52 protein-coding genes and 2 pseudogenes (1 of these 54 only partly in view) are annotated in these 55,014 nt (G+C 71.1%); 17 read left to right on the top strand and 37 right to left on the bottom strand.

What is annotated here, in order from left to right; all coding sequences use genetic code 11:
- From ACZ6WH_RS07765 to ACZ6WH_RS07750, 4 genes are all read right to left on the bottom strand, one after another.
- Positions 1-587, bottom strand: the 5' portion of a protein-coding gene (locus ACZ6WH_RS07765) for an LLM class flavin-dependent oxidoreductase (RefSeq protein ID WP_469726776.1). Its footprint begins 478 nt before the window's first position; only the first 587 of its 1,065 coding nucleotides appear in the window; it begins with the start codon at positions 585-587; its stop codon lies off the left edge, out of view.
- Complete coding sequence (locus ACZ6WH_RS07760; RefSeq protein ID WP_469726774.1) at positions 587-1,123, bottom strand: SRPBCC family protein; 537 nt, start codon at positions 1,121-1,123, stop codon at positions 587-589. The genes ACZ6WH_RS07765 and ACZ6WH_RS07760 overlap by 1 nt, the downstream gene beginning before the upstream one ends.
- Before the next feature lie 126 nt (positions 1,124-1,249).
- A complete protein-coding gene (locus tag ACZ6WH_RS07755; protein ID WP_399705463.1) occupies positions 1,250-1,747 on the bottom strand; it encodes a winged helix-turn-helix transcriptional regulator in 498 nt (165 codons plus the stop codon).
- 64 nt (positions 1,748-1,811) lie between these two features.
- A complete protein-coding gene (locus tag ACZ6WH_RS07750) occupies positions 1,812-2,186 on the bottom strand; it encodes a hypothetical protein (RefSeq protein ID WP_469726772.1) in 375 nt (124 codons plus the stop codon).
- Between the two features lie 206 nt (positions 2,187-2,392).
- On the opposite strand from ACZ6WH_RS07750, the gene ACZ6WH_RS07745 reads away from it, so the two are divergent.
- On the top strand, positions 2,393-3,202 hold the full coding sequence (locus tag ACZ6WH_RS07745; protein WP_469726771.1) for an enoyl-CoA hydratase/isomerase family protein: 810 nt from the start codon (positions 2,393-2,395) through the stop codon (positions 3,200-3,202).
- A gap of 15 nt (positions 3,203-3,217) precedes the next feature.
- On the opposite strand, the gene ACZ6WH_RS07740 is transcribed toward ACZ6WH_RS07745, so the two are convergent.
- A complete protein-coding gene (locus ACZ6WH_RS07740; protein ID WP_469726769.1) occupies positions 3,218-4,789 on the bottom strand; it encodes a long-chain-fatty-acid--CoA ligase in 1,572 nt (523 codons plus the stop codon).
- Positions 4,790-4,985: 196 nt separating this feature from the next.
- Here ACZ6WH_RS07740 and ACZ6WH_RS07735 point away from each other — a divergent pair, with 196 nt between their 5' ends.
- Both ACZ6WH_RS07735 and ACZ6WH_RS07730 read left to right on the top strand, forming a co-directional pair.
- Positions 4,986-5,648, top strand: coding sequence for a TetR/AcrR family transcriptional regulator (locus ACZ6WH_RS07735; RefSeq protein WP_432851663.1), 663 nt, complete (start codon positions 4,986-4,988; stop codon positions 5,646-5,648).
- Positions 5,649-5,663: 15 nt separating this feature from the next.
- Positions 5,664-6,398, top strand: a complete 735-nt coding sequence (locus ACZ6WH_RS07730; protein WP_469726767.1) for a Mut7-C RNAse domain-containing protein — start codon at positions 5,664-5,666, stop codon at positions 6,396-6,398.
- An 84-nt stretch (positions 6,399-6,482) separates the two neighbouring features.
- On the opposite strand, the gene xylB is transcribed toward ACZ6WH_RS07730, so the two are convergent.
- A complete protein-coding gene (xylB, locus tag ACZ6WH_RS07725) occupies positions 6,483-7,961 on the bottom strand; it encodes a xylulokinase (RefSeq protein WP_469726766.1) in 1,479 nt (492 codons plus the stop codon).
- A gap of 115 nt (positions 7,962-8,076) precedes the next feature.
- Between xylB and xylA the strand changes: the two genes are divergently transcribed.
- A complete protein-coding gene (gene xylA / locus ACZ6WH_RS07720; protein ID WP_432851669.1) occupies positions 8,077-9,240 on the top strand; it encodes a xylose isomerase in 1,164 nt (387 codons plus the stop codon).
- A gap of 57 nt (positions 9,241-9,297) precedes the next feature.
- Here xylA and ACZ6WH_RS07715 read toward each other — a convergent pair whose 3' ends face one another.
- Positions 9,298-10,536 (bottom strand): ROK family protein, encoded by a 1,239-nt coding sequence (locus ACZ6WH_RS07715; RefSeq protein ID WP_469726764.1) that lies wholly within the window; start codon positions 10,534-10,536, stop codon positions 9,298-9,300.
- Positions 10,537-10,616: 80 nt separating this feature from the next.
- Between ACZ6WH_RS07715 and ACZ6WH_RS07710 the strand changes: the two genes are divergently transcribed.
- Complete coding sequence (locus ACZ6WH_RS07710; RefSeq protein WP_469726762.1) at positions 10,617-11,120, top strand: metallophosphoesterase family protein; 504 nt, start codon at positions 10,617-10,619, stop codon at positions 11,118-11,120.
- 140 nt (positions 11,121-11,260) lie between these two features.
- On the top strand, positions 11,261-13,024 hold the full coding sequence (locus ACZ6WH_RS07705) for a coagulation factor 5/8 type domain-containing protein (RefSeq protein WP_469726760.1): 1,764 nt from the start codon (positions 11,261-11,263) through the stop codon (positions 13,022-13,024).
- A gap of 37 nt (positions 13,025-13,061) precedes the next feature.
- Here the strand turns inward: ACZ6WH_RS07705 and ACZ6WH_RS07700 are convergent, their stop codons facing one another.
- Complete coding sequence (locus ACZ6WH_RS07700; protein WP_432851677.1) at positions 13,062-13,289, bottom strand: DUF6480 family protein; 228 nt, start codon at positions 13,287-13,289, stop codon at positions 13,062-13,064.
- 225 nt (positions 13,290-13,514) lie between these two features.
- On the opposite strand from ACZ6WH_RS07700, the gene ACZ6WH_RS07695 reads away from it, so the two are divergent.
- Entirely contained in the window at positions 13,515-15,137 is a 1,623-nt protein-coding gene (locus ACZ6WH_RS07695) for a tannase/feruloyl esterase family alpha/beta hydrolase (RefSeq protein ID WP_469726758.1), read from the top strand.
- A gap of 34 nt (positions 15,138-15,171) precedes the next feature.
- Here ACZ6WH_RS07695 and ACZ6WH_RS07690 read toward each other — a convergent pair whose 3' ends face one another.
- Both ACZ6WH_RS07690 and ACZ6WH_RS07685 read right to left on the bottom strand, forming a co-directional pair.
- Complete coding sequence (locus ACZ6WH_RS07690) at positions 15,172-16,650, bottom strand: FGGY-family carbohydrate kinase (RefSeq protein WP_469726756.1); 1,479 nt, start codon at positions 16,648-16,650, stop codon at positions 15,172-15,174.
- A 47-nt stretch (positions 16,651-16,697) separates the two neighbouring features.
- Positions 16,698-18,227: an MFS transporter gene (locus ACZ6WH_RS07685; protein ID WP_469726754.1), complete on the bottom strand. Its 1,530-nt coding sequence runs from the start codon at positions 18,225-18,227 to the stop codon at positions 16,698-16,700.
- 385 nt (positions 18,228-18,612) lie between these two features.
- Here ACZ6WH_RS07685 and ACZ6WH_RS07680 point away from each other — a divergent pair, with 385 nt between their 5' ends.
- Positions 18,613-19,368: a GntR family transcriptional regulator gene (locus ACZ6WH_RS07680; RefSeq protein WP_469726753.1), complete on the top strand. Its 756-nt coding sequence runs from the start codon at positions 18,613-18,615 to the stop codon at positions 19,366-19,368.
- A gap of 94 nt (positions 19,369-19,462) precedes the next feature.
- On the top strand, positions 19,463-20,632 hold the full coding sequence (locus ACZ6WH_RS07675; protein ID WP_469726751.1) for an adenosine deaminase: 1,170 nt from the start codon (positions 19,463-19,465) through the stop codon (positions 20,630-20,632).
- A gap of 86 nt (positions 20,633-20,718) precedes the next feature.
- Here the strand turns inward: ACZ6WH_RS07675 and ACZ6WH_RS07670 are convergent, their stop codons facing one another.
- Entirely contained in the window at positions 20,719-21,612 is an 894-nt protein-coding gene (locus ACZ6WH_RS07670) for a D-alanyl-D-alanine carboxypeptidase family protein (RefSeq protein ID WP_399705500.1), read from the bottom strand.
- 261 nt (positions 21,613-21,873) lie between these two features.
- Here ACZ6WH_RS07670 and ACZ6WH_RS07665 point away from each other — a divergent pair, with 261 nt between their 5' ends.
- Positions 21,874-22,089, top strand: coding sequence for a hypothetical protein (locus tag ACZ6WH_RS07665; protein WP_234426847.1), 216 nt, complete (start codon positions 21,874-21,876; stop codon positions 22,087-22,089).
- A 359-nt stretch (positions 22,090-22,448) separates the two neighbouring features.
- Here the strand turns inward: ACZ6WH_RS07665 and ACZ6WH_RS07660 are convergent, their stop codons facing one another.
- Both ACZ6WH_RS07660 and ACZ6WH_RS07655 read right to left on the bottom strand, forming a co-directional pair.
- Positions 22,449-22,865 carry a hypothetical protein gene (locus ACZ6WH_RS07660; protein ID WP_469726748.1) on the bottom strand — a complete coding sequence of 139 codons (417 nt, stop codon included), beginning with the start codon at positions 22,863-22,865 and terminating at the stop codon, positions 22,449-22,451.
- Between the two features lie 65 nt (positions 22,866-22,930).
- Positions 22,931-23,380 (bottom strand): annotated as a pseudogene (locus ACZ6WH_RS07655) (alpha/beta fold hydrolase); the annotation flags it as partial.
- A 1,137-nt stretch (positions 23,381-24,517) separates the two neighbouring features.
- Between ACZ6WH_RS07655 and ACZ6WH_RS07650 the strand changes: the two are divergent.
- On the top strand, positions 24,518-25,639 hold the full coding sequence (locus ACZ6WH_RS07650; protein WP_469726746.1) for an IS701 family transposase: 1,122 nt from the start codon (positions 24,518-24,520) through the stop codon (positions 25,637-25,639).
- Here the strand turns inward: ACZ6WH_RS07650 and ACZ6WH_RS07645 are convergent.
- Positions 25,584-26,039, bottom strand: a complete 456-nt coding sequence (locus tag ACZ6WH_RS07645; protein WP_469726744.1) for an ester cyclase — start codon at positions 26,037-26,039, stop codon at positions 25,584-25,586. The two genes, ACZ6WH_RS07650 and ACZ6WH_RS07645, sit on opposite strands and share 56 nt — an antisense overlap.
- 169 nt (positions 26,040-26,208) lie before the next feature.
- Between ACZ6WH_RS07645 and ACZ6WH_RS07640 the strand changes: the two genes are divergently transcribed.
- Together ACZ6WH_RS07640 and ACZ6WH_RS07635 are read left to right on the top strand one after the other, a co-directional pair.
- Positions 26,209-27,636 carry an MFS transporter gene (locus tag ACZ6WH_RS07640; protein WP_469726742.1) on the top strand — a complete coding sequence of 476 codons (1,428 nt, stop codon included), beginning with the start codon at positions 26,209-26,211 and terminating at the stop codon, positions 27,634-27,636.
- Positions 27,637-27,644: 8 nt separating this feature from the next.
- On the top strand, positions 27,645-28,628 hold the full coding sequence (locus ACZ6WH_RS07635) for a zinc-dependent alcohol dehydrogenase family protein (protein ID WP_469726740.1): 984 nt from the start codon (positions 27,645-27,647) through the stop codon (positions 28,626-28,628).
- Here ACZ6WH_RS07635 and ACZ6WH_RS07630 read toward each other — a convergent pair.
- The 4 genes from ACZ6WH_RS07630 to ACZ6WH_RS07615 form a co-directional block, all read right to left on the bottom strand.
- Complete coding sequence (locus tag ACZ6WH_RS07630) at positions 28,612-30,831, bottom strand: xanthine dehydrogenase family protein molybdopterin-binding subunit (protein WP_469726738.1); 2,220 nt, start codon at positions 30,829-30,831, stop codon at positions 28,612-28,614. The two genes, ACZ6WH_RS07635 and ACZ6WH_RS07630, sit on opposite strands and share 17 nt — an antisense overlap.
- The gene (locus tag ACZ6WH_RS07625) at positions 30,828-31,826 is read right to left on the bottom strand and encodes an FAD binding domain-containing protein (protein WP_469726736.1); all 999 of its coding nucleotides are present in this window, start codon (positions 31,824-31,826) and stop codon (positions 30,828-30,830) included. The genes ACZ6WH_RS07630 and ACZ6WH_RS07625 overlap by 4 nt, the downstream gene beginning before the upstream one ends.
- Positions 31,819-32,274 carry a (2Fe-2S)-binding protein gene (locus tag ACZ6WH_RS07620; RefSeq protein WP_469726735.1) on the bottom strand — a complete coding sequence of 152 codons (456 nt, stop codon included), beginning with the start codon at positions 32,272-32,274 and terminating at the stop codon, positions 31,819-31,821. Before ACZ6WH_RS07620 ends, ACZ6WH_RS07625 begins: the two co-directional genes overlap by 8 nt.
- 167 nt (positions 32,275-32,441) lie before the next feature.
- Complete coding sequence (locus tag ACZ6WH_RS07615) at positions 32,442-33,689, bottom strand: MFS transporter (RefSeq protein ID WP_469726734.1); 1,248 nt, start codon at positions 33,687-33,689, stop codon at positions 32,442-32,444.
- Between the two features lie 67 nt (positions 33,690-33,756).
- Between ACZ6WH_RS07615 and ACZ6WH_RS07610 the strand changes: the two genes are divergently transcribed.
- A complete protein-coding gene (locus ACZ6WH_RS07610) occupies positions 33,757-34,299 on the top strand; it encodes a MarR family winged helix-turn-helix transcriptional regulator (RefSeq protein ID WP_469726733.1) in 543 nt (180 codons plus the stop codon).
- Positions 34,300-34,321: 22 nt separating this feature from the next.
- Here ACZ6WH_RS07610 and ACZ6WH_RS07605 read toward each other — a convergent pair whose 3' ends face one another.
- From ACZ6WH_RS07605 to ACZ6WH_RS07575, 7 genes are all read right to left on the bottom strand, one after another.
- Positions 34,322-35,158, bottom strand: coding sequence for a methyltransferase domain-containing protein (locus tag ACZ6WH_RS07605; RefSeq protein WP_469726732.1), 837 nt, complete (start codon positions 35,156-35,158; stop codon positions 34,322-34,324).
- A 67-nt stretch (positions 35,159-35,225) separates the two neighbouring features.
- The gene (locus ACZ6WH_RS07600; protein ID WP_469726731.1) at positions 35,226-36,116 is read right to left on the bottom strand and encodes a haloacid dehalogenase-like hydrolase; all 891 of its coding nucleotides are present in this window, start codon (positions 36,114-36,116) and stop codon (positions 35,226-35,228) included.
- Positions 36,061-36,774, bottom strand: coding sequence for an AAA family ATPase (locus ACZ6WH_RS07595; RefSeq protein ID WP_469726730.1), 714 nt, complete (start codon positions 36,772-36,774; stop codon positions 36,061-36,063). The genes ACZ6WH_RS07600 and ACZ6WH_RS07595 overlap by 56 nt, the downstream gene beginning before the upstream one ends.
- A 19-nt stretch (positions 36,775-36,793) precedes the next feature.
- The gene (locus ACZ6WH_RS07590; protein WP_469726728.1) at positions 36,794-37,846 is read right to left on the bottom strand and encodes an AvrD family protein; all 1,053 of its coding nucleotides are present in this window, start codon (positions 37,844-37,846) and stop codon (positions 36,794-36,796) included.
- Complete coding sequence (locus ACZ6WH_RS07585) at positions 37,843-38,124, bottom strand: phosphopantetheine-binding protein (protein ID WP_469726726.1); 282 nt, start codon at positions 38,122-38,124, stop codon at positions 37,843-37,845. Before ACZ6WH_RS07585 ends, ACZ6WH_RS07590 begins: the two co-directional genes overlap by 4 nt.
- A complete protein-coding gene (locus ACZ6WH_RS07580; protein ID WP_469726724.1) occupies positions 38,118-38,873 on the bottom strand; it encodes an SDR family NAD(P)-dependent oxidoreductase in 756 nt (251 codons plus the stop codon). Before ACZ6WH_RS07580 ends, ACZ6WH_RS07585 begins: the two co-directional genes overlap by 7 nt.
- Positions 38,870-40,243 carry a class I adenylate-forming enzyme family protein gene (locus ACZ6WH_RS07575; RefSeq protein ID WP_469726722.1) on the bottom strand — a complete coding sequence of 458 codons (1,374 nt, stop codon included), beginning with the start codon at positions 40,241-40,243 and terminating at the stop codon, positions 38,870-38,872. The genes ACZ6WH_RS07580 and ACZ6WH_RS07575 overlap by 4 nt, the downstream gene beginning before the upstream one ends.
- A gap of 344 nt (positions 40,244-40,587) precedes the next feature.
- On the opposite strand from ACZ6WH_RS07575, the pseudogene ACZ6WH_RS07570 reads away from it, so the two are divergent.
- A pseudogene (locus ACZ6WH_RS07570) lies at positions 40,588-40,952 on the top strand (DUF4118 domain-containing protein); the annotation flags it as partial.
- Between the two features lie 187 nt (positions 40,953-41,139).
- On the opposite strand, the gene ACZ6WH_RS07565 reads toward ACZ6WH_RS07570, so the two are convergent.
- Both ACZ6WH_RS07565 and ACZ6WH_RS07560 read right to left on the bottom strand, forming a co-directional pair.
- Positions 41,140-41,436 carry a hypothetical protein gene (locus ACZ6WH_RS07565; protein ID WP_469726720.1) on the bottom strand — a complete coding sequence of 99 codons (297 nt, stop codon included), beginning with the start codon at positions 41,434-41,436 and terminating at the stop codon, positions 41,140-41,142.
- 188 nt (positions 41,437-41,624) lie between these two features.
- Entirely contained in the window at positions 41,625-43,004 is a 1,380-nt protein-coding gene (locus ACZ6WH_RS07560) for a peptidase C39 family protein (protein WP_469726719.1), read from the bottom strand.
- 145 nt (positions 43,005-43,149) lie between these two features.
- Here ACZ6WH_RS07560 and ACZ6WH_RS07555 point away from each other — a divergent pair, with 145 nt between their 5' ends.
- On the top strand, positions 43,150-43,827 hold the full coding sequence (locus ACZ6WH_RS07555) for a uridine kinase family protein (protein WP_469726718.1): 678 nt from the start codon (positions 43,150-43,152) through the stop codon (positions 43,825-43,827).
- Positions 43,828-44,295: 468 nt separating this feature from the next.
- Positions 44,296-46,182: an AAA family ATPase gene (locus tag ACZ6WH_RS07550; protein ID WP_432851731.1), complete on the top strand. Its 1,887-nt coding sequence runs from the start codon at positions 44,296-44,298 to the stop codon at positions 46,180-46,182.
- Between the two features lie 68 nt (positions 46,183-46,250).
- On the opposite strand, the gene ACZ6WH_RS07545 is transcribed toward ACZ6WH_RS07550, so the two are convergent.
- The 10 genes from ACZ6WH_RS07545 to ribD form a co-directional block, all read right to left on the bottom strand.
- On the bottom strand, positions 46,251-47,372 hold the full coding sequence (locus tag ACZ6WH_RS07545; protein ID WP_469726716.1) for a hemolysin family protein: 1,122 nt from the start codon (positions 47,370-47,372) through the stop codon (positions 46,251-46,253).
- Positions 47,369-48,724 (bottom strand): hemolysin family protein, encoded by a 1,356-nt coding sequence (locus tag ACZ6WH_RS07540; RefSeq protein WP_432851733.1) that lies wholly within the window; start codon positions 48,722-48,724, stop codon positions 47,369-47,371. The genes ACZ6WH_RS07545 and ACZ6WH_RS07540 overlap by 4 nt, the downstream gene beginning before the upstream one ends.
- 259 nt (positions 48,725-48,983) lie before the next feature.
- A complete protein-coding gene (locus tag ACZ6WH_RS07535) occupies positions 48,984-49,433 on the bottom strand; it encodes a PH domain-containing protein (protein ID WP_432851735.1) in 450 nt (149 codons plus the stop codon).
- A gap of 98 nt (positions 49,434-49,531) precedes the next feature.
- The gene (gene hisG / locus ACZ6WH_RS07530; RefSeq protein ID WP_030610537.1) at positions 49,532-50,380 is read right to left on the bottom strand and encodes an ATP phosphoribosyltransferase; all 849 of its coding nucleotides are present in this window, start codon (positions 50,378-50,380) and stop codon (positions 49,532-49,534) included.
- A 76-nt stretch (positions 50,381-50,456) separates the two neighbouring features.
- Entirely contained in the window at positions 50,457-50,729 is a 273-nt protein-coding gene (locus ACZ6WH_RS07525) for a phosphoribosyl-ATP diphosphatase (RefSeq protein WP_432851737.1), read from the bottom strand.
- Between the two features lie 34 nt (positions 50,730-50,763).
- Complete coding sequence (ribH, locus tag ACZ6WH_RS07520) at positions 50,764-51,249, bottom strand: 6,7-dimethyl-8-ribityllumazine synthase (RefSeq protein WP_432851739.1); 486 nt, start codon at positions 51,247-51,249, stop codon at positions 50,764-50,766.
- 50 nt (positions 51,250-51,299) lie between these two features.
- Positions 51,300-52,592 (bottom strand): bifunctional 3,4-dihydroxy-2-butanone-4-phosphate synthase/GTP cyclohydrolase II, encoded by a 1,293-nt coding sequence (locus ACZ6WH_RS07515; protein ID WP_432851741.1) that lies wholly within the window; start codon positions 52,590-52,592, stop codon positions 51,300-51,302.
- A complete protein-coding gene (locus ACZ6WH_RS07510; protein WP_361562260.1) occupies positions 52,589-53,242 on the bottom strand; it encodes a nicotinamide mononucleotide transporter family protein in 654 nt (217 codons plus the stop codon). The genes ACZ6WH_RS07515 and ACZ6WH_RS07510 overlap by 4 nt, the downstream gene beginning before the upstream one ends.
- The gene (locus ACZ6WH_RS07505; protein ID WP_432851744.1) at positions 53,239-53,847 is read right to left on the bottom strand and encodes a riboflavin synthase; all 609 of its coding nucleotides are present in this window, start codon (positions 53,845-53,847) and stop codon (positions 53,239-53,241) included. Before ACZ6WH_RS07505 ends, ACZ6WH_RS07510 begins: the two co-directional genes overlap by 4 nt.
- 1 nt (position 53,848) lies before the next feature.
- Positions 53,849-54,925 carry a bifunctional diaminohydroxyphosphoribosylaminopyrimidine deaminase/5-amino-6-(5-phosphoribosylamino)uracil reductase RibD gene (gene ribD / locus ACZ6WH_RS07500; RefSeq protein WP_469727210.1) on the bottom strand — a complete coding sequence of 359 codons (1,077 nt, stop codon included), beginning with the start codon at positions 54,923-54,925 and terminating at the stop codon, positions 53,849-53,851.
- Positions 54,926-55,014 lie beyond the last annotated feature (89 nt).

The following is a 55,014-nucleotide window of genomic DNA, read 5'->3' as shown; positions in this document are numbered from 1 at the left end:
TAGGCCGCCTTCGCCCCCTCGGGCACGAAGGACGTGCCCAGCCAGCCGTCGGCGATCTCGCCGGTCAGCCGGAGCGTCTTCGGCGAAAGGGTGGCCAGGTAGACGGGGATGTCGTGCTCGGCGCGCATCGACAGGCGCATCGGCCGGCCCTCGCCGCCCGGCAGCGGGACGGTGAACTCCCGCCCCGAGTAGTCGATCTTCTCGCCGGACACCGCCTGCCGCACGATCTCGACGGTCTCCCGCATCCGGGTCAGCGGCCGGGCGAACGGCACACCGTGCAGCCCCTCGATCACCTGCGGCCCGGACGGGCCGAGGCCGAGCAGAAAGCGGCCCTCGGACAGCTGCGAGAGGGTGATCGCGGCGCGTGCGATGGCCACCGGAGTGCGGGTCGCCAGCTGGATGACGCCGGAGCCGAGCAGGATGCGGTCGGTGCGCGCGGCGAGGTATCCGAGCGCGGACGGTGCCTCGGCGCCCCAGGCCTCGGCCACCCAGCAGATGTCCAGGCCCAGCCGCTCGGCCTCGGTCACGTACGCCACCAGCTCCGGCCAGGGGGCTGCGGACGCCTCGATGGTCGTCGCGGTACGCATCAGACACTCGCCGTCCCGGAAGCGGCGCCCGCACCCTCGGCCCGTTCCTTGAGCGCGCCGAGGGTGGCGGTGATGTTCCGCTCGAACTCCCGCAGCCGGACGTGGACGATCTTCTGCTCCTTCTCCGGCATCCGCTCGATGGCCTGCGAGAGGCCGGACCGACCGGGCCCCAGCCGGACCCACTGCCGCAGCCGGGTGCCGCCGTCCTCGGGGGTGAGGCTGAACCGCCAGGTCGCGGAGGGGTGTTCGGGATCCTCCACGGACCAGGCGAAGGCCCGCGGCGGAACGCACTCCACGACGTAGGAGGTGGTCCGCCACTCCCCCAGCGCCTCGTGCGCGCTGCTGCCGGTGAAGCGGGCGCCGAGGGCCGGGCCGGTCGCGCCGTCCAGCCACTGCGCCGCCTGCAGTTCGCCGCTCAGCTCGGGCATCAGCTCGACGTCGGACACCAGGTCCCAGACCCGCTCGGGCGGCGCCCCGATCCAGGTGTCCGCCTCGACCGTCGGCCCGTCCGCGTACCGTGCGCCCGTCCACTCCATGCCCGTCCGGCCTCCTCATCTCCCTGTGGCAACGTTCTGACCACCAAAGTTGTGTAGATGAACTCACCTGTCAAGGGTCGGCGACGGCGAGCGCGGCCGACGGCGGCGCCCGCTGCGCGGCGGGGCTCAGCGCGCGAACCGCTCCCGTACGTCCGGGCGTTCGGCCAGCTTCGCCGGATAGCCGGGTCCCATCCGGGCGTGGGTGTTCTCCGCCGTCATCGGCTCGCCGCAGTCGGCGCAGACCACCTCGGCATGGCTCTCGTGCCCGCACGGGTCGTGCCGGAAGACGACCGGCGGCCCCTGCTCGCCGGCCAGCCAGCGGTCGCCCCAGCGGTTCATGGCCAGCAGGACGGTGAAGAAGTCGCGGCCCTTCTCGGTGAGGACGTAGTCGTACCGCACCGGCTCGGTCTGGTACGGCCGCTTCTCCAGCAGCCCTTCGTCCACCAGCCGGCGCAGCCGGTCCGTCAGGGTGTTGCGGGCGATGCCCAGCGCCTCCTGGAGCGCGTCGAACCGGTGGATTCCGTAGAACGCCTCGCGCAGCACCAGCGGCGTCCACCAGTCGCCCAGCAGGTCCATCGTGCGGGCGATCGAGCAGGGCCAGTGGGCAAAGGAAGTGCGCCTCATGGCCGTCAGGATACGGAAGGTCCGGCTGCCAGGTCTTGTGACGAGACCCAGCAGGCCGGAGCCGCTACGCCCGCTTGCCGCGCGCGAGGAGGCCGACGACGGAGAGCGCGCCCCAGCCCACGGAGACGGCGACGGCCTTCCGCCGCGTGGCCGGGTCCGGGAGCGTGGCGCCGAGCAGGACCGCGTCCCCGAAGTCGGCGGCGATCCGGACCAGAGCGGCCGTCCGCAGCGCGGGCCCCTCGGGAGCGAGGGCCAGCGCGACACCGCTCGCCGCGTCGCGCCAGGCGAGCGGCCGCAGGGAGATCCGGGTCGCCTCCGCCACCCGGCCGTCCGCGCCCGCCAGCCCCGAAGGGCGGGCGAGCAGATCGGGCACGGCCGTCACGGCCACGCCGTACAGCGCCGTCGCCGCGCCCACCGCTCGTAGCAACCCCACCCGCATGTCCCCGCCTCGCCGTCCGTCGCCGTCCGCCACCGTCCGTGGCTCCGGCCATTGTCACGGTACGGGCGCCGGAAGCGCGGCCGGACACGGCGACCGACGCATACCATTCGGTATCTGTCTAGTACACCTTTCCCTGTCGCAAGGGTGGACGCCGCTGATCAGCGCGGCCTAGCGTGGTCCCGCCCCGAAGAGCCCGGAGGAGCCGAGTGAGCGACGTGAGCGGGACGCCCGAGACCCAGGTACGCACCACCACTCCCGCGCCGGGCGTGCTGCAGATCGCGCTGGACGGCCCGGCCCGCCGCAACGCGCTGGGCAACGGCGCGATCCGGGGCCTGGAGGACGCGGTGCGGGAGGCCGAGGACGACGCGGTACGGGCCGTCGTCCTCACCGGCACCGGCGGGCACTTCTGCGCGGGCGCCGACCTCAAGGCACCCCGGATGCCGGGCCGCGGCGTCGCGGGACCGGCCAAGCGGCTGGGGCTGCTGCAGGGCACGGTGGACCGGCTGCACCGGCTGCCGAAGCCGGTGCTCGCGGCGGTGGAGGGCGCGGCGGTCGGCATCGGCTGGTCGTACGCGCTGGCCTGCGACATGACCGTGGCCGGCGAGAGCTCCTTCTTCGCCTCGCCGTTCGTGGAACGCGGACTGGTACCGGACGGCGGCTGCGCGTGGTTCCTGGCCCAGGCGGTCGGCACCCGGCGCGCCGCGGAGCTGACGATGCTGGGCGAACGGCTGCCGGCCGCCAGGGCGGAGGCGATGGGGCTGGTCAACCGGGTGGTGCCGGACGGCAGCGCGCTGAAGGAGGCGCTGGAACTGTCGGTACGGCTGGCCGCCGGGGCGCCCGACGCGCTGATGCTCACCAAGCGGATGCTGACCGCGGCCGGCAACTCGCCCTCGCTGCGCGACTACCTGGACCAGGAGTGGCTCGCGGCGGCCCTGGACCTCACCGGGCCGGACCCGGTCGAGGGCGTCGCCGCCTTCCGCGAGCGCCGCGCGCCGGACTTCGGCACCCACCACTGAGAGCCGGGGCCCCGCCTACGCCGTCCCGTCCGTGAACCGGGCCCGCAGCTCGCGCTTGAGGACCTTGTGGCTGGGGCCGAGCGGGTAGGCGTCGACGAACTCGACGCGGCGCGGGTACTTGTACTTGGCCAGCCGCTCCCTGGACCAGTCGATGATCTCCTGGGCGGTGGGCGCCGGGTCCGCGTGCCTGTCGCGGATGACGACGGCGCAGACCTCCTCGCCGTGCGTGGCGTGCGGCAGGCCGATCACCGCGGCCTCCGCGATGCCCGGGTGGCGCAGCAACTGCTCCTCCACCTCGCGCGGATAGACGTTGAACCCGCCACGGATGATCAGGTCCTTCTTGCGGTCGACGATGCGGAGGAACCCGTCGGCGTCCTTCGTACCGAGGTCCCCGGTGCGGAACCACCCTCCCCCGCCGGCTACGCACCCACCCACCAGCGCCGCCGCGGTCTCCTCTGGCCGCCCGAGGTAGCCCGCGAAGACGTTGTGGCCGCGGACGACGACCTCGCCCAGCTCGCCCGCGGGCAGCAGCTCGATGCGGTCGGCCGGTTCGGGCGCGGCGATCTCCACGTCCACGCCCCAGATCGCGTGGCCCACGGTGCCCGCGCGGGTGCCGAAGGCCGGCTGGTTGACGGCCGCGGTCGGCGAGGTCTCGGAGAGCCCGTACCCCTCGTACACCTCGGTGTCGAAGACCTCGGTGAACCTCTCCAGCACCGGCACCGGGAGTGAGGCGCCGCCCGAGACGCACCGCCGCAGCCGGGGCAGTTCGGCCGCCTCGCCCGCGGCCTCCAGGAGCCGTACGTACATGGTCGGCACGCCCTGGAAGGTGTTGACGCCCTCCCGCACCATCAGTTCCAGGGCCGCGGCGGCGTCGAAGCGCGGCTGGAGGACGAGCGTGGCGCCGCGCCGCCAGGAGGAGTTCATGCTCGCCGTCTGTCCGAAGGTGTGGTACAGCGGCAGCGCCCCGAGGGTGATGTCGTCCGGCTGCACCTCGTGGGAGTCGAACGCGTTGGTGGTGGCGTTCATGACCAGGCTGAGGTGGGTGAGGACGGCGCCCTTGGGGACGCCGGTGGTGCCGCTGGTGTAGAAGACCACGGCCGGGTCCTCGGCCTCGCGGGTCGCGTAGGTGACCAGCGGCTCCACGGTCTCCGCCAGGTCCTCCAGCCGGCCGTCGGCGCCCGGCACCCGGACCTCGGGGCCGATCGTGACCATGCGCGCGCCCGTGGCGGCCGCGGCCTCGCCGCCGGTCGCCGCCTGGCCGGCGTGGCAGAGCAGCAGCTTCGCGCCGCTGTCGCGGAGCACGTGTGCCACCTCGCCCGGCGAGAGCAGCAGGTGGACGGGGACCACGACCGCGCCGGCGGCGAGGATCGCGTAGTAGGCGCGCGGGAATTCGGCGGTGTTCGGCGCCATCAGGGCGACCTTGTCGCCGGGCCGCACGCCGAGCGCGCCGAGCCCCGCGGCCTGGGTCCTGGCCTGCCGCCACAGCTCCGCGAAGGTCAGCCGCCGCTCGCCCTCGACGAGCGCGAGGTGGTCGGGGCGGCGGCGGGCGGCCTCGGCGAGGATCGTGGCCAGGGACAGGGTGGTCATGTGCGGATGCTCCTGTTCGCCGTGTACGACGCTGTGTACGACGCCACCGCTACCCGTAAACTAGCGGTGCAAGTTTTTCGCACCCTACTCCGCCGTAACGCCGCTGAAAAGGGGTGCTCCGCGACCGTCCGGGCACGCACCGTGTAGGGTCCACCTCCGGCCGGCCCCGCCTGCCGCACAGCCGAGGAGGTGCACCGTGGCCCGCCCGCGCCAGCCACTGCTCAGCCGCGACCGGATCACCGGTGCGGCCCTGCGGATCGTGGACGAGGAAGGGCTCCAGGCCCTCTCGACCCGGCGGCTCGCGGCCGTCCTCGGCGTGACCGGCCCGTCCCTCTACAACCACTTCCGCACCATGGACGCACTGGTCGACGCGCTCGTGGACCAGGTCGTCGGCCAGGTCGACCTGTCGATGTTCGGCCGCCTGGACTGGCGCACGGCGCTGCGCGACTGGGCCCGCTCCTACCGCGCGGCCCTCGCCGGCCACCCGAATCTCGTCCCGGCCCTCATGCGCCCCTCCGCCCACCGCCCGCACTCCCTGCGGCTGGCCGACGCCGTCTTCGGCGGCCTGGTCGCGGCCGGCTGGCCCCGCGCGCACGCCACGCACATCGGCGCCTCGATGCGGTACTTCATCACCGGCTCGGCGCTCGGCTCGTTCGCCGCCGGCTTCCCCACCGACGCGGAGCTGTACGCGGGCACCTACCCGCACCTCGACCAGGCCCACCTGCTGGCCCAGCACCAGCGGTCGGTCGACGAGGGCGCCTTCGAGACCGGACTCGAAGCCCTGCTGGAGGGGCTGGAGGCCCAGTACGCGCGCGTCGTCGGCACGGCGGAAAATCCCCGGTCCGGCGCCGCGCAATGATGGCATGCTGTGGGGGTGAACGGTCCGGAGATCACCATCAACTTCGCCTCTGAGCTGCACGGACTCGCCGCGCCCGCCCGGCGCAAAGGCACCACGGCCTTCGTCACCGACGGCTCGTCCACGCTCGGCCACATCGTCGAATCGCTCGGGGTGCCGCTCACGGAGGTCGGCGCGGTGCTCGTCGACGGCCGCGAGCGGCCGGTCTCGTACGTGCCGCGGGAGCGGGAGAGCGTCGAGGTGCTGGCGGTCCGCCGGCCGCAGCGCGTGCCCGGCGCACCGCTGCGCTTCCTCCTCGACGTCCATCTCGGCACGCTCGCACGCCGGTTGCGACTGCTGGGCGTGGACGCGGCGTACGAGAGCGAGGACATCGGCGATCCCGAACTGGCCACCCGCTCGGCGGCCCAGCGCCGCGTGCTGCTCTCCCGGGACCGCGGTCTGCTGCGCCGCCGGGAGCTCTGGGCGGGCGCGTTCGTCTACAGCGACCGGCCGGACGAGCAACTCCGGGACGTACTGGGCCGGTTCGCGCCCCGGCTGGCCCCGTGGTCGCGCTGCACGGCGTGCAACGGCGAGCTGAAGGACGCGGACAAGGAGTCGGTGGGCGAGCGGCTGGAGAGCGGCACGCGGCGCACGTACGACGTGTTCGCGCAGTGCACTGTCTGCGACCGGGTGTACTGGCGCGGGGCGCACCACGCCAAGCTGGAAGCCATCGTGGACGAGGCGGTACGGGAGTTCGGGGACGCGGTGGCCTGACGGCCCGCTTCCGGGCCCCGTTCGGCCCCCGCCCCCCATCCGCGCCCCGGCCCATCGGCACCCGGGCCCGCGTCCCCGCCCCGCTCAGCGCAGCAGCGTCGGCGCCGCCCGGTCCAGCACCTGCTCGACGCGGTCCCAGGCCGCTTGGTCGCGCGGCAGTGGCGGCAGTGCTTCACCCTCCCCCGCGCCCCAGGCGGTCGCGATGCCCACCGGGTCGTCCCCGGTCACCGCGCCGGCGGCCAGCGCCGCCGCGCCGAGCGCGACCAATTCGGTGTGGTGCGGCACGACGAGCGGGCGGCCGGAGAGCCGCCGTACGGTGTCCCGCCAGAAGCGGCCCTGCGCGCCGCCGCCGGTCAGCCGCAGCGGGCGGTCCCGCACCTCGGGCGCCGCGGGGTCCAGGCCGCAGGCGCGCAGCAGCTCGTCCAGCGCGCGCAGCACGGTGAACGCGGCGCCCTCGTACGCCGCGCCGAGCAGCTGCCGCGGGGTGGTGTCGTGGCGGATGCCGGTGAGCAGCCCGGAGGCGTGCGGCAGGTCGGGGGTGCGCTCGCCGTCGAGGTACGGCAGGAGGACCGCCGTCCCGCCCGGCTCGGCGTCCGCGCGGTCCAGCCCGAGCAGGGCCGCGACCTTGTCGACGGCGAGTGTGCAGTTCAGGGTGCAGCCGAGCGGGAGGTGGCCGCCGTCGGCGGCGGCGAAGCCCGCGATGCCCGGTGCCGCGGGCCGGGTGCGACTGGCGGCGAACACGGTGCCGGAGGTGCCGAGGCTGACCACGGGGTGGTCGAGCAGCCCCGCACCGCCCAGGCCGAGGCCGACGGCGGCGGCCATGTTGTCCCCGGTGCCCGCGGCCACGACGGTCCCGGCGGGCAGCCCGAGCGCGTCGGCGGCGGCCGGGGTCAGCGTCCCGACGCGGGCCGCTCCGGTCGGCGCGACCTCGGGCAGCAGCTTCGCCTCCATGCCCACGAGGTCGAGGAGGCCCGGGTCGTAGGAGCCGGTCGTGGTGGCGTACCAGAGGGTGCCCGAGGCGTCGCCCGGGTCGGTCACGGCCGCACCGGAGAGGCGTTCGGTGAGGAAGTCGTGCGGCAGCCGGACGGCGGCGGCGGCGTCGGCGGCGGCCGGTTCGTGCTCCCGCAGCCACTGCCATTTGGTGGCGGTCATGGAGGCGACCGGCTCCGACCCCGTCCGGGCGAGCCAGCCGGCCGGGCCGCCGAGCGCGTCGGTGAGGGCGGCGGCCTGCGGCGCCGAGCGGGTGTCGTTCCAGAGCAGCGCCGGGCGGACGGGCCGGCCGGCCGCGTCCAGCACGACGAGGCCGTGCTGCTGCCCCGCGACGGCGATGCCGGCGACGGCGGAGGGGGCGGCACCCGCGTCCTGCAGCCCGGCGGCGACGGCCTCGCCGAGCGCGCTCCACCATGCCTCCGGGTCGCTCTCCCGGGCGCCGTCGGCGCCGGTGACGGTGTGCGGGGCGCGCCCCTGTCCCTGAATACGGCCGGTTTCGACGTCGACGACGACGGCCTTGGTCGCCTGTGTCGAGCTGTCCACGCCGATGACCACGCGCTGCTGTCCGCGCACGCTTCCTCCTTGACGGATTTTCCGGTCGGTCCGCCGTGGGGCTTCCCCGCGACTGCGCCGCATACTAATTTGTTTTCTAGCTTTACTAATAGGTGCGACGCAAGAGAGGTGTCCCATGAGCTACGCCCCCACCCCCGAGGACCGGTTCACGTTCGGCCTGTGGACCGTCGGCTGGACCGGCACCGACCCCTTCGGCGTGGCCACCCGCCCCGCCCTGGACCCGGTGGAGTCCGTCGAACGGCTGGCGGAGCTGGGCGCGTACGGCGTCACCTTCCACGACGACGACCTGATCCCCTTCGGGTCGGCGGATGCCGAGCGCGACGCGATCGTCAAGCGGTTCCGCGCGGCGCTGGACGCCACCGGGCTGAAGGTCCCGATGGCGACCACGAACCTGTTCACCCACCCGGTCTTCAAGGACGGCGGCTTCACCGCCAACGACCGCGACGTACGCCGCTTCGCGCTCCGCAAGACCATGCGCAACATCGACCTCGCGGCCGAGCTGGGCGCCGAGACGTACGTGGCGTGGGGCGGCCGGGAAGGCGCGGAGTCCGGCGGCGCGAAGGACGTGCGTGACGCGCTGGACCGTATGAAGGAGGCCTTCGACCTGCTCGCGGAGTACGTCACCGAGCAGGGCTACGGGCTGCGCTTCGCCATCGAGCCGAAGCCCAACGAGCCGCGCGGCGACATCCTGCTGCCCACCGTCGGCCACGCGCTGGCCTTCATCGAGCGGCTGGAGAAGCCCGAGCTGTTCGGCGTGAACCCGGAGGTCGGCCACGAGCAGATGGCCGGGCTGAACTTCCCGCACGGCATCGCGCAGGCCCTGTGGGCGGGCAAGCTCTTCCACCTCGACCTGAACGGCCAGAACGGCATCAAGTACGACCAGGACCTGCGCTTCGGCGCCGGCGACCTGCGGCAGGCCTTCTGGCTGGTGGACCTGCTGGAGACCGCCGGTTACGCCGGGCCGCGCCACTTCGACTTCAAGCCGGTGCGCACCGACGGCTACGACGGCGTGTGGGAGTCCGCGAAGAACTGCATGCGCAACTACCTCATCCTGCGCGAGCGCGCCGCCGCGTTCCGGGCCGACCCCGAGGTCCAGCAGGCGCTGCGCGACTCCCGCCTGGACCAGCTCGCGCAGCCCACGGCGGCCGACGGCCTCGCCGCGCTGCGCGCCGACCGCACCGCGTACGAGGAGTTCGACGTGGCGGCGGCCGCGGGCCGCTCGATGGCCTTCGAGCGGCTCGACCAGCTCGCCATGGAGCACCTGCTCGCGGTCGGCTGACGGGCCGCGCGAGGGCGGCGCCCCGGGTCCGCGGCGGCGCGCCCGGGGGCCGGCCGCTCAGCCCGGCTGCCCCTCGTACGCCACCGGGTCCGCCAGGACCTCCCGTACGACCTGGGCCGCGGCGCCCCGCGCGGCGTCCCCCGAGGAGGACGAGGCGCGCAGCCGCCCGCCGTCCGCGCTCCACAGGCCCGACACCACACGCCGGGCCAGCTCGGCGTGGGTGGCGGGCGCCAGCCACGGCATCAGCAGCCGGTAGCTGCCGCCGAGCACCACGGCGTCCGGGTCGAAGAGGTTCACCGCGCCCGAGAGCACCAGCCCGAGCCGCCGCCCGGCCTCCTCGATCGCCGCCACCGCACGCGTATCGCCCTGCCGGGCCCGCCGCTCCAGCTCCGTGACGCCCTGCACCCCGGCCGTGCCCTGCTCCAGCCCGGCGTTGCGCAACAGCGCGGCCTGGCCCGCGTACTGCTCCAGGCAGCCGCGCGCCCCGCAGCGGCACTCGGGCCCGTCCGGGTCCACCACCACGTGCCCGATCTCGCCCGCGAAGCCGTGCGCCCCGCGCAGCAGTTCGCCGTCCAGCACGAGCGCGCCGCCGACGCCGGTCTCGCCCGTCAGGTACAGGAAGCTGCGCACCCGGTCCAGGCCGCCGAACCACAGCTCGGCGAGGGCGGCACTGTTCGCCTCGTTGTCCGAGCCGACCGGCAGCGGGCGCGCACCGGGCCGCAGCCGGGCCAGGGCCTGTGCGAACATCCCCTCGGCCGCCACCCCGTTCCAGCCGAGGTTGGGCGCCTGGCGCACCGTGCCTCCGGAGACCAGGCCCGGCACCGCGAGCCGTACCCCGGCCGGGCGCAGCTCCTGCTCGGCGGCGGACTCCAGGGTGCGCGCGGCGATCCGGACGGCGCGGTCGATGACCTCCTCGGGAGGCACGCCCCGGTTGTCGAGGTGGGTGGTCAGCCGGACCCGGTCGGTGCCCGCGAGGTCCACCACGCACACCGAGACGTAGTCGATGTTGATCTCGACGCCGAGCCCGGCCGGGCCGGTGCCCGCGACCTTCAGCACGGTGCCGGGGCGGCCCGCCTGGCCGCTGAAGGTCTTGCCCGACTCGACCAGGAACCCGCCGGCCATGAGCTGCTCGACCAGCGAGGACACCGCAGCGCGGGTCAGCCCCACGCGCGCCGCCACCGCCGCGCGGGTCACCTCGCCCTCGTCGTGCACCACCCGCAGCACCAGGCTGAGGTTGTGCCGCCGCACGGTGGACCTGTCCGCCTTCGCCGCCGGCGGCACCTGAGTGTTGTTCATCGCCCGGTGAGCCTATGCGACCGGGCCCCGGAGCGGACCACGTGTACCGTGGCGAGCCCGTACGCCAGGGAGGCCGCCCGGTGCGTCTGCTGCTGACCGCCGACACCCATCTGCCCAAGCGCGCCAAGGTCCTGCCGGACCCGCTCCTCGCGGAGATCGCGCGCGCGGACGCCGTGCTGCACGCCGGCGACTGGGTGGACACCGCGACGCTGGACCTGCTGGAAGCGCGGGCCCGCCGGGTCATCGGCGTGTACGGCAACAACGACGGGCCGGAGCTGCGGGCCCGGCTGCCGGAGGTGGCACGCGCCGAACTGGGCGGGGTGCGCTTCGGTGTCGTGCACGAGACCGGCGCCGCGCAGGGCCGCGAGCGGCGCTGCGCCGAGCGCTTCCCGGACCTGGACGTGCTGGTCTTCGGCCACAGCCACATCCCCTGGGACACCGTCGCGCCGGGCGGCCCGCGGCTGCTCAACCCCGGCTCGCCGACGGACCGCCGCCGCCAGCCGTACTGCACGTACCTCACCCTGACGGCGGCCGGCGGCAGGCTGAGCGACGTGGAGCTGCACCGGCTGCCGCCTCGCCGCTGATCCGCGTCCAACCAACGAAAAGTACAGTCCATTTGGTCCGTACCTCTTGACGGTATGTCGCCATGCGATGAACATGCGTCGGGCAAGAGAGCGCTCCCAGGGAATCCCCACCGTTTATTTCCTGAACAAGGAGAGACGCCATGCCCGCACGCCGCACCGTCCTTGCCGCGATGGCCGCAGCCGTCCCCGCGGCCGGCCTCCCGGCCCTCGCCACCCCCGCCGCCGCGGCACCCGCCGCGCCCGGCAAGCCCGCCGCACTCCCCGGCGGCGGCGACCTCGGCCCGAACGTCATCGTCTTCGACCCCGGCACCCCGAACATCCAGGGCAAGCTGGACGAGATCTTCCGGCAGCAGGAGAGAGCCCAGTTCGGCACCGGCCGGTACGCACTGCTCTTCAAGCCGGGCACGTACCAGGGCCTCAACGCCCAGCTCGGCTTCTACACCTCCATCGCGGGGCTCGGCCTCTCCCCCGACGACACGTCCATCAACGGCGATGTCACCGTGGACGCGGGCTGGTTCGACGGCAACGCCACGCAGAACTTCTGGCGTTCCGCGGAGAACCTCGCCCTCACCCCGGTCAGCGGCACCAACCGCTGGGCGGTGGCGCAGGCCGCGCCGTTCCGCCGGATGCACATCCGCGGCGGGCTGAACCTCGCGCCCGACGGCTACGGCTGGGCCAGCGGCGGCTACATCGCCGACAGCCGCATCGACGGCACGGTGGGCCCGTACTCGCAGCAGCAGTGGTACACCCGCGACAGCTCGGTGGGCGGCTGGACCAACGCGGTGTGGAACATGGTCTTCTCCGGAGTCGAGGGCGCCCCGGCGCAGAGCTTCCCCGAACCGCCGTACACCACTCTGAACACCACCCCCGTCTCCCGCGAGAAGCCCTTCCTCTACCTGGACGGCAGCGCGTACCGGGTCTTCCTCCCCGAGAAGCGCACGAACGCCCGCGGCACCACCTGGGGCAACGGCACCCCCCGCGGCACGTCCCTGCCGCTGGACCAGTTCTACGTCGCCAGACCCGGCGTCACCGCCGCCACCCTCAACGCGGCCCTCGAACAGGGCCTCCACCTGCTGTTCACGCCCGGCATCTACCACGTCGACCGGGCCATCGAGGTCAAGCGCGCCAACACCGTGGTGCTCGGCCTCGGTTACGCGACGATCATCCCGGACAACGGCGCGACGGCAGTGAAGGTCGCCGACGTCGACGGCGTACGGCTCGCCGGCTTCCTGATCGACGCGGGCACCACCAACTCCGCCACCCTCCTGGAGGTCGGCCCCACCGGCGCGTCCGCCGACCACTCCGCCAACCCGACCACCGTCCAGGACGTCTTCATCCGGATCGGCGGCGCGGGCGCGGGCAAGGCCACCGTCAGCATGGTGATCAACAGCCGGCACACGATCGTCGACCACACCTGGGTCTGGCGCGCCGACCACGGCGACGGCGTCGGCTGGGAGACCAACCGCGCCGACTACGGCGTCCGCGTCAACGGCGCCGACGTCCTCGCGACCGGCCTGTTCGTCGAGCACTTCAACAAGTACGACGTGGAGTGGCGCGGCGAACGCGGCCGCACCATCTTCTTCCAGAACGAGAAGGCGTACGACGCGCCGAACCAGGCGGCCATCCAGAACGGCAGCATCAAGGGCTTCGCCGCGTACAAGGTCGCCGACTCGGTCACCACGCACGAGGGCTGGGGCCTGGGCAGCTACTGCTACTACAACGTGGACCCGACGATCCGCCAGGACCACGGCTTCGCGGCGCCCCGCACCTCCGGGGTGAAGTTCCACGACCTGCTCGTGGTCTCGCTCAGCGGCCACGGCCAGTTCGAGCACGTCATCAACGACACCGGGGCCGCCACATCGGGCACCGACACCGTGCCGTCGAAGGTGGTCTCCTACCCCTGAGGCGCCCCGGGGGCGACCCCCACCGCCCCCGGCGGGCTCACAGCATGATCGCGTAGGCGAGGAAGAAGACCGCGCAGAGCACGACCACGATGCCGATCGCGATCAGCGGCCCCTTGCCCCAGCCCTTGGCCGGGTTGTACGTCTCCTGCGGACCCGCCCAGGGCGTGCTGCCCTCGGCGGGCGGGGTCTCGCCCGGCGGCACGCCACCGCCGGGCTCCAGCCCCGGCGTGCTCCGCGGGTCCGGGTCCGGGTTCTGCTCGGTCATACGAACGCCTCTCCTGTTCGCGGCGCGGGGCACGCAACATCTACCACGGTGCCGCCGCGGTGCCGGGGCAGCGGCGCGTGCTCAGCGCGGCGCCCCGCCGGCTGGCGGAACCCCCGGCGCCCACAGGATCCGGCGCGGCGCCGTGGGGCCCGTTCACATAGCCGCGGAGCGGCACCGCGCGCAGGATCCGGTGCGGTGATGAACGGCGGGTTCCCGGAGGTGCGCATGCGACACGTTCTTCCCTGGACGGCGGCAGGACTGCTCCTGCTGCTCGGCACCCTGCCGGCGCCCCCGGCACACGGCGCGGCCCGCGCGGACTGCGCGGGCCTCCGGGGCACCGCCGTCCCGGCCGCCGCCATCGGACTGCCCACCAGGGGCGGCGAGGTGACGGACACCCAGGAGGTGCCCAAAACCCCGGCCCTCGGCGCGTACTGCCGAGTGGAGCTGGCCGTGCGCCCGGTGGACCGGGCTGCGCCGGACATCACCGTACGGATCGGCCTGCCGGCCGGCTGGAACCACAAGGCGGTGATGTTCGGCGGCGGGGGCTACGACGGCGCCGTGCCGGACGTCGCGGGCAACGTGCCGTTCGGCCCGGCCGGCGGCCCCACCCCGCTGGCCCGCGGATACGCCACCTTCGCGAGCGACTCCGGCCACCGCTCGCAGGCCGCCGACCCCTCCCTCGACGGCTCGTTCGCCCGCAACGACGAGGCGCTGCGCAACTTCGCGGGCGACGCGCTGAAGAAGACCCGCGACGCGGCGCTGTACGTCATCGGGAAGCGGTACGGCGACGGGCCGCCCCGGCACGCCTACTTCGCGGGCGGCTCGACCGGCGGCCGCGAGGCGCTGGCCGTCGCGCAGCGGTGGCCGCGCGACTTCGACGGCGTGATCTCCGCCTACCCGGCCTGGAACGCGGCGAGCCTGGACCTGTTCTTCGGATACGAGGCACAGGTCCTGGCGCGCCCCGGCGCGTTCCTGAACCAGGCGGAGCAACGCCTGCTGTACGACCGGGTGCTGGCGGCCTGCGACGGCGACGACGGGCTCCGCGACGGCGTGATCTCGGACGAGGCGGGCTGCCGCTTCGACCCGCGGGTGCTGCGCTGCCGGGGCGGCGCCGACCGCGGCGACGGCTGCCTGTCCGACCCGCAGATCCGCGCCGTACGCACGCTGTCCTCCCGCTTCACCTGGCCGTACCGCCTGGCAAGCGGCGAGACCGGCTATCCGGGCTTCCCCTTCCTCTCCGGGGCCGACATGACGACGCCGCGGCTGGGCATGGGCACCACGGCACCGGCCGACCCGATGCCGGAGACCAGCGGATACGGCGTGCGCTTCTGGGACCAGTGGGTGAAGCACTTCGTCACCCGCGACCCGGCGGCCGGCGCGCTGTCGGTCGACCCGCGCCGGCCGGGCCCCTGGCGGGACCGCATCAGCGCGCTGTCGGCCCTCCAGGACGTCAACGACCCGGATCTGCGCCCCTTCGCGGCGGCCGGCGGGCGGCTGCTGGTCCTGCACGGCACCGCCGACGAACTGGTCAGCCACCGGTCGACCGTGGAGTACGCCGAGCGGATGCGGAAGGCCATGGGGAAGCGGGCGGTGGACGCGTTCGCGCGCTTCTACCTCGTGCCCGGCGCCAACCACGCAGGCGTCGACGCCGCGTTCGCCGCGGGCTGGGACTCGCTCGGCGCCCTCGACACCTGGGTGGAGCGCGGCACCGCGCCCGCGCACCCGGTGGTCGCCGACAACTCCCCCGCCGGGCACGGCCGTATGCGTCCGCTCTGCACCTACCCGGGCTGGCCGCGGTACACCGGCGGCGACCCCGGCCGCGCGGACAGCTTCCGGTGCGTCCGCTGACCCGGACGGCGCGTGCCCGTCGCCGGCGCCCCGGTCAGCGGTTCTGCCGTGCGGCGAGGGCGTGGACCACGTCGGCCGTCGCCGGGTAGAGGTCGCGGTACAGCCCGTACAGCCCGGCGTACTCCGCGGCGGCCGCCGGGTCCGGTACGACCCTCTCCCGTACCGGGTTCCAGTCGTCGGCCGAAACGTCGCCGAGGAGCTGGGCGGCGAGCAGGGCGCCGCCGTAGCTCGCGCCGATGGAGGTGGCGCGCACCTCCTGCTCGCGCCCTGTGACGTCGGAGACGATCTGTGTCCAGAGCCCGCCCCGGGTGCCGCCGCCCACCGCGACGACCCGCCGGATGTCGCCGCCGACCGCCTCGATGGCCTCGATGTTGTGCCGGACGCCGAACGCGGTGGCCTCCAGCGCCGCGCGGTAGAGGTCGCCGCGGGTGTGGGAGAGGGTGAGGCCCGCGATGACACCGCGTGCGCCGGGGTCCATGACCGGGGTGCGTTCGCCCGCGAAGTACGGCAGCATCAGCAGGCCGTTGGCCCCGGTGCCGGACGCCTCGGCCGCCCGCAGCAGATCGGCGTAGCCGGGCGCACCGGTCAGGTCGCGCAGCCAGGCGGTGACGGCGCCGGAGGTGGCCATGCCGCCGGCGAGGTTGCGGGTGCCGGGCAGCGCGCCGATGGTGCTCCACAGGGCGGGCGCGGTGAGCAGGCCCGGCACGGTGTGGACGAGGAACATCGTGGTGCCGTACATCAGCATCAGGTCGCCGACGGAGTGCGCGCCGACGCTCAGGGCCTCGGCCCAGGCGTCGACCGTGCCGGTGATGACAGGGATGCCGGCCGGCAGGCCGGTCAGCCGGGCGGCCTCCGCCGTGACGGTGCCGGCGGCCTCGCCGGACCAGCGCAGCGGCGGGAGTTCCAGGTCGGGGCAGATCAGTGCGGTCCACGGCGGGTACCAGTCGCGGGCGACGGTGTCGTAGAGCGGAGTGGTCTGGCTCGCGGAGTGGTGGTCCAGGACGTAGGCGCCGGTGAGCTTGCGGACCAGCCAGGAGCTGGGCATGTAGAGGCGGCGGGCGCGGGCGAACACCGCCGGCTCCTCGTCCGCGACCCACGCGATCTTCGCCCCGGCGGCCTGGCTGCTGAGCCCCGAGCCGCACCGCGCCCTGATCTCCTCGGCGCCCAACCGGTCTTCCAGCCGGGTGATCTGCTCGGTGGCGCGGGTGTCGACGCCGTAGAGGATCGCGGGCCGCAGCGGCACGTCGTCGGCGTCGGTGAGCAGGACGCACGGGCCCATGCCGCTGACGCCGACGGCGCCGACCTCGGGCCCGCCGTCCGCGGTCAGTTCGCGGACGAGCGAGCCGAACTCCTCCCACCAGACGGCGGCGTCCATCTCGACGTGTCCCGGAGCCGGCCGGTCGACGGCGTGCTCGCGGACCGCCGAGCGGAGCAGTGTGCCGTCCGGCCCGACCAGGACGCCCTTGCTGCTGGAGGTGCCGATGTCGACACCGATCACTGCGTGAGGAACCATGCGCACACGTTCGCAGAGTCCTCGGGCGCCGGCCGGGCCCGGGGCCGTCAGAGGTGGACGGCGGGCACGCGCTCCGTGTCGCGGGCCCCTTCCCCCGCGTCCGCCGGAACCGCCTTGATCGCGAGGACCGTGACCATGGCGAGGGCCAGCAGCGCGAGCGCGGCCACGAAGGCGCCGGTGTACGCGGCGGAGCCGGTCGCCCCGCCGGTACGCGCCGCGGTGATCAGCCCGGAGGCGAGGGCGGTGCCGAGGGAGGCGCCGATGCCGAAGCAGGCGCCGGTCAGGCCGGTGAGCGCGCCCTGCTGGTCCTTGGGCGCGGAGACGACCGCGAACCCGTTGAGCGCGGTGATGCTGAGGCCGTTGTACGTCAGGCCCAGTACGGCGAGCGCGGCGAAGAGCGCCCAGGGCTGCTCCCTGAACGGCACGGCGACCGCGAAGGCCAGCAGTGAACCGGCCGAGCCGACGAGCGCGACGCGGCGCCAGCCGACGCGCGGTCCGAAGTAGCCCGCGAGCGGGGCGCCGATCACGCCGATCGCCGCGGCGGGCGTCGCGTACAGCAGCGCCGAGCGGGTCGCGGAGAGCCCGTACCCGGCCTGCGGGTCCTGCGTGAAGAGCGGGATCGTCAGGGCGAGGGCCCCGAACGCGCCGGCGAGGGTGAGGGTCACCGTCAGCAGCAGCGGCCAGGCCCGGCGCGAGGCGAGCAGCCGGATGTCGATGACGGCGGTGGTGGTGCGGGCGGCCGGGCGGGCGCCGGTGGCCGCGCCGTCGGATTCGAGGGCGGCCGGGTCGCCGGCGCTCCCCGAGCGGGTCCGCTGGACGAGGACGAAGGCGGTCAGCGCGGCCAGGCCGCCGAGTACGCAGCCGAGCGTGGCCGCCGACGTCCAGCCCCAGCCGGCGCCCTGCGCCAGGCCGACGAGCACGCCGGACAGTCCCAGCGCGAGCAGGGTCGCGCCCAGCCAGTCCATGGCCCCCTCCGCCTTCGGCGCCACGGCCGGTACGTACCGGGCCACGGCCGCCGTGCCCACGACCGACAGCAGCAGGCCGCCGAGGAAGATCGCGCGGAAGCCCACCGTGTCGGCGAGATGGCCGCCGACGATGGCGTCCACCCCCGCGAAGCCGCCGTTGACGGCGCTGATGATGCCCGCGGCGCGGCCGAAGGCGGCGGGCGGGAGCAGATCGTTGAGGGTCAGGAAGGAGAGCGAGAACATCGCGGCCGACACACCCTGCAGGACGCGCCCGGCGAGGTAGACGGAGATGTCGGGCGCCAGGGCGCAGGCGAGGTTGCCGAGGATGAGCAGCGCGCCGCACAGCAGCATGATCGGCTTGCGGCCGCGGTAGTCGCTGAGCCGCGCCATCGTGACCTGTCCGACGGCGGCGAGCAGGAAGAACAGCGTCTGCGACAGGCCGACCAGGCTGCTGCTGGTGTCCAGCCGGCGGGCGACGTCGGGCAGCGCCGGGCTGAGCATCGTCGCGTTGATCTGGTACCCGAGTACGGCCAGCACCAACGAGGGCAGCAGGAAGCGCGGGGTGGCGGGTGGCGGCGCGGTGCGCACGCGCTCGCGGCTCCGGAAGGGCATGACGGCTCCAGGGGCTGAGGGGAGAGGTGGCGGGCGGACGCGTCGCACGGTCGCGGCCGGGTCGCGGCCCGCTGCACCGGGCGCCCGTCCCGCACGGAGGGCGTCAGCAACGCTCGTGCGCGTCACGTGGCATCGGCGACGCTCGTTCGGCGTCACTTGTCAGACAGGAACGCGTCGTGCGCTCTGGTCTACCCCGCACCCCGGAGGGTGTCAAGAGTTCACCTGAAGATCACCGACGGCGGGACCGGACCCCACCGCTCCTTCCCGCGGGCTGCGTACGCCCCGTTCCCGCGATGCGAAACTGGGGGCCGCGCGCTGCCGCGAGCGCGCGGCCAGCCACCCCCTCGCGGGGGCGACGTCGGACCGCGGCCCCAGGGAGATGAACATGGCCGGCAGACAGCCCGCACCGCATCGACGGCGGCCGGTCGTCGTGCTGTACGAGCGCATGATCGAGGCCATCCGGGACGGCACCTACCCGCCGGGCTCCACCCTGCCGACCGAGCCGCGGCTCGCCGCCGAGCTGGGCGTCAGCCGCCCCGCGCTGCGCGAGGCGCTGATCCTCCTGCAGGAGGACGGCGCGATCACCGTACGGCGCGGGGTGGGACGTACGGTCAGCCCGCATCTGCCGCCGCGCGGCTTCGAGTACCTCAAGCCGGTCGAGCAGCTGCTCAGCGAGGGCCGGCAGGTGCGGACCTCGGCGCTGGCCCGCGCCCACGAGGAGCCGACCGACTTCTCCACCCAGCACCTGCTGCTGCCGGGCACCAGCCGGGTGCGCTTCTGGGAGAGCCTGATCGAGGTCGGCGGGCTGCCGGCCTGCCTGACCCAGGAGTGGGCGGCCCGCGACGAGACGCTGGCCGAGCTGGTGCCGGACGTGGCCTCCGCGTTCGACGGGCCCGCCTCGGTGGCCTCGTCCATGCTGGGGATCCTCCTGGAGGCCGGCCGCGAGCTGCCGCTGACGGGCAGCAGCAGCATCGTGGCGACCACGCTCGGCCGCCAGCGCGGCGAACAGCTCGGCCGCCCGGCGGACTCCCCCGCCGTCCTGGTCACCCAGGTCGTACGACTGGACCGCACCCCGCTGCTCGCGGCCAAGCACATGCTGCCGGCGGGGGCGCCGGCGCTTCCCGTGTGGCAGGCGCGCTGACAGGGCCCTTCCCGGCGTCCCGGGTGCGGTGCCGGCCGGTCGTCGATGAGACGCGGTCGCCCGCACCCGGGACGCCGTGTCATACTCCGACCCCATGACGCTGTCTGACAAGTACACCGACGCTCCGCACTCCCCCGCGCACCCCCTCGCCGAGGACCTGGTCCGCCGGGCCCCCAAGGTGCTGCTCCACGACCACCTCGACGGCGGCCTGCGCCCGCGCACCGTCGTGGAACTGGCCCAGGAGGCCGGCTACGACGCGCTGCCCACCACCGACCCCGCCGCGCTGGGCGAGTGGTTCCGTGACGCCGCCGACTCCGGTTCGCTGGAGCGCTACCTGGAGACCTTCGCGCACACCTGCGCCGTGATGCAGACCGCTCCCGCGCTCTTCCGCATCGCCGCCGAGTGCGCCGAGGACCTGGCCGCCGACGGCGTGGTCTACGCCGAGGTGCGCTTCGCCCCCGAACAGCACCTCGCCGCGGGACTCACCCTGGACGAGGTCGTCGACGCGGTGAACGCCGGCTTCCGCGAGGGCGAGCGGCGGGCCGCGGCCGACGGCCGCCGGATCCGCGTCGGCACGCTGCTGTGCGCCATGCGGCACGCCGACCGCGCGCTGGAGATCGCCGAACTCGCCGTCGCCCACCGGGACAGCGGCGTGGCCGGCTTCGACATCGCGGGCGGCGAGATCGGCAACCCGGCGAGCCGGCACGCCGCGGCCTTCGACCACCTCCGCAGCGAGGGCGCCCGGGTGACCGTGCACGCCGGTGAAGCCGTCGGCATGGAGTCCATCCGGGAGGCGGTGCTGCGCTGCGGCGCCCACCGCATCGGCCACGGCGTCCGCATCACCGACGACATCGAGATCGCCGCCGACGGCTCGGTACGCCTCGGCCGGCTCGCCTCCTACGTACGCGACATGCGGATAGCGCTGGAGGTCTGCCCCACCTCCAACCTGCAGACCGGCGCCGCGGCGAGCTATCACGGGCACCCGATCGACCTGCTCCGCCGGCTCGGCTTCCGCGTCTGCCTCAACACCGACAACCGCCTGGTCAGCGGCACCACCATGACTCAGGAGTTCCAGCACCTGGCCACCACGTTCGGCTACGGCCCGGCACAGCTGGAGGAGTTCACCGTCAACGCGGCCAAGGCGGCCTTTCTGCCCTTCGACGAGCGCACCGCCCTCATCAACGAGGTCATCCGCCCCGGCTACGCCCGGCTGCACTCCCGCGCCCTGGGCCATGTCCCGGTGCGCGGCGCCGCCGCGGCCTGACCGGGCCGCTCGCGCGCGGGGCCGGGCCGGCCGGGAGAACACCCCCGTCCGGCCCGGCCCCGCGTACTGACGCCGATTTCCGTCGGCTACTTCTTGAAGCCGTAATCCATCAGCTTCTTCGCGTCGGCGGTGCGGTTGGCCACCGAGGTGGACGCGAGGACGGTGCCGATGACGGTCTTGCCGCTCCGGGTGGCGGCGAAGACCAGGCAGTACTTGGCCTCAGGACCCGAACCGGTCTTGACGCCGATCGTGCCCGAGTAACTGCTGAGCAGGTTGTTGGTGTTGCTCCACGACATGTAGCGGTAACCGCCGCTCTTCGTCGTGACCTTCTGCTTGGTGGACTTCGTCTTCACGACCGTACGGAACGTGGAGTACTTCATCGCACTGCTGGCCAGCTTCGTCAGATCACGCGGCGTCGAGTAGTTCGCGCCCTTCCCGATGCCGTCGAACGAGTCGAAGTGGGTGTTCTTCAGCCCGAGGCTCTTGGCCGTGGTGTTCATCTTGCCGATGAAGGACTTCACGCGCGCGGACCGCGTCGACCCCGTGCCGAACTTGTCGGCCAGGGCGTAGGCGGCGTCGCAGCCGGACGGCAGCATCAGCCCGTAAAGCAGCTGCCGGACCGTGACCTTGTCGCCGACGATCAGCTTGGCCGAGGAGGCCCAGTTGTTGTCGACGATGTAGTCGCTGTACGCCTTCTGGATCGTGACCTTCGAATCCAGGTTCAGGTTCGCCTGCGCGAGCACCACCCGGGCGGTCATGATCTTGGTGGTGGACCCGGTGGAAAGCCGGGAGTCGGCGGCCTTGGTGAAGAGGCTCTTCCCCGTGCCGTTGTTCATCACGAACCCGCCCTTGGCGGTGATCGTGGGCGCCTTGGGCGTGGCGGCCTGCGCCGGGGCGGCGAACGCCCCGGCGGCCAGCACCGCTCCCGCGGTCACCAGGACCGCGGACGCGCGACGCGTGCCATTGATGCCAATGTTCAAGTCGAGTACTCCATTACCCTGCCGTGCGGTCACATGAGAGTGCCGCTCACTCTTGAGACGCACGAATCGCAGCAATGGATGCGCTCCCCCACCCGCCTCACCCTTCGCACACCAGTCGGGCGACCGGTGACGCGAAGGGACGGACGTGAAGTCGGTGGCCGTGGCCGATTGCGAGCGCCCCGCCGGACAAGGCAGTGTTACGCCATGTCCTACGTGCGGCTTGAAGCCTGGATCGGGGGTGCATGGCTCGAGGTGAACTGCGTGAGCGTCACCGTCATGGACTCTGCGCTCACCCTGTCCTTCGAACGCCAGCGAACCGAGTCCGGCTACCAGGAGCTCATCTGGCAGCCCCTGGAGAAATTCCTCAAGGAGTACCGCGACGAACCCCTCGTCGTCGTCCCCCGGGGCCAGGACCTGCCGGCCATGTACGGCCCCGGCGCCGCAGGCCCCTTCCGCCTGACCAAGATCACCGACTGACCCCACCGCCCCCACGCGAAGGGCCGCACGGCCAACCCGTACGGCCCTCCGCCTCCCCATCGCCACCCGGCTGCATGCCCCGGCCCCGTACCGGCCCATCGGATGCCCCGCGCTGGATCGGCGCTGACTGCGCCACCTGGTCACTTGCCCCAAGAGAACGGCTACGTCCACTTATCTGCAAGTCCCCGGTGCCGCTCGGGCCCGGCTTCGGTGCTGGACCGGCCGCCCTCCTTCCCTGCGGCCCGGCCCATCGCCCGGGCCGGGGGACAACGAGGCACCACTGGCTCGCTGCCGGCCAGGCCGATATTCACTGTCCGGTACCCCTCCTCGGCTGCTCGTGCCCGGTGGCAACCCGAGTCCTACGTTGTTGTCGCGCGCGCGAGGGTGGGACCGATCACCGCCAGGGCGTCGTGCCGGAGGAGCTGGTCGTGTGGGAACGGCACCAAATGGTTCTCGATCCGGCCGCCGACGAACGGCCGCCAGACCTCGGACTGAGCGAGGTGCTCGCCGGTACGAGCCGTCGCTTCGAAGGTCAGCATGTCCCCCGGGAACACCGCGGCCCGGTAGCTGCTCATCAGGTGTACATGACAAGTGGCCGTGTCGATCAGTGCACCGAGAGTCGTGTCATCGAGGTCGGCAAGCACCGAGCCGGCGCTCTCGGCGGCGCATCGCACAGTCTGCGGGGTAGGTGGTCCGGGAGCGACGGAGTCGGCCGGCAGGCCCAAGCCGTCGAGGACGCCCTGACACACGGCCTCCGGCCCGAGATCGGTGGTCACCCGTGTCGGGAACGAGTCCAGGACAGCTAGCAGGGCCACCTTCTCGGTTCGCCAGGGACGGCCTATCGCGCTGACTCCGCGGCGTCTCGGTAGTACGCGAGGGAAGCGCGCAGGCCGCCGTCGACGGCGACGGCCGCCGCGTAGTGGTCGATCTCGGCGTCGTCGAACGTATCGGGAGACAGGGTCTTCGCCTTCAGGAACCATCCGACGTACTCGCGTTCGCGGCCGGCAAGCAGCGTCTCGGGCAGGTCGGGCACGATGTGGAACGCGAAATGCCAGGTTTTCCACGCCCGATCCGGGTCGGCGGGAATCGCCTCCGGGAGAGTGATACCGGGAATTCCGGCGTCGAGCAGAGCGACCCCGCGCAGATGGCTCTCGAAGTCGAGGGCGAGGGAGAAAGCGACCCAGGCGCCGATGTCGTGGGCGACCAGGGAGTAGGTCGACACTCCGAGAGCCTGCACGGCGGTGTGGGCGTGCGCGGCGACCGCGTGCGTGTCGTAGCCGCGCTCCGGACGCGACGGGGCGCGGTTGTGGTTCGGGTTCCGCTCGTGGCTGCACGAGCGGTCCTGGCGCTCAGCGGTGTCGGCGGTGTGGGTGGCCGGACCGCACGGGGAGGATCTTGCTGCGCTGCTGGACGCTCACGAAGCTCGGATCGTCACGGCCGGTCACAGCGTGCGGTGGGATCCGCAACGTTCGGAGCCTGGGCCGAAGCGGCGGGAGCCGGTGGAGCGCAGTCTCGTGCGCCGAGTCGGAGGGTCCTCTTGGCTGCGGGGCCATACGGCCCTGTTCTCCCGAAGCCGCCCCGAAGTGATTCCCAAGAATGTCAAGGTGTCCTGACCCCGTCGAGAAGGCCAGGACGGTTCATGTCGTCTGGGTGATCGGAGGCACCTGGGTGAAGCAGCGTCCGTCGCCCAGTCGGGGTCGACGCGGTCCCGGGGGCCTGCGCGGTTAACGACGCTCGCGGCTGGCCCCACGACCGGTCCGGCCGTCGCCCGCATCGGCCGTTCGCCGACCGGCGGTCCCGCCGTCAGCCAGGCCGGCGCCCGCGACGCGTTGCGCGAGCGGAGGCCATGAAGGCTGAGCGATACGTTCCGTTTCTTCGCTTTCATCCGTCTTCCCAGCTCGGCCCCTGAGTTCTGCAGCCTCCGCAACCTGCGCGACGGTCAATATTTGCCAACGGGAGCACCAAGCGTGATGGAAACCATTGACGCAACATTGAACACTGCCTGAGTTTACCCAAAGGACACGGCGGGAAGCGATCGCATTTCGATTCGGATGAATCGGATACAGCGCTCGGGGTTGTTCATGAAACATTCAAGAACCCCTCAACCATCTTGGCGGATTTATTTCGCCAAGATAGTTTTTTGGAGATCCGCTCAGTCCGAGCCAACGGCACCTACCGACAGCATTCGAATTGGGCGTCGCCGGCAAAAAGCGGGCAGGGCACACTGCGAGAATTTTCCGGCAGACTTCACCCGGGAATTGATCACACCATCTTCCATGGTGGCGACAAGTTGAGCCCCCGAGCAAAACATTGCGCCATCAAGGGCTCTCAGCTCTCTCTGCTCAGCACGCTGGAGAAATCGCTCGAAGGGGCACACCTTCGCCGACCCGGGACCGAAATACCTAGTTCAATACTTTACGGGGGAACCATGGCATGGAATATCCTTATCGCCGACAGTGGCATGTGCCAAGAAACAGGGGAATTATTTCCCGGGTTCGCTCAGAGAGTCCTCTCCTGCTTCCCCAGAGCAGACCAGCGCGGCTGGGCGGAACTGTATGTGACAGGCCTGCTCCGAGCCGATGGAAAAAAGTCGCTGAGTAACCTTGCGCAGGCTATCGGGATGCCGGCGGCTGTCCCCTCTCTCCAGCAGTTCATCAGCCAGAGCCCGTGGCAGTGGCAGCAGGTCGCAGACAACCTCCACGATGAGATCAACGACTCGGCGCCACCCGAGGCGTGGGTGCTGGATTCACTCATCGTACCCAAGCGCGGAAGCCACTCCGTGGGTGTCGACCGCTACTTCGCCCCCCGCTTGCAAAAGGCGGTGAACGGACAGGTCGGAGTGGCGCTCTTCGCGAGCTCGTTACAGGCCAGCGTCCCTGTGTCCTGGCGCATACTGCTGTCGCAGCGATGGCTGAGGGACCCGCGTTTGCGCGTGAAGTCCCGTATACCTGCGGATTACCGCATCTCAACCGCCACGCAGGCGGCACTCGACATATTGGACACCGCTCGCGCGCGGATTCCCGAACCACCGCCCATCATCGCCGACCTCCGCGGTATACGCGACGACACGAGCCTGGTCAGCGGATTGCTGGAGCGTCGGCTGGACTTCACCATTCGGGTCCAGCCATCCCAGCAGCTCCTGCAGGCGGTGCGAGAGCACCCTCGGGAAGCTCCCGGCGCCCCGCAGATGCTCGCAGCATCCGTCCGGTTGCCGGGCACCCCCCGCGCCCTGCGGGCCGTACGGATCTCAGCCCGCCCCGCGGTCTCCGCTGAAGCGGCCACGCCCGAGTGGTGGCTGACGACTCAGTCGCACTGGGATGCCCGACACACGGCCAGGCTCCAGGAGCTGCGCGAGCGACACGAGAGCGATCGCAACGCGCTCAAGGAGCGCTACGGCGCCGTCGACTTCGAGGGGCGTTCGTTCCCGGGATGGCACCGTCACATGACCATGGTCTCCACGGCGCTCGCCTTTGACCGTGTCCACGCCACACGGTTCAAGGAGCATGAACGGGCGGCACCTCCAGGGTCCGGTGACCCAGCTGCCGCATGAGATCGACCATGTCGAACTGTGCGGTACGTTCAATGACCTGCTCGCCCCGGAAGCGGTCGATGCCGATCGCCTCGAAATCCGCGCGCCGGCCGCTCGGGGGCAGCCCCCTGAACGGTCCGAGTTGAGTTCCCACGACCCTGACCCGGCTGATCACGATGTCACCCTCGGCAACTTGCTCCTGCACGGTGTCGGAGACGTCCGGGAAAGCCGTACGGAATGCCCGCACCCAGTCGCGAACCCCTTCAGGACCGCGCAATCCGAATTGCGGCCAGACAAAATCTTCGGCGAAGATTTCATCCGCCAGGGCCAGTTCATTGTGACTGATCACTTGCTCGAAAAGCAGTGCGATGCGCTGCTTCCTGGCTTCGGCCGAAGTTCCGGACGGGATCACTATGTGCATGCACCCTCCTCGATCCGTGGCCCGCACTGCCGGACCGCGTCGTTGAGAAAGGTAAGGAGGCCGGCCGGTGTTTTCCAGATGTGACCGGCATTTTGAGGGTTAACCCCGATGTCTGCCTCCGGTGTCGTCCGTACCGTCGACTGGAGAAGCCGTTCCATGAGGAGATTCCATGGTTCCGCGTACTGTCCTGCCCGACTCCGGGCTTCCCGTGCGTGCGGCACGCCTGGCAGCGTCCGTGGACAGCCTGCGGCTGAACCGGCGCCACTGGCTGGTGTTCGCGGTCTGTGCCGCCGGGTTCCTCTTCGACGGCATGGAGATCCAGCTGCTGACGCTCGTTTCTCCCGTCCTGCAGCGCACGTGGTCGCTGTCACCGGAACAGGTGGGCATTCTGTCCTCGGCCACGATGGTGGGAATGCTGGGGGGCGCCTGCCTCTTCGGCGCGCTGTCCGATCGGCTCGGTCGCCGACCGGGCTTCCAGCTGACCGTCGCGCTGTTCGCAACGGCTGCCGGGCTCAGCGCTCTTACACAGACGCCTACCCAACTCATTGTCGTCCGGTTCTTCGTGGGCATCGGCGTCGGTGGGCTGGTACCGGTGGATACAGCGCTGATGGCGGAGTTCGTGCCTGCTCAACACCGCGGTCGCATGCTCGCGCTGTGGGCGCTCGCATTCCCCGTGGGGGGACTGATCGCCACAGGCCTTGTGTCGGTGTCGCTGCCGTGGGCAGGGTGGCGGGGTATTCTCGCCCTGGGCGTACTGCCCGGAGCGCTGGTACTGGCGCTGCGTCGGCGCGTTCCGGAGACGCCGCAATTCCTGCTGGCCCGCGGCAAGGTGCGGGAGGCGGAGCGATCCGTGCAGTGGATCTCGCTTGATCAGACACTGCCTCCGGTGCCGGCGGAAGCCGCCGCAGCCCATGCCGACGGCGAAGCCCGACGGGCCGGGCGCACAAGGGCGCTGTTCTCCCGCGACCAATGGCGCGCTACCGCGGTGGCCTGGACACTGTGGTTCTGCTGGAGCTTCGCATACTTCGGCATCACTCTGTGGCTGCCCACCCTGTTGGTGCTGAAGGGCATGCCGTTGGGCCATGCCGTGACTTACGGCATCGGTTTCCAGGCGGCAGCGATCCTCGGCCGTGCTGCTCTGCTGCCCTTCGTGGACCGGTGGGGACGCAAGCGGCTCATCGTTGCCGCGGGGCTCGCCTCGGCGGCGGCAATGGCGGCATTCGGCCTGTCCCACAGCCCACTCTGGCTCGTGTGCACGGGTTACGCGCTGTCGTTCTGCCAGGACGGTGGCTTCAGCGGGATCACCCCACTGACGCCTTCGCTCTACCCGACAAGTCTTCGGGCTACAGGTGTGGGGTGGGCAAACGCAGCCGGTCGGGTCGCCGCCATGCTGGCACCTCTCATGGTGGGCGCGCTGGTCGCCGCGCGAGCCACCACCCTCATATTCATGGTCTTCGCTGCCTGCTACGTGTGCGCTGCCGCCGTGGTGCTCGCCGGCAGCGTGTCGGCCGGACCGGCCCGCCCGGTGGGCCTGCCGGCCGCTGGCCACGGGCGCAACGCAAAGAACGTAGAACAGAACGAGGAGATGCAGCGATGACATGTGTGGTGCGCTTCCACAAGACCGGAGGCCCGGAAGTACTGCGGCTGGAGGAGGTGGAGATGCCCTCCCCCGGCGCCGGCGAGGTGCTGGTGGGCATCGAGGCAATCGGTCTCAACCGGTCCGAGGTCAACTTTCGTGCCGGACGCTATTTCGAGCAGCCGAAGGGGTTTCCCTCCGGGCTCGGTTATGAAGCCGCCGGAACGGTACTGGCGGCCGGCCCCGGAGTGAGCGCACACCGGCTCGGCGCCCCTGTCAGCATCCTGCCCACCTTCTCCATGAACGACTACCACGTGTACGGGGAGCAGGCGATCGTTCCCGAGTCCGCCCTGGTCTCGCGGCCCGAGGGACTCGATGCCGAAGGGAGCGCGGCCGTGTGGATGTCGCACCTGACGGCCTACGGCATGCTGGGCGATGTTGCGGAAGTGGGCGGGGATGACACTGTACTGATCACTGCGGCGTCCAGCAGTGTGGGGCTGGCTGCGATCGCCACGGCCCGTCGGCTGGGGGCGCGCCCCGTGGCGGTCACACGATCCAACGCGAAAAGTGCCGCCGTCGAGCGCGCCGGTGCGGAACACGTGGTGGTGCGGGACGAACACAACCTGGTGGAGGAGGTGGCCGAAGTCACCGGCGGCCGAGGGGCACGTGTGATCATCGACCCGGTGGGCGGTCCCGGCACGGCAGACCTCGCAGCGTGCGCGGCGCCGGGCGGAACGGTGTTCGTCTACGGAAGCCTGAGCGGAACCGAAGCCGTCTTTCCCCGTACGGCCCTGGCCAAAGGGCTGTCCTTCCGTGGGTACCTGGTCTTTGAAACGCTCCGCGATCCGCTCCGGTTCGCACGAGCCGAACGATTCATCGTCTCCGGGCTCGCCGACGGCTCGCTCAGGCCCACCGTGGACCGCGCCTTCAAGCTGACCGAGATCGTCTCCGCACACCGTCATCTGGAGTCCAATCAGCAGGTCGGCAAGGTCGTGGTCAGCGTTCGGCAGTGAGCAGCGCCTCCGGAGTGATGGGGAGGCTGCGAAGGCGGGTGCCGGTCGCGTGGAAGATGGCGTTGGCAATGGCGGCGCTGACCCCGACGGCACCCAGCTCGCCGGTTCCCCGCGCCCCGATGGTGCTGGCCTGCTCGTCGAATTCGTCGACGAAGACGACGTCCAGCTCGGGCACATCTGCGTGCACCGGCAGCAGGTAACCGGACAAGTCCTTGGAGACGAATCGGCCCAGCGCGGCATCGGTGACGGACTGTTCGAGCAGTGCCTGCCCGATTCCCCACGCGATACCCCCGGTCATCTGGCTGCGGGCAGTCAGCGGGTTGATGATGCGTCCCGCGCTGTAGGCCGCCACCACGCGACGGACCCGGGGGACGCACAGGTCCTCGTCGACCGCCACCTCGGCGAAGACGGCGCCGAAGGTGTGCAGCGAGAGCGCGTCGTTCTGCGGTGTCCACTCCCCCTCAGCAGCGAGTTCGGGCAGCCCGTGCCGCTGGAGCAGTTCGGTCACCGCGACGGGCTCCGTTGCGGAGTCGGTGAAATGTACATGACCGTCGGTGAGCCGCACTCCGTTCGCGGTCTCCGTCTGCGCGCCGGTGGCCAGCTGCGCCAGTTGCATCAGTGCGTTGCGAGCCGCCGCCCTGACGGCGGAACCGACACTGAGCGTGGTCGAGGAGCCCGCGGTCATTCCCGTCCTGGGCAGTTCCGTATCCCCCAGGCGTACCTGTACCAGCTCCGCCGCGCAGCCCAGGGTCTGAGCCGCGATCTGACCGAGCACGGTGTAAGTGCCGGTGCCGATCTCCTGTGTGCCGGCTTCGACCAGTACGTCTCCCCTCGGCTGAATGCGGATCCTGGCGGCGGCGGGGAAGCGGAACTGGTTCATGGTGGCGCCCGCCATCCCCCAGCCGATGAGTTCGCGCCCTGCGCGCATGGAGCGGGGTGCCATGGGCCGCTTGTCCCAGCCGAACCGGCGTGCGCCTGTGGCGTAGCAGGCCAGCAACTCCTTGGAAGAGAAGGGTTTGCCGCTGGTCGGGTCGGTAAGGGCGTGGTTCCGGCGTCTCAGTTCCAAAGGGTCGATGCGCAACTCGTGTGCCAGCTCGTCCATGGCGGATTCCAGGGCGAACATGCCGGGCCCCTCGTGCGGGGCACGCATGGGGGTGGGCAGAATCGCCGCCACCGGTGCCACCCGGTGCGCGGTGCTGATTGCCGGGCAGGCGTAGGCAGTCCGGCTGCATGTCGCCGCCATCTCGACGTACTCACCGTAGAGCGAGGTGGGGCTGAGGGAGGTATGGCGCAGCGCCGTGAGACTCCCGTCCGCCTTCGCGCCAAGGGTGATCGTCTGCCGCGTTTGCGGCTGATATCCGTGCGACGTAAAGCTCTGTGCGCGGTTCAGCGCCAGCAGTACGGCGCCGCCCAGATGGCGGGCCGCCATGGCGACAATAATCTCATGGGGCCAGGTGTAGCCCTTGCTCCCGAATCCTCCGCCGGTGAAGCGTGAGAGCACGTGAATATCCTCGGGCTCCATGTCCAGAGCGCAGGCGAGGACGGTCTGTACGTTGAAGACGCCCTGCGAGGCGTCGTGCACCGTCAGCTTGCCGTCCGCGTACCGTGCCAGGGTGGCGGCTGGCTCCATCGCGTTGTGGTGCCGGGAGGCCGTGCTGTAGCTGCTCTCGATGATCGTCGTCGCTGCGGCCAGGCCCTCCTGCAGATCGCCGACCTCGGTGTCGGCCGGGCCCCAGCGCGGGAGCGGGGTGGGCGGGTACGCCTCGGGGGCAGCCTCATCGAGTGTCGTGACCGCCGGCTGGACGGTGTAGCGGACCCGCACACGGTGGGCCGCAGCGACGGCCTGCTCCCAGGCCTCGGCGACGACGAGGGCGACCGGCTCGCCCTCGTATTGGATCCGGTCTTCTTGCAGCGGGAGCAGGCCGTGTGGGTACATCCCCGCGGTGACCGGGTGCAGTTTGGGTGCGTTGCGGTGACTCAATACCGCCACGACGCCTGGGAACTTCTCCGCTGCGGTCGTGTGCAGCTCCGTGATCCGGCCGGCGGGGACGGACGCTGTGACGAGCACGGCGTGACGTACGTCCGGGGCAGTGTGGTCGGCCGTATACCGCGCGCTGCCGGTGACTTTGGCGACGGCATCGACGCGAAACCGCGCGTCCGGGGCCGACGGGCCAGGGGAGAGGGGAACGGAGCGTGGTGTCATGCGCGGTCTCCGAGGGACAGGAGGGTGCGGACCACAGCCCGCTGAGCTAGTTCGATCTTGAAAGCGTTGTCGCTAAGCGGTTGGGCTTCGGCGAAGTCGTCCGCAAGTGCCAGGCGGATCGACCGCGACGTCAACTCCGCGCCTACCAGGGCTTTTTCGGTGCGACGCAGCCGCCAGGGTTTGGCGGCCACCCCGCCGAGGGCGAGCGTGGCACGCCGAATGGTGGTGTTCTCGCCACGTCCGACGAGCTCCACGGTGGCGGCGACGGAGACGAGTGCGAACTCGTAGGACGCCCGTTCCCGCACCTTCAGATAGCCCGATCGGCTGTCGGCGGACGGGGCCGGCACACGGATCGAGAGGAGCAGCTCGTCCGCCCCCAGTGCCGTTTCACGGCTGGGGGTACGGCCGGGGAGGAGGTGGAATTCCGTCAACGGCAGGGTGCGCTGTCCATGCGCGTTGCCCAGCGTCACGTGTGCGTCCAGCGCGGCGAGTGCCACGGCCAGGTCCGAGGGATTGGTGGCGCGGCACTCCTGGCTCCAACCGAAGACGGCGAGCGTTCTCCCGTGTCCGTCCTTGGCCGCGCACCCGCTCCCGTGCACACGCTTGTTGCAAGGCAGGAGCGTCTCGGCACGGAAGTAGGGGCAGCGTGTGCGCTGGAGCAGGTTGCCGCCCATGGTGGCCGCGTTGCGAAGCTGCGGGGAGGCCGACAACTCCAAAGCCCGGGCGATGGCCGGGTAGGTGGTGCGGACGGTGGGGTGGGCGAGCACCGCATTCATCCGTGCCAAGGCACCGAGGTGCAATCCTCTGCAGTCGGCGTGAATGCGGGAAAGACCGACCCGGTTGATGTCGATGAGCGTCTGTGGGGCTTCGATGCGCTCCTTCATCAAGTTGATCATGTCGGTGCCACCGGCAATGACCCGGGCACCCGGCAACGTTGCCAATGCCTTCAGGGCCGTGTCGGTGTCCGCAGCCCGGAGATAGCCGAAGTCATCCACGGGCGGGCTCCATGTGTTGCCGGGCTTGCCGTATCGCCGCGAGGATCTGTGGGTAGGCCGCACAGCGGCACAGGTTCCCGCTCATCCATTCGCGGATCTCCTCGTCCGACCCCGCGTGGCCTTCGGAGATGCAGGCAGCCGCGGACATGATCTGACCTGGGGTGCAAAACCCGCACTGGAGACCGTCGTTGTCGATGAAAGCACGCTGGACGGGATGGTCACCCGAGGGGCCACCGAGCCCCTCGATCGTGGTGATCGAGTGTCCCTCCTGCATGACAGCGAGTGTGGAACAGGCGTTGATGCGCAGGCCGTCGACGTGGACGGTGCAGGCGCCGCACTCTCCTCGGTCGCAGGACCTTTTGGTGCCTGTCAGCCCGATGATCTCGCGTAGCGCGTCGAGCAACGTCGTGCCGGGTGCGACGACGATGCGGTGGTCGGTGCCGTTCACCCGCAAGGTCACCCCTACGGGGCTGTGCTCAGCAGTGAAGTGCATTGCAGCATGTCTTTCCTGTGACGACTGTCGGGCCGTTGACAGTAGGGAACGTCCCGGCCCGCGGCATCGGGGTTTTCCCTAAAAGCCGCGGTGACCGGGATGCTGCAGCCACTTCCCGCAGGTCAGGCAGGGACGGGCTGGGTCCTGGCGGTACGGGGCAGGGCCCAGCGGGCGTAGACGAGAGCACCGAACAGGCCGACGACGGCGCCGACGGGCGCGATCCAGGAGAAGCCCGCGGAGGAGAGCAGGGCACCGCCGACGGCCGACCCCACCGAGGTGCCCAGGTACATGAAGCAGCTGTTCCAGGCCAGCACGGAGCCGGAGTTCAGCGGGAAGGTGGCCACCAGGCGCGCCTGGTAGGCGGGCAGGCAGGGGAAGGCCGCGAGGGCGAAGAGTCCCAGCGCCGCGAGCAGGACGACGGTGGGCGCGTGGAAGGCGAGGTCGAGTACCACCTCCAGGACCGACAGGAGGATCAGGCTGGTGACGACGACTCGGCTGGTGCCGTACCGGTCTGCCAGCCGCCCGCCGCTGAGGCTGCCGACGACGGCGCCGACACCGTAGATGAACAGTGCTGTGGCCACGAGGCCCGCCCCGAGACCGGCCACCTGGGACAATCCCGTGCCGACGTAGGTGTAGAAGCTGTAGACAGCGAACGCCCACAGTCCGGTGACGGACACCGCTCGCACCTTCTCCAGCAGCTTGGCCTGCGCCGGAGGCTCCTGGGTGCCGTCCTGCCGGGTGCGCGGAACGACCGCGCCTGCCCCCTTGGGCCACCCGACGACGTTGAGCAGGGCGAGCACGGCAGCCAGCACGCCGAGACCGATGAAGGTCTCGCGCCAGCTGAGCAGAGAGGCGACCGCCGTGCCGGCCGGAGCGCCGATGGACAGCGAGATCAGGAATCCGGCGGTGGCCACGGCCATCCACGAGCCCCTGCGCTCACTGGGTGCCGACTGACCGACGAGTGCCTGCACGGACGGGGTGACGGACGCGGCCGTCACGCCTGCCAGGACGCGGGCGAGCAGCAGCACGGTGAAGGTGGGGGCGATCCCGGTGAGGGCGTTGGCCAGTCCGAACCCGAGGAGTCCGGCGATGAGCACGGTACGCCGTCCCAGCCGGTCGGCGAGTGTGCCGATGCAGGGAGCGCCGATCATGTAGGCGATGGAGAAGACGGTGACCGAACTACCCGCCGTCGCGGTGGAGATGCCGTACTGACGGGCGATGTCGGGAAGCAGCGGCGAGACCACGAAGAGGTCGGTGCCGATAGCCAAGAGGGTGACGAAGGCGATGGCCAGGCTGCCGCGGCTGCCCGTGGGCTGCTGCGTGCCGGCACCAGCGGCCGTCGCACGGGTGGGGACGTCTCGGGTCTTCATGGAAAGTACTCTAGCGAATAATTCGCTGGGGAAGTATACGTTGGCGAACTATCTCGCCAGGAGGCCGGTGCGTAGACTTGACGTCATGGACCGCCACGACGAGATCGATCAGATGCTCGGTCAGTGGTCGTGGGCCTCCTACGACCTGCCGCTGGGACCGATGGCCATCTCCAAGCGCATCCAGCGCATCTCCCGCCGCCTCGAGGAGCTGGCCGCCGACTCACTGGCACCCCTGGGACTGGAGCCAGGAGAGTTCGATGTTCTGGCCACCGTGCTGCGCAGCGGCCCGCCGTACGAGGTGACGCCCACCCGGCTGAGCCGTTCGCTGCTCATCTCCGCGGCAGGGCTCACCAAACGCCTGGCAAGGATGGAAGGCAGGGGGCTCATTCACCGCCGGATGGACCCCGACGACCGGCGCTCCCTGCTGGTGTCCCTGAGCGTGGATGGCCACGCCCTGGCGGAAAAGGGCGTGGCCATCCACGGTGCTGCGACTGCCCGCCTGATGGGCGCGCTGACCCTGGACAAGCAGGAGCAGCTGGCGGGTCTGCTTCGCGAGCTCCTGCTCAGCCAGGAGCCCTCCCCTGCTGAGAAGGCCGAGCGGCCTGCGTGAACCACGGCTCAGGAGAACCGGGTCACCGGGTTCCCGCCAGCACGAAGCCGGTGATCGAGGCGAAGAACCAGCCGCGCTGCTCCGCCTCGGTCAGCGGAGCCCACCAGTCAGCGATCTCCTCGACCGACCACGACAGTGCACCCGAGGCCTGGGCCTGCCCCAGTCGGCCTTCCATCGAACGGCGGAAGAAGGGGAAGGGCATCCGCACCGTATAGGGGGTGAGAGACACCTCGCGCAGTCCGCGCTCGAGGAAACGCCGGCCGAGCGCCCTGCCGTTCCAGCCGTTGCGGTGCCCGTCGCAGAAGCAGTGCACGGCCTCTCGCGTCCGCGTGCGGTCCGGGTGGTCCACCGTCAGTGTGTCGAAGTCGTAGTCGAAGACAGCGATCCTGCCACCAGGGCGGGTGACGCGCATCAACTCGTCGTCAGCGGCGTCCAGGTCGTCGCAGTGCTGACGCACCAGTTTGGCCGTGGTGGCGTCGAAGGAAGCGTCGGCGAAAGTCAACTTGCGCATGTCCTCGATACTGAAGCCGACTGGAAGATCAGGCCCCTGAGCCGAGCGGCGGCGCGCCTCGTCCACCATGGCGGCGCTGACATCCGTGCCCACCACCCGCCCTTCCGGCCCGACGAGCCGCGCCAGCTCGCGTGCGTCATCACCGGTGCCGGAGCCGATCTCCAGCACCTTCTTGCCACTCAAGTCACCAAGCGCGGCCGCCAGGCCGCCACGCATCGCGCGGTATTCCGGCAGTCCGTTCGCCAGGTCCATGAAATCAATGAACCAGGCGGACCGGCGGGACGAATCCACCGTGGTGAACTCGCCGACGTTCTCGCCGGGCCCGGGTGCCTGCGTGGTGGTGGTCATCAGTGCTCTCCTTTTGTCGTCAGTACGCCCAAGGACGCGGAGGGACCGCACGGATGGTCCGTGACAGTCATGAGGGAACAGGACTGGGAAAGGCGAAGTCCTGGTGCGACCGCGCCCCATCCGGCCGCACCCCCAAGTAGGCGAGCACCGCCATCACCCTGCGATGCTCCTCAGGACGCTTTTCGAGGCCGAGCTTGTGGTAGAGGCTCCGCACATGCGCCTCGACGGTCTTCGGGCTCAGGCACAGCAGCCTGCTGACCCCGGCGTTGGAGCGTCCCTCGGCCAGCAGGCTCAACACCTGCATCTCACGGTCGGTGAGTTCACCGGCCGCGAGGTGCGGCCGGGCGACCGGAGCACTGTGCCATACCGGCCACCCGTGCTCGCCGGCGATCCGGGTGAGCGCACGATCGTCGCCCACCACGAGCGGACGTCCCACTGCCCGCAGCATGGGAAGGTCCGTCATGCGACTGGCGTAGGCATGGCAGTCCGCCACCACGAGGCGGCGGTCGGCCGCCGTGACACGGACCGCCTCGGCCTTTCGCCGCCCCGTCATCTCCACCGCCAGCTCTCCCGTGTACTGACCCGACCGGAACTCGGGCCGGGAACACAAAGCCACATCGGCCCCGACGTGCTCCGCGACCGGCTCCAACCAGGCGGGGATGGCCGAGGAGACAAGCACGATCAACGCGCCGGAGGCGGCATGGCTCCGCAGCGCCGAAAGCACTCTCCCGTCGAAGAGTTCACCTTGCTCGCACCGCCACCGGAACCAACGGTGCACGTGCCGGGAGACCGCGGGAGCGGACCACCCGGCGAACCTCCGGCAGCTCAGCTCATCCGCCCCCAGCAGCAGAGTGTGGTCCACGTCGAAGAACGCCGCGGTGCTCCGGGGGCCGACGGAAGACTCAGGCGGCACGTGCACGCATGCGTTCGCTCTCGAGCCGCTTGTCGATCCGCGCATACTCCTGCTCTGCCTGGGCAATGGCCTCACTCACACTGCAGACTGCCGGGAACCCGAAGAGCTTCACGATCGTCTCCAACCGCTCCTCCAGCGAGCCGCCGATGACATGGTGCGGTATCTCCAGGTCCGCGAGTGTCTTCAGCAGCATCTCGTCGCAGGTGGCACGGAAGCGGTCGTTCATGGGCCGGTGTCCGTCGTTGGAGAGGGGAAGCTCGTTCCGGAGGTGCACATAGGCATCGAACGACGCCTTGACGTGCTGCCGGAACGCGTGTCCGAACTGGGCGACGACGTCTTCGAAGAAGCGCATCTCATCGCTCTTCTCCGACTCCGGCACACATTCCAGGTGTTGCGTGGAGCTCGGGTCCATGCCGTACATGCCGCGTGCGGCACCGTAGATCCACTCCTGGAGCGAAGAGCCGTCCGAGATGAAGCCTTCCGGGTGCAACGCCTCTTCCACCGCTCGTCCGACGTGCCGCCGCATGGCCAGTTGCAGGTACTCGGCAGGGGTGCACTGTGCGAGCGTCTTCCCCGGCACGGCGTGCGGCAGGATTTCGCGAATGGTCTTGGCGAGGGTACGGGGGATGCCGGTGTAGTACGACAGCGCCATGACCGTCATGGTCTTTCCGGCGGAGTAGGTTCCTGAGACTGCGAGTTTCATGAGTTCCCCTCGGATGAGTTCAGACCGCCACGGCCGCTGCAGCAGCAGGCAGTTCATGCGCCAGCGAACAACGCAGGGAGATGCCTCCGAGCCCGCCGGCGACCTCCACGTTCCGCCAGGTCGCACCCCGCAACGGCAGCAGATGCTTGCCGGTGAGCCGCATGTGCAGCGGGAGGGAGCCCGAGCCGGTTTCCCCGGCGCTGCCCGCCTCCGGTCTCTCATCGGCATCCGCGCTCAGCACGGTGCGTAGCATCCACAAGGTGTTGCTCTCCGCCCGGCGCACCCCGTCGAGTTCGTACATAAGAATCTGGGCGAGCTGAAGATTGGTGACGAAGCAGTCAATCATCGTCGGGCCGGGATACCGTGCGCCCTCGATCCCCGCCCCGGCGGTCGGAGCGGCCTCGTCGCGGGAGAGGCGCACCGCCGCCGTGGCACTCAGCCGCTCCACATCTGCCCGCACGGCATCAATGTGTTGCGCATCGTGCACGAACCCGGAGCCGTAGTAGCGCCCTTCGGCCGGGCCGAGGACGTCCTCCAGCCTGGCGTGACGGTTCGCGCGGCCCACGGGCCGTCCCGCGAGGTGCTCGATCTCGCAGTGGGCCCGCATCTCGCCGATCCGGCAGGCGTAGACCGACAGACTCGTGCCGGATGCCGCATCGAGCAGCCGAGTCTCCAGCAGCCGGGCATGCGCCGGCAGCCCCGTCAGCTCTTCTTGCGGGGTGGTGCCCGCCGTCAGCTTGACGCGGCGGAGCCGCATCCGCGTCCGCGCCGCCTCATCGAGACCGTAGGCATGAGTTATGTGCGCCTCAGCGAGCTGGGCGGCCAGTACCAGTGTGTCGATGCTGCTGAGGTGGGGCGGGAGGTCGATCTCGTCCTTCTTCTTGGACCAGTCTGCGGGGTAAGCCACGGTAACCAGGGCGCTGATGCCCGCCTGCTCCACGTCGGGCGGTGTGAGGCTCAGGTCAGTGACGGTGTGCTCGGCCCTGCGGTATCCGCTGGAGAAAAACCTTTTCTCCAGCGGGCCCAGGTATTCGGCCGCAGTGCGAAGACACAGCTGGGCGGGGCGGGTCATGCGAGCTGCCCGAGCGTGGTGCGGGCCGCCTCGTAGGCAGCGACGAGCTGGTCCACCGTGCGGGTGTCGGCTATGGACGCGCGTTCATCTGCGAACGGGTCGATGCCGAAGTGTGCGCTGAGCAGAAGGATCAACCGCGTCAGCATGAGCGAATTGAGGCCCAGCGCGACGAGTTCGTCCGACCCTCTGATGGGCCCGGTGTTCTCATCTCCGTCGTCCAGCAGGATTTCCTGTATCTGATGGATGACAACGTCCCGTGTGCCGTTTTCGGTCAGCATGTGATTCCTCCATCGACGATGAGAGTTTGACCGGTGACAAAGGAGGAGCGGTCGGAGGCGAGGAAGAGAACGGCGTCGGCCACCTCCTCGACTGTGGCCAACCGCCCCAGTGGTGTGCGCTTCCTGATGCGGTCGCGGTTGGCATCCGCCACATCGGATGTCAGTTGTGACTCGAAGAAACCGGGCACCACGGAGTTGACCCGAATCTTGAAGGCACCCAGTTCACGGGCCAGGCTCCGGCTGAATCCATCGAGCCCGCTCTTGGCGCCGGCGTACACCGACACTCCGCGGTAGCCGCGGACGGAGTTGACGGATGAAATGTTCACCACCACTCCGCCGCCGGTCCGCGCCATGGACCGGGCGCACGCCTGCGTCAATGTCATCGGTGCCACAAGATTCGCGGCGACCGACTCCTCGATCTGCCGCGGCGGCATGGTGAGCAACAGCCCCTGGTGAAGTACCGCGGCGTTGTTCACCAGAAGGTCCAGTCCCCCGAAGCGCTGCTCAGCGGCAGCGACGAAGCTGCGCAACGAATCCGTATCGAGCAGATCGGCCGACTGCCAGAAAAAGCTCTCCGGTGCGGATTCCGCGGTCTTTTTCACGAAGTCGTTCGCGGAGCGGCTGAAGCACGCCACGCGCCAGCCGTCCGACAGCAACCGCTCGACCACCCGTTGGCCCAGCCCCCGGCTGCCGCCCGTGACCACGGCGGTCCTCGTCTCGGATCGCCCCTCAGCGGCCGGGGTACTCATGCGGTCCTTAGCTTCTTGAACCGCTCGGAGTGCTGCACCGCTTCGGAGACCTCCACGATGGCGGGCACTTTGTACGCCTCCAGACGCTCCCGGCACAGCCTTCGCACCCGACGGGCGACGGCAGTGGGGTCCTCGCCGTGCACGAGCCGGACCGTGGCCTTGACCGCAGCACCGGTCACCGGGCTGGGCAGAGCGGAGACCGTCACATCGGCGATGTTGTCCACCTCCAGGACCACCCCCTCGACCTCGTTCGGGTAGACCTTCTCGCCGCCCACGTTGATGATCTCGGAGCGGCGCCCGAGGATGCGCAGGTAGTCGCCGTCGACTTCCACCATGTCCTGGGTGTTGAAGTAGCCGTCCGCGTCGAAGGGCGCCGGCGCGTTGAGGTATCCGAGCATGGCCATGTCAGAACGGATCCACAGCACGTCGTCCACGATCCGGTAGTCGAACCCCGCGCCTCCCAGCCGCAGCCACAGCGTGTCGTCGCCTTTGGAGCGGGTGGGCAGGATTCCCAGTTCGGACAGGCCGTACGTTTGCTTGAGACGGGCGTGCGGCAGGACGGAAGCCAGCCGGCGCAGCGTCTGGAGCGGCATGGGCTCGGTGCCGTAGGTGACGAGCTCCAGCGAGGCACAGTCGTGCTGTGCGATGGCCCCGGAGATGAGCGCCATGTTCAGGAACGTCGGTGTGGTGGGCAGGATTTCCACACGGTGGGCGGCGATGGTTGCGAACACCGCTTCGGGTGTGCGTTCCGGCACGGTGATGACTGTTCCGCCCTGGCTGAGCGTATGCAGCAGGGTGTTGATGCCGCCGATGTGGTCGAGGGACAGGAAGGACAGAATCCGCCGCGGTTTCGCGGGCGCTCCGTACCGCCCCAGGACCTTCACGAAGTCCAGCACGGATGCCTTGCTGCGCCCCGTGGTCCCAGAGCTGAAGAGCACAAGACCGGGCCGTCCGTCCGACCGCAACCGGCGAAATAGCGGATGCTCGGCGTGAGATCCGGTCTTCTCGACGCTGCGCTTCCCGTTTCTCGCCGCGTGCACTACGGTTTCGACCTCGGCGATTTCGAGGAATTCCCGGCGCTTTTGCTCAGGGATCGGCCCGATGGGCACCACGATGGCATCGAGCTGAATAAGTGCGAGCAGCGCCGCACAAGTATGAGGGGAGTACTCGCCTTCAAGTGCGGCGATGGTCCCGGCGATCACTCCTCTCTCCGCCAGCTCCGCCACCCACTCGTCCATTTCGAGCACGAGCTCGTCGTACGTAAAGGCCCGCCCTTCGAACACCACGGAATCGACATTCCGAAATTCACGCAGCCTCGCGAAAAAGTCCCCCTTCACAGAGCCCTGCTCGGAGGGTCGAGATCCTGGCATGTATTCGCTCCTGTCCGCACGAAACGAAAATCGGTGGCCATGGAGGATCCTGCGGACAGGAGCCGCGCAGCACAATGATTCGCTTGGGCCGAGGAGACGACTCTGCCAACTTGCCGTAGACGCACGGAGGGGGCGCCGGCGCAACATGCGGGTGCACGGGAGGGAAATGCGGCTCCGCCCGGAACGCCCCCGCGCGAAGGACTGTCGAGGTCGCACGGCTTCGGTCCGCTCGCGGGGGAGCTCAGCCTCGTGGGGTCTGGCTCCCTGCCGGGATAGCCTGCTCCCCGGGGCAGGTGCCGTACCCGACCGGACATGGGTCTGCCGCAGCAAGCAGCGTCCGGTTCGCCCGCCCCCGGCTCATCGGCGGCCGGCTGACCGGAGTGGGCGGCCCCCTACTGCTCACCCTCCTCCTCAGCAGCCTGGCGCGGGAGATGGGCCTGGCCAACGACATGCTGCTGTACCTGTCCCTGACCGGTACAGCGCCGCGATCCTCGGCGGGCTGTGGCCGGCGCTTGCCTCGGCCGTCGTCGGCTCACTGCTGCTGAACTGGTTCTTCACACCGCCCGTCCATACGCTGACCGTCGATGCCCCGGAGAACATCGTTGCCATGGCGGTCTTCATCGGTGTAGCGCTCTCGGTCGCCGCCGTGGTAGACCTCGCGGCCCGCCGTACTCAGCAGGCGGCCCGGCTCCGCGCCGAGTCGGACATGCCCTGCGTCACGAGCGCATATCCAGCAGTCCTGTCAAGGAGGCGGAGAAGCTGGAGAACACCGTGATCCCCGTTGACGAGCGCAGGCTTCCGAGCATTGAGAAGATACAAGCAATCGATCATTCCATCGGCCCGCGGCTGCAACCCGTTGCATGGCTCTGGCTTGTGGCGGCTCGCGTATCGGCGAATCACTCGGGGTTTTCCCCGATGACTTCCGCGAAGGTGTATTGCGAATGCGGCGCCAGATGGTTCGACATCAGGGGCGGGATCGTCGGCACGTCGCTCGTTGCGCTCCGTTGAAGCATCACAAGGAGGGAGAGTGGCGCGATGTACCGGCGCCCGAATACCTGTACGCCTTTGCTTCGCGTCTGCCCATCCTCAATCAATCCGGAGGAATGACCTACCCGGGGCTGGTCCGGAAATCGTGGGATCGCGCGATCCAACGGCTCGGGCTGCCCGCGTACACGCCGCACGATCTGCGGCATAAATGAGCGAACGTGACCCTGACGAATGGGGTGTCCTTCACGAGGTGTCCCGATGGCTCGGGTACCGGTCGATCAAGGTCACAGTCGACCGGTACGGTCACCCCGCCACCTGACGGCGGAGAGCACTGCTGTCAGGTGGCGGAGACGGCCTCCGGGGGACTACCTGCCGCTGGCGCCGAGACCACCGGCTACGAACAGATCCCCAACTCCCGCAGCGCCCGGTTCTGGGTCGGGGTGGGGTGGGCCGGGAAGTAGAGGTAGCAGACGCCGCCGGTGCCCGACTTCACTGCGCCGCTCGCGTCCTTGCGCTTGGTGCGGAGCCAGATGTTCTCCCACTGGCGGCGCTTGTAGATGTGGCGGACGGCGACGTTGGAGGGGGAGGCGGGGTCGTTGGCGATGATGTCGCCGGACTGCGTGAAGCCGATGACCGTCATCAGGTGGCCCGACGTGCCGTAGCCCGCGCCGTCCAGTTCCGAGGCGATGAAGGACTGGGAGGTGATGACGGGGATGCCGACGTGGATGAGCTTCTCGATGTCGGTGAGGGAGTGCAGGCGCGTCACCACGCCCTGGAGGTTGTCGTACGTCGCGGCGTAGGCGGCGTTGAAGGGCCAGTTGCCGCAGCCCTCGTACTGGTAGTCGAAGGTGTAGCGGGCGGCGTGGCAGACCTGGGGGTCCGCGTAGTCGGGGTTGACCCACGCCAGGTCTTCGGGGCTGGGGCGCCGGCCCCAGGACTCGATGATCATCTGGGACGAGGTCGGGCTGCACCACGCCTCTCCCCCGTTGTCGTACTCGGGGTACTGGCCCTTGTGGATCTCCTGGGAGTATCGCGGGACGGCCAGTTCCCGGCCACGGGCGATGCCCGGCTTCGAGGCCGGGACCGTGTAGCGGTCGGGGATGTCCGACCCCATGGCGCCCACCCGCCACACCGTGGGCGTGAGGTCCGTACCGGGCTTGCGGTAGAGGGTGACGCGCAGTTCGTACGAGACGATGCGGAGGCCGCTCGCCGGGGAGTCCACGGAGAGGGTGTCGGTGTAGACCGTGCTCTTGTCGTCGGTCTGGTCGTCGACGGACGTACGGCGGATGTCCTGGTCGCCCGCGGCCCAGCGGCCCATGACGTACCACGGGGTGCGGGACTTGTCGGAGTACATGCCGCGCACCTCGACGGCGATCCAGGTGCCGGCGGGGGTGTGCGCGTTCCAGGACGCGATGATCTCGGTGGCGGGGACCCTGAGCTTGTGGGCCGGGGAGGTCCAGGTGGCGTACTCCCACGTCGAGGTCTTGTTCAGGTGCGGGTCGCGGTAGTCGATGGTGCCGATCGGGACCGCGATCTGCACGCCGGGCCGGGCGCCGGGCTCGATGCGGGTGCCCTGCCCCGAGCCCGCGAGCCAGTCGGCCACTCCGGTCCAGCCGTGGTAGTCCACGAGCGGGCCGGCGGCGGGGTGCGCGGCGCCGTGCGGGTCGGGCGTTCCGGAGCGGCCGGCGGCGAAGGCGGGCAGGGGGGTCGCGGCGCCGGCGGCGACGGCGAGGGCGGCGGCCAGCACGGTGCGGCGGGGAGCGTATCTGGTCATGGGCGTCAGGTCCCCCAGTCGGGTGCGGGATGAACGTCACGGCAGTCGTGGCTCAACTATCACCGCACCGTCGCGGTTCGGCCAGCGGTTCGACGCGCGTCGCGCGACGAAATATTGGTGTGGACCAGTGTCGTACGCTGGCGTGATGGAAAGCCCCGCCGATCACGGCCTCGGCACGCTCGCCGCGCGTCTGCGCGCGCTGCCCCCCTCTTGCGGTCCGGTGCGGCTGGTGGCCGTGGACGGGCACGCGGGGTCGGGCAAGAGCACGTTCGCGGCACGGCTGGCGGCGACGCTCGGAGCGGCCGCGGCAGGAGAAGCGGTCGCGGCAGGTGACGGCGGCGCGGCACAAGGACCGGCGGCGGACGGGCACGCCACGGCGCCGGTCCCCGTCATCCACCTCGACGACCTGGCGACGCACGACGAGCTCTTCGGCTGGGACGAGCGACTGCGGGAACAGGTGATCGAGCCGTTCTCCGCCGGGCGGAGCGCGCGGTACGGGGTGTACGACTGGGTGCACCGCCGCTTCGCGCGGGAGCGCACGCCCGCGCCCGCCCCGGTGGTGCTGCTGGAAGGCGTCGGCGCCGGCCGTCGCGCGCTCCGCCCGCACCTGGCGTGCCTGCTGTGGATGGAACTTCCCGACGAGACCGCCTGGTCACGGGGGCGGCGGCGGGACGGGCCGGAGCTCACCGGGTTCTGGGATGGCTGGATTCCGGCGGAGCGCGCGCACTTCGCGGTCGATCCTTCCCGCCCCTACGCCGACCTGTTGGTGACACAGGGACAGGTGGGGTACGAGTGGCGTGCGGGGCCGGTGGACGCGCGTTGACTCCCCCATTCCTTCACGCTCCGTGACGGGCCGGGACCGGTGCGCCGAGGAGGGCCGACAGGCTCCCGCCGAGTGCCTCAACTCGGCTTGACCTGGGGGCCGTACAGGACTTACGTTCTCAATGTGCGGTTCTGACGGACCGCCCACAGACGCGAAGCCCCCGGTTGTTCCCCCGTGATCGGGGGCTTCGTTCTGTCCTCATCCTCCGAATTCCGCGCTTCGCGCCGCTTCTCCCTCACCCTCGGTCACCGGTCCCTTCGCGCCGCCGAGTCCCAGCTTCCCCGCTGCGCCCCTCTTCGGCAGGCGTCCGCAGCGCAGGTACGATGCCAGTTCGTGCCACCCGAGGACACGAACCGACGGGCGCGCGACGGCGTGCAGATCCCGTCCACAGCACGCTGCTTCGATCACGCCGCTGCCGGGTAGCCACCTGGCGGGCACGGGCGCGGGGGATCTTTTGTGGGGGACAGGATGGATTGTGGCGCGCAGGGCACGGCGGCCCCGGCCGAACTCGCCTGGCTGCGCGCGGTGGACGCGTACACCATGGGCGCGTACGCGCAGGCCGAGGAGGAGTTCCGGGCCGCGGTACGCATCGACCCCTCGATGGCGGACGCCTGGCTCGGACTGCACGCGCTGCGCGCGGACACCACCACGGCGCTGCTGCGCATGTACCGCCACCGCGACCGCTTCGGCGAGCAGCGCGCCCGCCACCGCCGCACCCTGAACTCCTGGTACTGGCTGGGCTGGTGGGTGCAGCCGGTGCTGGAGACCGGCCGCGACCTGCTCCTCGCGCACGCCTCGCACTGGCTGGACGGCCGGCACGTCGCCGAGCTGGACCAGGCGCTGGCCGGCTGCCCGCCGGTCGACACCGATCCGCAGGTGCGTTTCCTGCACGCCTGCCGCGCGTATCTGGTCAAGGACTGGGAGCAGCTCGTACGGCACACCGAGCCGCTGATCGACGATCCGCTGCTGGGCATCGAGTCGGGGCTGTTCGGGGGCATGGCGCGGGTCCGGCTGGAGATGTACGGCCAGGCCGAACCGCTGCTGTCGGCCGCGCTGATGCGGTGCCGCAGCGAGCAGCCGCAGCGCAAGGAGCTGCGGTACTGGCTGGCGCGGGCGCACGAGGGCACGGGCCGCAGCGCCGCGGCCCTCCCCCTGTATCGCGCCGTCCACCGCGTGGATCCGGCCTTCATGGACACCGCGGCCCGGCTCGCGGCCATCGCCGAGTGCGACGGGCTGGAGGAGGGCGCCGACCTGGCCACCGTCCCGGCCGGGCTCGGCCAGGAGAACGGCGCGGACCTCGACCCGCTGGCGCCGCTGGACCCGGTGGACGGCCGGGAGCTGCTGGCGACGGCCGATCCGGACGGGCCGGACGACGGTGATCTGCTCGGCACCCCGGCCGCCGGCGCCCCGGGGCCGGCCCGCGTCAAGGGCGTACCGGAGCAGCGCACCGCCGATCAGCTGCCGGCCGGCCCCGCCGACCCCGTCCTGCTGGAGCAGGCGCTCCAGGAGCTGGAGCGGATGGTCGGCCTGGAGCCGGTGAAGCGGCAGGTGCGGGCGCTGTCCGCGCAGCTGCGGATGGCGCGGCTGCGGGCCGGGCAGGGGCTGCCCGTCCAGCCGCCCAAGCGGCACTTCGTCTTCTCGGGCCCCTCCGGGACCGGCAAGACGACCGTGGCACGGATACTCGGGCGGGTCTTCTACGCGCTGGGGCTGCTCGGCGGCGACCATCTCGTGGAGGCCCAACGCGCCGATCTGGTGGGCGAGTTCCTCGGCCAGACGGCGGTGAAGGCGAACGAACTGATCGATTCGGCGCTGGGCGGCGTGCTCTTCGTCGACGAGGCGTACTCCCTCTCCAACTCCGGTTACACCAAGGGCGACGCGTACGGCGACGAGGCGCTCCAGGTGCTGCTGAAGCGCGCCGAGGACAACCGCGACCGGCTGGTGGTGATCCTCGCCGGGTATCCGGAGGGCATGGACCGCCTGCTGGCCGCGAACCCCGGACTCTCCTCCCGCTTCACCACCCGGGTGGACTTCCCCAGCTACCGGCCGCTGGAGCTGACGGCCATCGGCGAGGTGCTGGCCGCCGACAACGGCGACCGCTGGGACGAGGAGTCGCTGGACGAGCTGCGCAGCATCGCCGGGCACGTCGTGGACCAGGGCTGGATCGACGAGCTGGGCAACGGCCGCTTCCTGCGCACGCTGTACGAGAAGAGCTGCGCGTACCGGGACCTGCGGCTGTCGACGTGGTCGGGCACGCCGTCCCGCGAGGACCTCTCGACGCTGCGGCTGCCGGACCTGATGCAGGCGTACGGCGAGGTGCTGTCGGGCCGGGGCCCGGCGCCGGACCCGGGAGCGTGACCGGGGCCTGAACGCCAGGCGGGCGCGGCTGTGACAGCCGCGCCCGCCTGGCGTTCAGGTGCGAGCCGTCAGCCCGCCATCGCCCGCTCCCCCGGCTGCACCTCTTCGGTCCGCAGGTCGCCGGCGCCGCGTGGCTCGGCGATGCGGGCGGGCTCCGCCGTATCGCGGTGGGCGGGGTCGCGGACCTCGCCGACCAGCTTCTCCAGCACGTCCTCCAGCGCGACCAGGCCGAGCACCCGGCCCGCGCCGTCGGAGACCGCCGCGAGGTGCGAGGCGGCCCGGCGCATCGCCGTCAGCGCGTCGTCCAGCGGGAGTTCGGCGCGCAGCGTGGTCATCGGGTGCCAGATGTGCTGCGGCACCGCACGGTCCCGCTCCTCCAGGTCCAGTACGTCCTTGACGTGCAGGTAGCCCATGTAGGTGCCGCCCGGCGCGCACACCGGGAAGCGGGAGAAGCCCGTCTTCACGGTCAGCTCCTCGACCTGCCGGGGGGTGACGGACGGGTCGACGGTGACCAGGGCCGCGCGGTCGATCAGTACCTCGGTGACCGGGCGGCGGCCCAGCTCCAGCGCGTCGGAGAGGCGTTCCTGCTCCCCCGGGTCCAGCAGCCCGGCCTGCCCCGCGTCGGCCACGAGGTGGGTGAGCTGCTCGGTGGTGAAGACCGCCTCGACCTCGTCCTTGGGCTCCACGCGGAAGAGCCGCAGGATGCCGCGGGCGCACGCGCCCAGCAGGGCGGTGACCGGGCGGCACATCCGGGCGAAGACGACCAGGCCCGGGCTGAACCAGAGGGCGGTCTTCTCGGGCGCGGCCATCGCGAGGTTCTTCGGCACCATCTCGCCGATCACCAGGTGGAGGAAGACCACCAGGGCGAGGGCTATGGCGTAGCCGAGCGGATGGATCAGCGCCTCGGGGAGGTGCACGGCGTGGAAGAGCGGCTCCAGCAGCCGGGCCACGGTGGGCTCGGCGACCGCGCCCAGCGTCAGCGAGCAGACGGTGATGCCGAACTGCGCGGCGGCCATCATCTGCGGCAGGTTCTCCAGGCCGTACAGCACCCGCCTGGCCCGCTTGGAGCCTTCGGAGGCGAGCGGTTCGATCTGGCTGCGGCGTACGGAGACCAGCGCGAACTCCGCGCCGACGAAGAAGCCGTTGGCGAGGACGAGGAGGGCGGCGAAGAACAGCTGCAATGCGCTCATCGGACACCTGCCCGCTCGCCGGCCTGCGCGGCGACGGCGGTCGGCGCCGGCCCCGTACGTATCAGGCGCACCCGGTCGGCGCGGTGGTGCGCGACCAGCCGCACCCGCAGCCGCCAGCCGTCCAGCTCGGCGATGTCCCCGGAGGCGGGGATCCGGCCGAGGGTGTGGGCGACCAGTCCGGCCACGGTCTCGTACGGGCCGTCCGGAGCGGCCAGCCCGATCCTGCGGAGGGTGTCGACGCGGCAGCCGCCGTCGGCGTCCCAGGCGGGATGGCCGTCCTCGGCGGGCGCGAGCACCAGTTCCGGCAGGTCCGCGCGGTCGTGCTCGTCGCGGACCTCTCCGACCAGCTCCTCGATGATGTCCTCCAGGGTCACCACGCCGGCCGTGCCGCCGTACTCGTCGACGACCACGGCGATCGGCTGTTCGCTGCGCAGCCGCTCCAGCAGCGGCTGCACCGGCAGGCTCTCCGGCACCAGCAGCGGGGCGACGGTTATCCGGCCGACGGGGGTGCGCAGGCGCTCCTCTGCGGGCACGGCGAGCGCGTCCTTGAGGTGGACCATGCCGACGACCTCGTCGATCCGCGTGTGGTAGACGGGGAAGCGGGACAGGCCGGTGGCGCGGGTGAGGTTCAGGACGTCCTCGGCGGTCGCGGAGGACTGGAGCGCGGAGACCCGCACCCGCGGGGTCATCACGTTCTCCGCGCTCAGCTCCCCGAGCGAGAGGGTCCGGACGAACAGGTCGGCGGTGTCCTGCTCGATGGCGCCGGCCTGTGCGGAGTGCCGGGCCAGCGAGACCAGTTCGCCGGGGGTGCGGGCCGAGGCCAGCTCGTCGGTGGGCTCGACGCCCATGGCCCGCACGAGGCGGTTGGCCACGGTGTTGAGCAGCGCGATGACCGGGCGGAAGAAGCGCGAGAAGGCGTGCTGCGGCCCGGCGACGAAGCGCGCGACCGTGAGCGGCTTGGAGACCGCCCAGTTCTTCGGGACCAGCTCGCCGATCACCATCTGGACGGCGGAGGCCAGCAGCATGCCGATGACCACGGCGATGCCGGGCACCGCGCCGGCGGGCAGCCCGGTCGCGGCGAGCGGCCCGCCGAGCAGGTCGGCGAGGGCGGGCTCGGCGAGCATGCCGACCACCAGGGAGGTGATCGTGATGCCCAGCTGGGTGCCGGAGAGCTGGAAGGAGAGCTCGCGCAGCGCGGTGACGACCGTACGGGCGCGGCGGTCACCGGCGTCGGCGGCCCGTTCGGCCGCCGCCTTCTCGACGGTGACGAGGCCGAACTCGGCGGCAACGAAGAAGCCGTTCGCCAGGATCAGCACGAAGGCCGCGGCGAGCAACAGCAGCGGAACTGTCATGCCGCCGCCTCCGTGGTACTCGGGACAGCCGCGGTGCGCGGGCGCTGTCCGGGAGGGGCGGCGCAGGTACTACAGGACGATCCGTCCATTGCTGGAAGGAGTCACTCCTCGGGTCGCAGGGTCCCCGCGAGGGGGGCGGGGCCGCGGCACGGCCCCGGGCTACAGAGTAAACAGGCCGGGCGCGGCAAGGGGAGAGCGGACGGGCGTGCGGTATGCCGCAGATTCTGTCCGTCCTGATCGGTACGGCGGGGGAAACCGGTCAGCCGGCGTGGTCGCCGCTGCCGTGCGTCTCGGCGAGAGTGCGCAGCGTACGGGCGTCCTGCACGGCCTGCTGCTTGGCGATGCCGGGCTGGATGCCCATCGCCGGCAGGCTCGTGCCGTCGGCGAGGTCGAGATGGACCCAGGCGTCCCCGACCCGCAGATTCACCCGCAGGACCTCGGCCCAGGCCAGCTCGCGCCTGGTCGTGAGGTTGACGACGGTGATGCCGCGCTCGGTGGCCACGACCTTGGGCCGGGCGAGCAGCAGCAGCACGCCCAGCACGATCAGTCCGGTGAACACGAAGCTGATCCGCTCGCCGCCGCTGAGGGCCGGCAGCAGGAACGCGATGATCGTCAGGGCCACCAGCTGGGCGATGCCGACGACGTACAGGACGGCACGGGTGCGGGCGGGCCGGAAGGTCACCGGGAGGTCGGGCAGAGGCGCGGACACGTCGTCGTCTTCCGTGGCGGGGTGGCGGCGCGGGCCGTACGCCGGCCGCGAGGCGGTGCGTACGGCCCGGCCGTGCGGGTGGTCGGAGCCTGTGTCTCTCAGAGGCGGCAGGCGTGGATGCCGGTGGTGAGGATCGCGCGGGCGCCGAGCGCGTACAGCTCGTCCATGATGCGCTGGGCGTCCTTGGAGGGGACCATCGAGCGGACCGCGACCCAGCCTTCGTGGTGCAGCGGGGAGACGGTCGGGGACTCCAGGCCCGGGGTGAGGGCCACGGCCTTCTCGACGTGCTCGACGCGGATGTCGTAGTCCATCATCACGTAGCGGCGGGCCACCAGGACGCCCTGCATGCGGCGGAGGAACTGCTGCACCTTCGGGTCGTCGACGGGCGCGCCCTTGCCGCGGATGACGACGGCCTCGGACTTCAGGATCGGCTCGCCGATGATCTCCAGGCCCGCGTTGCGCAGGGTGGTGCCGGTCTCCACGACGTCGGCGATGATCTCGGCGACGCCCAGCTGGATGGCGGTCTCCACCGCGCCGTCGAGGTGCACGACGGAGGCGTCCACGCCGTTGTCGGCGAGGTGCTGCGTGACCAGGCCGGAGAAGGAGGTCGCGACGGTCATGCCGCCGAACTCGCTGACGTCCTTGGCGGTGCCGGGCGTGGTGGCGTACCGGAACGTCGAGCCGGCGAAGCCGAGCTGCATGATCTCCTCGGCCTTGGCGCCGGAGTCCAGCAGCAGGTCACGGCCGGTGATGCCGATGTCGAGCTTGCCGGAACCGACGTAGACCGCGATGTCGCGCGGGCGCAGGAAGAAGAACTCGACCTCGTTCTCCGCGTCGACCAGGACCAGTTCCCTGCGGTCCTTGCGCTGGCGGTAGCCGGCCTCATGGAGCATCGCCGACGCAGGCTCGGACAGTGAACCCTTGTTGGGGACGGCGATGCGCAGCATGAGAGGGACTTCCTTTGTACGAGGGAGTGATGAGGAAAACGCGAGAAAAGGGGAGATACGGCGAGAACGGTGCGGCTCAGAGATGGGCGTAGACGTCGTCGAGGCTGATGCCCTTGGCGACCATCATCACCTGAAGGTGGTAGAGGAGCTGGGAGATCTCCTCGGCGGCGGCGTCGTGCGATTCGTACTCCGCGGCCATCCACACCTCGGCGGCCTCTTCGACGACCTTCTTGCCGATCGCATGGACGCCGGACTGGACCAGTTCGGCGGTGCGGGAAGAGGCGGGGTCGCCGGTGGCGGCCTTCTGCTGGAGCTCGGCGAAGAGCTCCTCGAAAGTCTTCTTGGACATGGTGGTACCCACCCTAACGGTCGCCCGCCCCGACTCAGCGCCAGGGTTCGGATACGGAACGGAGCGTGGCGGCGGTGGCGACGGCCGCGGTGACCGCCTCGTGGCCCTTGTCCTCGTGGGAGCCCTCAAGGCCCGCACGGTCCAGCGCCTGCTGCTCGTCGTCGCAGGTCAGCACGCCGAAGCCGATGGGCACGCCGGTGTCGATGGAGACCTGGGTCAGGCCCTGGGTGACGCCCTGGCAGACGTACTCGAAGTGCGGGGTGCCACCGCGGATGACCACGCCGAGCGCGACCACCGCGTCGTACCCGCGGCCCGCGAGGACCTTGGCGACCACGGGCAGCTCGAAGCTGCCCGGCACGCGGAGCAGGGTGGGCTCGTCGATGCCGAGCTCGGCCAGGGCGCGCAGCGCGCCGTTGACCAGACCGTCCATGACCTGGGTGTGCCACTGGGCCGCGATCACGGCCACCCGCAGGTCGCCACAGTTCTTCACGGACAGTTCGGGTGCGCCCTTGCCGCTCACGTTGCTCCTCGTACTGGTGGTGCGTAATAGGGAAGTGGGATGTGCGTGTCTTACTGGCTGTTGCAGGCCGAGGCCCGGTCCGCCGGGTCCAGCCACGGCAGGTCGTGCCCCATCCGGTCCCGCTTGGTGCGCAGGTACCGCAGGTTGTGCTCGCCGGCCTGGACCGGCATCGGCTCCCGGCCGGTGATGTGCAGGCCGTACTCGACCAGGGCCGCGGTCTTCTCGGGGTTGTTGGTCATCAGGCGCAGCGAGCGCACGCCCAGGTCGGTGAGGATCTGGGCGCCCGCGGCGTAGTCCCGGGCGTCGGCGGGCAGGCCCAGCTCCAGGTTGGCGTCCAGGGTGTCCCGGCCGCGCTCCTGGAGCTCGTAGGCGCGCAGCTTGGACAGCAGTCCGATGCCGCGTCCCTCGTGGCCGCGCAGGTAGATCACCACGCCGCGGCCCGCCTCGCTGATCCGGCGCAGCGACTCCTGGAGCTGCGGGCCGCAGTCGCAGCGCAGCGAGTGGAAGATGTCGCCGGTCAGGCACTCGGAGTGGATCCGGACCAGGACGTCCTCGCCGTCGTCGAGGTCGCCCGCGACCAGCGCGACATGCTCGACGCCGTCCACGGTGGAGCGGTAGCCGTGCGCGGTGAAGTCGCCGAAGGCGGTGGGGAGCCGCGTGGTGGCCTCGCGGCGGACGGTGGGCTCGGCGCTGCGGCGGTACGCGATCAGGTCCTCGATGGAGATGATCGCGAGGCCGTGCTTGCGGGCGAAGGGGATCAGCTCGGGCAGCCGCAGCATGGTGCCGTCCTCACCGGCGATCTCCACGATGGCGGCGGCGGGCCGCAGCCCGGCGAGCCGTGCGAGGTCGACGCCGGCCTCGGTGTGACCGTTGCGTACCAGGACGCCGCCGGGCTTGGCGCGCAGCGGGAAGATGTGCCCCGGGCGGACGAAGTCGCCGGGCTCGGAGTCGCCGGAGGCCAGCAGGCGCAGCGTCATGGCGCGGTCGGCGGCGGAGATGCCGGTGGTGACGCCGTGCTCGCCGGTGGCGTCCACGGAGACGGTGAAGGCCGTCTGCATGGACTCGGTGTTGTGCTGGACCATCTGCGGGAGCTCCAGCCGGTCCAGCTCCGGGCCCTCCATGGGCGCGCAGATCAGGCCGCGGCACTCGCTCATCATGAAGGCGACGATCTCGGGGGTGGCCTTCTCGGCGGCGAGGACGAGGTCGCCCTCGTTCTCGCGGTTCTCGTCGTCGACGACCACGACGGGGCGGCCGGCCGCGATGTCGGCGATGGCGCGCTCGACGGGGTCGAGGGTGAGGTCGGTCGCGTCGGGGCCTTCGTACCAGTTCTGCTGTGCGGTCATGCCGCCGCTCCTTCCAGGACGGGCTGCGGGCTCGTGCGGGAGCGCAGCCACCAGTCGCGCAGGCCCCACAGGACGAGACCGAGGTAGACGACGTAGACCAGGCCCGAGAAGGCCAGGCCGCTGCTGAAGGCCAGCGGGACGCCGACCACGTCGACCAGCAGCCAGGCGAACCAGAACTCCACGAGGCCGCGGGCCTGGGCCACCATCGCGGCGAGCGTGCCGACGAAGATGTAGGCGTCCGGCCAGGGGTTCCAGGACAGCTGGGGGACTTGGGTGAAGAGGAAGCCGACGGCGAGGGTGCCGACGACGGTGCCCGCGAGGAGGGTGGAGCGCTCGCGCCAGGTGGCGAAGCGGACGGCGATCGTCCCGTCCTGGGCCTGCTGCCGGCCGCGCTGCCACTGCCGCCAGCCCCACAGGGCGACGGCGATGACCAGCAGCTGCTTGCCCACCCCGCCGCTGAGCTGGGCGGACGCGTACGCGGCGACGAGGATGACGCCGGAGAGGAACTGTGCGGGCCAGGTCCATATGGAGCGCCGCCAGCCGAGGGCCAGGGCGAGCAGGCCGACGGTGTTGCCGATCATGTCGGACCAGATGACGTGCTGGCCGAAGGCGGCGAACGCCTCACCGTTCAGCCAGGTCAGGGCGGTCATCGCGGGTCTCCCGAAGCGTCCTTGCCGAGCAGCCGCTCGACGTACTTGGCGAGGACGTCGACCTCCAGGTTCACCGGGTCGCCGACCTGCTTGATGCCGAGGGTGGTGAGGTCGAGGGTGGTGGGGATGAGGCTGATGGTGAAGTAGTCGTCCCCGGCCTCGACGACGGTGAGCGAGACCCCGTCGACGGTGATGGAGCCCTTCTCGACGACGTACCGGGCCATCCCGTCCGGCAGGGCGACCTTCACGATCTCCCAGTGCTCGCCGGGGGTGCGCTCCGCGATGGTGCCCGTGCCGTCGACGTGGCCCTGTACGAGGTGGCCGCCGAGCCGCCCGCCGAGTGCCATCGGGCGCTCCAGGTTGACCCGGGAGCCCTTCTCCAGCGCGCCCAGGCTGGAGCGCTTCAGCGTCTCGGCCATCACATCGGCGGTGAACTCGCCGTCCGCGGTCTCCACGACGGTCAGACACACGCCGTTGACGGCGATGGAATCGCCGTGCTTGGCGTCCTCCGTGACGACGGGGCCGCGCAGTCGGAAGCGGGACGAGTCGCCGAGGTTCTCGACGGCGACGACCTCACCCAGTTCTTCGACGATTCCGGTGAACACTTCAGTTCTCCTCGTGGAGGGCGGGGGTGGCGGTGATGCGCAGATCCGGGCCGAGCCGTTCGGTGTCGGTCACGTCGAGGCGCAACGCCCGGTCGATGGTGGAGATTCCGGCGTCGCCCAGCGCGGCCGGGCCCGCGCCGAGCAGCGCGGGGGCGAGATAGCCGACGACCTTGTCGACGGCGCGGGCGGCGAGGAAGGAACCGGCGAGGGTGGGTCCGCCCTCCAGGAGGACGGACCGCACGCCGCGGTCGTGGAGCGCGCCGAGCAGGGCCGGCACGTCCAGGCCCCGGCCGTCGGCCGCGCGCGGCAGCCGGACGAGGGACGCGAGTTCTTCGAGGTGGGCGGCGTCGGCGTCCTCGGCGACCGCGATCAGGGTCGGGGCCGTGCCGTCCAGGACCCGGGCGCCGGGCTTCACGGCCGTGGCGGAGGAGTCGACGACCACCCGCAGCGGCTGGGTGACCTCGCTGTCCGGCAGCCGGGCGCCGAGCTGCGGGTCGTCGGCGCGGGCGGTGCCGGAGCCGACGATCACCGCGTCGGCCAGGGCGCGCAGCCGGTGCACGTCGGCGCGGGACCGCGGGGAGGTGATCCACCGGCTGGTGCCGTCGGCGGCGGCGATCCGGCCGTCCAGGGTGGCGGCGTACTTCCACAGCACGAAGGGGCGGCGGCGCAGTACGGAGGTCAGCCAGGCCTCGTTCCCGGCGGCGGCCTCGTCGACCAGCAGCCCGCCCTCGACGTCGACGCCGGCCGCCCGCAGGGTGGTGGCGCCGCCGGTCGCGGCGGGATCGGGGTCCGGTACGGCGTAGACGACCCGGGCGACCCCGGCGTCGACGAGGGCCTGGGCGCAGGGACCGGTGCGGCCCGTGTGGTTGCAGGGCTCCAGGGTGACCAGCGCCGTACCGCCGCGGGCGCGCTCGCCGGCGGCGCGCAGGGCGTGGATCTCGGCGTGCGGGCCACCCGCCCGCTGGTGCCAGCCCTCACCGGCGACGGCACCGTGCGCGTCGAGGATCACGCAGCCGACGACGGGGTTGGGGCTGGTGTGCCCGAGGCCGCGGGCGGCGAGCGCGATGGCCCGGCGCATCGCCGTGGTCTCGGCGGGGGCTGTCGCCACCGGGTCCTCCTGCCTCTTCGGGCACGGACTCCGGGGCTGTCGCGAGCGACAGAAGCGGT

Source organism: Streptomyces sp. NPDC050806 (assembly GCF_055586425.1).
Note: the sequence above shows the minus strand (reverse complement) of the source record. Positions and strands in the feature narration are given on the sequence as shown.

What these genes read in the sequence shown, in the direction of transcription:
- ACZ6WH_RS07715 (WP_469726764.1), bottom strand. Translation starts at nt 10,536, where the DNA reads ATGAACAACACTCAGGTGCCGCCGGCGGCGAAGGCGGACAGGTCCACC.
- ACZ6WH_RS07595 (WP_469726730.1), bottom strand. Translation starts at nt 36,774, where the DNA reads ATGAAACTCGCAGTCTCAGGAACCTACTCCGCCGGAAAGACCATGACG.
- ACZ6WH_RS07510 (WP_361562260.1), bottom strand. Translation starts at nt 53,242, where the DNA reads ATGACCGCCCTGACCTGGCTGAACGGTGAGGCGTTCGCCGCCTTCGGC.
- ACZ6WH_RS07750 (WP_469726772.1), bottom strand. Translation starts at nt 2,186, where the DNA reads ATGCGGGTGGGGTTGCTACGAGCGGTGGGCGCGGCGACGGCGCTGTAC.
- ACZ6WH_RS07755 (WP_399705463.1), bottom strand. Translation starts at nt 1,747, where the DNA reads ATGAGGCGCACTTCCTTTGCCCACTGGCCCTGCTCGATCGCCCGCACG.
- ACZ6WH_RS07680 (WP_469726753.1), top strand. Translation starts at nt 18,613, where the DNA reads ATGGCCGGCAGACAGCCCGCACCGCATCGACGGCGGCCGGTCGTCGTG.
- ACZ6WH_RS07640 (WP_469726742.1), top strand. Translation starts at nt 26,209, where the DNA reads ATGGTTCCGCGTACTGTCCTGCCCGACTCCGGGCTTCCCGTGCGTGCG.
- ACZ6WH_RS07650 (WP_469726746.1), top strand. Translation starts at nt 24,518, where the DNA reads ATGGCATGGAATATCCTTATCGCCGACAGTGGCATGTGCCAAGAAACA.
- hisG (WP_030610537.1), bottom strand. Translation starts at nt 50,380, where the DNA reads ATGCTGCGCATCGCCGTCCCCAACAAGGGTTCACTGTCCGAGCCTGCG.
- ACZ6WH_RS07740 (WP_469726769.1), bottom strand. Translation starts at nt 4,789, where the DNA reads ATGACCACCCTGTCCCTGGCCACGATCCTCGCCGAGGCCGCCCGCCGC.
- ACZ6WH_RS07545 (WP_469726716.1), bottom strand. Translation starts at nt 47,372, where the DNA reads ATGAGCGCATTGCAGCTGTTCTTCGCCGCCCTCCTCGTCCTCGCCAAC.
- ACZ6WH_RS07690 (WP_469726756.1), bottom strand. Translation starts at nt 16,650, where the DNA reads ATGGTTCCTCACGCAGTGATCGGTGTCGACATCGGCACCTCCAGCAGC.
- ACZ6WH_RS07575 (WP_469726722.1), bottom strand. Translation starts at nt 40,243, where the DNA reads ATGCCAGGATCTCGACCCTCCGAGCAGGGCTCTGTGAAGGGGGACTTT.
- ACZ6WH_RS07675 (WP_469726751.1), top strand. Translation starts at nt 19,463, where the DNA reads ATGACGCTGTCTGACAAGTACACCGACGCTCCGCACTCCCCCGCGCAC.
- ACZ6WH_RS07515 (WP_432851741.1), bottom strand. Translation starts at nt 52,592, where the DNA reads ATGACCGCACAGCAGAACTGGTACGAAGGCCCCGACGCGACCGACCTC.
- xylA (WP_432851669.1), top strand. Translation starts at nt 8,077, where the DNA reads ATGAGCTACGCCCCCACCCCCGAGGACCGGTTCACGTTCGGCCTGTGG.
- ACZ6WH_RS07540 (WP_432851733.1), bottom strand. Translation starts at nt 48,724, where the DNA reads ATGACAGTTCCGCTGCTGTTGCTCGCCGCGGCCTTCGTGCTGATCCTG.
- ACZ6WH_RS07695 (WP_469726758.1), top strand. Translation starts at nt 13,515, where the DNA reads ATGCGACACGTTCTTCCCTGGACGGCGGCAGGACTGCTCCTGCTGCTC.
- ACZ6WH_RS07590 (WP_469726728.1), bottom strand. Translation starts at nt 37,846, where the DNA reads ATGACCCGCCCCGCCCAGCTGTGTCTTCGCACTGCGGCCGAATACCTG.
- ACZ6WH_RS07560 (WP_469726719.1), bottom strand. Translation starts at nt 43,004, where the DNA reads ATGACCAGATACGCTCCCCGCCGCACCGTGCTGGCCGCCGCCCTCGCC.
- ACZ6WH_RS07525 (WP_432851737.1), bottom strand. Translation starts at nt 50,729, where the DNA reads ATGTCCAAGAAGACTTTCGAGGAGCTCTTCGCCGAGCTCCAGCAGAAG.
- ACZ6WH_RS07685 (WP_469726754.1), bottom strand. Translation starts at nt 18,227, where the DNA reads ATGCCCTTCCGGAGCCGCGAGCGCGTGCGCACCGCGCCGCCACCCGCC.
- ACZ6WH_RS07645 (WP_469726744.1), bottom strand. Translation starts at nt 26,039, where the DNA reads ATGCACATAGTGATCCCGTCCGGAACTTCGGCCGAAGCCAGGAAGCAG.
- ribD (WP_469727210.1), bottom strand. Translation starts at nt 54,925, where the DNA reads ATGCGCCGGGCCATCGCGCTCGCCGCCCGCGGCCTCGGGCACACCAGC.
- ACZ6WH_RS07585 (WP_469726726.1), bottom strand. Translation starts at nt 38,124, where the DNA reads ATGCTGACCGAAAACGGCACACGGGACGTTGTCATCCATCAGATACAG.
- ACZ6WH_RS07605 (WP_469726732.1), bottom strand. Translation starts at nt 35,158, where the DNA reads ATGACCACCACCACGCAGGCACCCGGGCCCGGCGAGAACGTCGGCGAG.
- ACZ6WH_RS07630 (WP_469726738.1), bottom strand. Translation starts at nt 30,831, where the DNA reads ATGACACCACGCTCCGTTCCCCTCTCCCCTGGCCCGTCGGCCCCGGAC.
- ACZ6WH_RS07580 (WP_469726724.1), bottom strand. Translation starts at nt 38,873, where the DNA reads ATGAGTACCCCGGCCGCTGAGGGGCGATCCGAGACGAGGACCGCCGTG.
- ACZ6WH_RS07555 (WP_469726718.1), top strand. Translation starts at nt 43,150, where the DNA reads ATGGAAAGCCCCGCCGATCACGGCCTCGGCACGCTCGCCGCGCGTCTG.
- ACZ6WH_RS07615 (WP_469726734.1), bottom strand. Translation starts at nt 33,689, where the DNA reads ATGAAGACCCGAGACGTCCCCACCCGTGCGACGGCCGCTGGTGCCGGC.
- ACZ6WH_RS07705 (WP_469726760.1), top strand. Translation starts at nt 11,261, where the DNA reads ATGCCCGCACGCCGCACCGTCCTTGCCGCGATGGCCGCAGCCGTCCCC.
- ACZ6WH_RS07760 (WP_469726774.1), bottom strand. Translation starts at nt 1,123, where the DNA reads ATGGAGTGGACGGGCGCACGGTACGCGGACGGGCCGACGGTCGAGGCG.
- ACZ6WH_RS07550 (WP_432851731.1), top strand. Translation starts at nt 44,296, where the DNA reads ATGGATTGTGGCGCGCAGGGCACGGCGGCCCCGGCCGAACTCGCCTGG.
- ACZ6WH_RS07565 (WP_469726720.1), bottom strand. Translation starts at nt 41,436, where the DNA reads ATGCCGCAGATCGTGCGGCGTGTACGCGGGCAGCCCGAGCCGTTGGAT.
- ACZ6WH_RS07700 (WP_432851677.1), bottom strand. Translation starts at nt 13,289, where the DNA reads ATGACCGAGCAGAACCCGGACCCGGACCCGCGGAGCACGCCGGGGCTG.
- ACZ6WH_RS07600 (WP_469726731.1), bottom strand. Translation starts at nt 36,116, where the DNA reads ATGCGCGGATCGACAAGCGGCTCGAGAGCGAACGCATGCGTGCACGTG.